Source organism: Pseudoalteromonas sp. G4, assembly GCF_028875915.1.
GTDB lineage: Bacteria > Pseudomonadota > Gammaproteobacteria > Enterobacterales > Alteromonadaceae > Pseudoalteromonas.
On sequence record NZ_JAPEHW010000008.1, the window covers coordinates 1 to 57,671 of the forward strand.

The 57,671-nt window shown below is 37.1% G+C and carries 45 protein-coding genes (1 of these 45 running past the window's edge); 15 read left to right on the top strand and 30 right to left on the bottom strand.

Annotated features, from left to right (window positions below):
* Positions 1-214: 214 nt before the first annotated feature.
* The 15 genes from ON073_RS04895 to ON073_RS04965 all read right to left on the bottom strand — a co-directional run bounded on the left by ON073_RS04895 (position 215) and on the right by ON073_RS04965 (position 22,457).
* Positions 215-403, bottom strand: coding sequence for a hypothetical protein (locus ON073_RS04895; RefSeq protein WP_274760742.1), 189 nt, complete (start codon positions 401-403; stop codon positions 215-217).
* A gap of 108 nt (positions 404-511) precedes the next feature.
* Entirely contained in the window at positions 512-2,530 is a 2,019-nt protein-coding gene (locus ON073_RS04900; protein WP_274760743.1) for an EH signature domain-containing protein, read from the bottom strand.
* Positions 2,520-3,179, bottom strand: coding sequence for an OmpA family protein (locus ON073_RS04905; RefSeq protein WP_274760744.1), 660 nt, complete (start codon positions 3,177-3,179; stop codon positions 2,520-2,522). The genes ON073_RS04900 and ON073_RS04905 overlap by 11 nt, the downstream gene beginning before the upstream one ends.
* The gene (locus ON073_RS04910) at positions 3,166-5,217 is read right to left on the bottom strand and encodes a hypothetical protein (protein ID WP_274760745.1); all 2,052 of its coding nucleotides are present in this window, start codon (positions 5,215-5,217) and stop codon (positions 3,166-3,168) included. The genes ON073_RS04905 and ON073_RS04910 overlap by 14 nt, the downstream gene beginning before the upstream one ends.
* 3 nt (positions 5,218-5,220) lie before the next feature.
* On the bottom strand, positions 5,221-5,559 hold the full coding sequence (locus ON073_RS04915) for a hypothetical protein (RefSeq protein ID WP_274760746.1): 339 nt from the start codon (positions 5,557-5,559) through the stop codon (positions 5,221-5,223).
* 75 nt (positions 5,560-5,634) lie between these two features.
* Positions 5,635-11,910 carry a DEAD/DEAH box helicase gene (locus tag ON073_RS04920; protein WP_274760747.1) on the bottom strand — a complete coding sequence of 2,092 codons (6,276 nt, stop codon included), beginning with the start codon at positions 11,908-11,910 and terminating at the stop codon, positions 5,635-5,637.
* A gap of 6 nt (positions 11,911-11,916) precedes the next feature.
* Complete coding sequence (locus ON073_RS04925; protein ID WP_274760748.1) at positions 11,917-15,186, bottom strand: STY4851/ECs_5259 family protein; 3,270 nt, start codon at positions 15,184-15,186, stop codon at positions 11,917-11,919.
* Positions 15,187-15,555: 369 nt separating this feature from the next.
* Positions 15,556-17,592 carry a DUF262 domain-containing protein gene (locus tag ON073_RS04930; protein WP_274760749.1) on the bottom strand — a complete coding sequence of 679 codons (2,037 nt, stop codon included), beginning with the start codon at positions 17,590-17,592 and terminating at the stop codon, positions 15,556-15,558.
* Complete coding sequence (locus ON073_RS04935) at positions 17,585-18,454, bottom strand: DUF7834 domain-containing protein (protein WP_274760750.1); 870 nt, start codon at positions 18,452-18,454, stop codon at positions 17,585-17,587. The genes ON073_RS04930 and ON073_RS04935 overlap by 8 nt, the downstream gene beginning before the upstream one ends.
* Positions 18,455-18,499: 45 nt before the next feature.
* Complete coding sequence (locus tag ON073_RS04940) at positions 18,500-18,904, bottom strand: DUF262 domain-containing protein (protein WP_274760751.1); 405 nt, start codon at positions 18,902-18,904, stop codon at positions 18,500-18,502.
* The gene (locus tag ON073_RS04945) at positions 18,897-19,568 is read right to left on the bottom strand and encodes a hypothetical protein (protein WP_274760752.1); all 672 of its coding nucleotides are present in this window, start codon (positions 19,566-19,568) and stop codon (positions 18,897-18,899) included. The genes ON073_RS04940 and ON073_RS04945 overlap by 8 nt, the downstream gene beginning before the upstream one ends.
* Before the next feature lie 35 nt (positions 19,569-19,603).
* A complete protein-coding gene (locus ON073_RS04950; RefSeq protein ID WP_274760753.1) occupies positions 19,604-20,026 on the bottom strand; it encodes a hypothetical protein in 423 nt (140 codons plus the stop codon).
* Positions 20,023-20,814: a hypothetical protein gene (locus ON073_RS04955; RefSeq protein ID WP_274760754.1), complete on the bottom strand. Its 792-nt coding sequence runs from the start codon at positions 20,812-20,814 to the stop codon at positions 20,023-20,025. The genes ON073_RS04950 and ON073_RS04955 overlap by 4 nt, the downstream gene beginning before the upstream one ends.
* Positions 20,815-20,836: 22 nt before the next feature.
* Positions 20,837-21,547, bottom strand: coding sequence for a hypothetical protein (locus tag ON073_RS04960; protein ID WP_274760755.1), 711 nt, complete (start codon positions 21,545-21,547; stop codon positions 20,837-20,839).
* An 88-nt stretch (positions 21,548-21,635) separates the two neighbouring features.
* Entirely contained in the window at positions 21,636-22,457 is an 822-nt protein-coding gene (locus ON073_RS04965) for an ankyrin repeat domain-containing protein (protein WP_274760756.1), read from the bottom strand.
* Positions 22,458-22,777: 320 nt separating this feature from the next.
* Here ON073_RS04965 and ON073_RS04970 point away from each other — a divergent pair, with 320 nt between their 5' ends.
* The 3 genes from ON073_RS04970 to ON073_RS04980 are packed head-to-tail and all read left to right on the top strand — an operon-like array spanning position 22,778 to position 24,932.
* Positions 22,778-23,215, top strand: coding sequence for a tellurite resistance TerB family protein (locus tag ON073_RS04970; RefSeq protein WP_274760757.1), 438 nt, complete (start codon positions 22,778-22,780; stop codon positions 23,213-23,215).
* On the top strand, positions 23,215-24,558 hold the full coding sequence (locus ON073_RS04975) for a hypothetical protein (RefSeq protein WP_274760758.1): 1,344 nt from the start codon (positions 23,215-23,217) through the stop codon (positions 24,556-24,558). Before ON073_RS04970 ends, ON073_RS04975 begins: the two co-directional genes overlap by 1 nt.
* Positions 24,555-24,932, top strand: coding sequence for a hypothetical protein (locus tag ON073_RS04980; RefSeq protein ID WP_274760759.1), 378 nt, complete (start codon positions 24,555-24,557; stop codon positions 24,930-24,932). Before ON073_RS04975 ends, ON073_RS04980 begins: the two co-directional genes overlap by 4 nt.
* Positions 24,933-25,053: 121 nt before the next feature.
* Here ON073_RS04980 and ON073_RS04985 read toward each other — a convergent pair whose 3' ends face one another.
* From ON073_RS04985 to ON073_RS05015, 7 genes are all read right to left on the bottom strand, one after another.
* Positions 25,054-26,541, bottom strand: coding sequence for a restriction endonuclease subunit S (locus ON073_RS04985; RefSeq protein WP_274760760.1), 1,488 nt, complete (start codon positions 26,539-26,541; stop codon positions 25,054-25,056).
* Complete coding sequence (locus ON073_RS04990) at positions 26,538-28,187, bottom strand: N-6 DNA methylase (RefSeq protein ID WP_274760761.1); 1,650 nt, start codon at positions 28,185-28,187, stop codon at positions 26,538-26,540. The genes ON073_RS04985 and ON073_RS04990 overlap by 4 nt, the downstream gene beginning before the upstream one ends.
* 134 nt (positions 28,188-28,321) lie before the next feature.
* Positions 28,322-31,840, bottom strand: coding sequence for a type I restriction-modification system endonuclease (hsdR, locus tag ON073_RS04995; protein ID WP_274760762.1), 3,519 nt, complete (start codon positions 31,838-31,840; stop codon positions 28,322-28,324).
* Between the two features lie 79 nt (positions 31,841-31,919).
* Positions 31,920-33,065 carry a CRISPR-associated ring nuclease Csm6 gene (gene csm6 / locus ON073_RS05000; protein WP_274760763.1) on the bottom strand — a complete coding sequence of 382 codons (1,146 nt, stop codon included), beginning with the start codon at positions 33,063-33,065 and terminating at the stop codon, positions 31,920-31,922.
* A 124-nt stretch (positions 33,066-33,189) separates the two neighbouring features.
* Positions 33,190-34,779: a hypothetical protein gene (locus ON073_RS05005; RefSeq protein ID WP_274760764.1), complete on the bottom strand. Its 1,590-nt coding sequence runs from the start codon at positions 34,777-34,779 to the stop codon at positions 33,190-33,192.
* 99 nt (positions 34,780-34,878) lie between these two features.
* Positions 34,879-35,232, bottom strand: coding sequence for a hypothetical protein (locus ON073_RS05010; RefSeq protein ID WP_274760765.1), 354 nt, complete (start codon positions 35,230-35,232; stop codon positions 34,879-34,881).
* Positions 35,233-35,247: 15 nt separating this feature from the next.
* Entirely contained in the window at positions 35,248-36,396 is a 1,149-nt protein-coding gene (locus tag ON073_RS05015) for a WYL domain-containing protein (protein WP_274760766.1), read from the bottom strand.
* 78 nt (positions 36,397-36,474) lie between these two features.
* Here ON073_RS05015 and ON073_RS05020 point away from each other — a divergent pair, with 78 nt between their 5' ends.
* A complete protein-coding gene (locus ON073_RS05020; RefSeq protein WP_274760767.1) occupies positions 36,475-36,774 on the top strand; it encodes a hypothetical protein in 300 nt (99 codons plus the stop codon).
* A gap of 186 nt (positions 36,775-36,960) precedes the next feature.
* The gene (locus tag ON073_RS05025; protein WP_274760768.1) at positions 36,961-37,428 is read left to right on the top strand and encodes a hypothetical protein; all 468 of its coding nucleotides are present in this window, start codon (positions 36,961-36,963) and stop codon (positions 37,426-37,428) included.
* A 22-nt stretch (positions 37,429-37,450) separates the two neighbouring features.
* Here ON073_RS05025 and ON073_RS05030 read toward each other — a convergent pair whose 3' ends face one another.
* A complete protein-coding gene (locus ON073_RS05030; protein ID WP_274760769.1) occupies positions 37,451-37,786 on the bottom strand; it encodes a hypothetical protein in 336 nt (111 codons plus the stop codon).
* A gap of 111 nt (positions 37,787-37,897) precedes the next feature.
* Here ON073_RS05030 and ON073_RS05035 point away from each other — a divergent pair, with 111 nt between their 5' ends.
* From ON073_RS05035 to ON073_RS05060, 6 genes are all read left to right on the top strand, one after another.
* Complete coding sequence (locus tag ON073_RS05035; RefSeq protein WP_274760770.1) at positions 37,898-39,859, top strand: DUF2779 domain-containing protein; 1,962 nt, start codon at positions 37,898-37,900, stop codon at positions 39,857-39,859.
* Positions 39,860-39,921: 62 nt separating this feature from the next.
* On the top strand, positions 39,922-40,299 hold the full coding sequence (locus ON073_RS05040) for a nucleotide pyrophosphohydrolase (RefSeq protein ID WP_274760771.1): 378 nt from the start codon (positions 39,922-39,924) through the stop codon (positions 40,297-40,299).
* An 11-nt stretch (positions 40,300-40,310) separates the two neighbouring features.
* Positions 40,311-40,772, top strand: coding sequence for a GIY-YIG nuclease family protein (locus ON073_RS05045; protein ID WP_274760772.1), 462 nt, complete (start codon positions 40,311-40,313; stop codon positions 40,770-40,772).
* A 178-nt stretch (positions 40,773-40,950) separates the two neighbouring features.
* Positions 40,951-41,646, top strand: coding sequence for a hypothetical protein (locus ON073_RS05050; protein WP_274760773.1), 696 nt, complete (start codon positions 40,951-40,953; stop codon positions 41,644-41,646).
* Complete coding sequence (locus tag ON073_RS05055) at positions 41,643-42,554, top strand: hypothetical protein (RefSeq protein ID WP_274760774.1); 912 nt, start codon at positions 41,643-41,645, stop codon at positions 42,552-42,554. Before ON073_RS05050 ends, ON073_RS05055 begins: the two co-directional genes overlap by 4 nt.
* A complete protein-coding gene (locus ON073_RS05060) occupies positions 42,535-43,614 on the top strand; it encodes a hypothetical protein (RefSeq protein ID WP_274760775.1) in 1,080 nt (359 codons plus the stop codon). Before ON073_RS05055 ends, ON073_RS05060 begins: the two co-directional genes overlap by 20 nt.
* On the opposite strand, the gene ON073_RS05065 is transcribed toward ON073_RS05060, so the two are convergent.
* Positions 43,615-44,199 carry a hypothetical protein gene (locus tag ON073_RS05065; RefSeq protein ID WP_274760776.1) on the bottom strand — a complete coding sequence of 195 codons (585 nt, stop codon included), beginning with the start codon at positions 44,197-44,199 and terminating at the stop codon, positions 43,615-43,617.
* Positions 44,200-44,368: 169 nt separating this feature from the next.
* Between ON073_RS05065 and ON073_RS05070 the strand changes: the two genes are divergently transcribed.
* Positions 44,369-44,611, top strand: a complete 243-nt coding sequence (locus ON073_RS05070) for a hypothetical protein (RefSeq protein ID WP_274760777.1) — start codon at positions 44,369-44,371, stop codon at positions 44,609-44,611.
* Here the strand turns inward: ON073_RS05070 and ON073_RS05075 are convergent.
* Positions 44,608-45,009: a hypothetical protein gene (locus ON073_RS05075; RefSeq protein WP_274760778.1), complete on the bottom strand. Its 402-nt coding sequence runs from the start codon at positions 45,007-45,009 to the stop codon at positions 44,608-44,610. The two genes, ON073_RS05070 and ON073_RS05075, sit on opposite strands and share 4 nt — an antisense overlap.
* Positions 45,010-45,317: 308 nt before the next feature.
* On the opposite strand from ON073_RS05075, the gene ON073_RS05080 reads away from it, so the two are divergent.
* The gene (locus ON073_RS05080; protein ID WP_274760779.1) at positions 45,318-46,166 is read left to right on the top strand and encodes a glycosyltransferase family A protein; all 849 of its coding nucleotides are present in this window, start codon (positions 45,318-45,320) and stop codon (positions 46,164-46,166) included.
* Positions 46,126-49,146 carry a glycosyltransferase family 2 protein gene (locus tag ON073_RS05085; protein WP_274760780.1) on the top strand — a complete coding sequence of 1,007 codons (3,021 nt, stop codon included), beginning with the start codon at positions 46,126-46,128 and terminating at the stop codon, positions 49,144-49,146. Before ON073_RS05080 ends, ON073_RS05085 begins: the two co-directional genes overlap by 41 nt.
* Here ON073_RS05085 and ON073_RS05090 read toward each other — a convergent pair.
* The 5 genes from ON073_RS05090 to ON073_RS05110 form a co-directional block, all read right to left on the bottom strand.
* Complete coding sequence (locus ON073_RS05090) at positions 49,085-49,870, bottom strand: hypothetical protein (RefSeq protein WP_274760781.1); 786 nt, start codon at positions 49,868-49,870, stop codon at positions 49,085-49,087. The genes ON073_RS05085 and ON073_RS05090 overlap by 62 nt on opposite strands.
* A gap of 1 nt (position 49,871) precedes the next feature.
* On the bottom strand, positions 49,872-50,768 hold the full coding sequence (locus ON073_RS05095) for a radical SAM protein (protein WP_274760782.1): 897 nt from the start codon (positions 50,766-50,768) through the stop codon (positions 49,872-49,874).
* A 242-nt stretch (positions 50,769-51,010) separates the two neighbouring features.
* Entirely contained in the window at positions 51,011-51,316 is a 306-nt protein-coding gene (locus ON073_RS05100; RefSeq protein ID WP_274760783.1) for a hypothetical protein, read from the bottom strand.
* Positions 51,317-51,690: 374 nt separating this feature from the next.
* Entirely contained in the window at positions 51,691-55,053 is a 3,363-nt protein-coding gene (locus ON073_RS05105) for a response regulator (RefSeq protein ID WP_274760784.1), read from the bottom strand.
* Between the two features lie 9 nt (positions 55,054-55,062).
* Positions 55,063-56,274, bottom strand: coding sequence for an ABC transporter substrate-binding protein (locus ON073_RS05110; protein WP_274760785.1), 1,212 nt, complete (start codon positions 56,272-56,274; stop codon positions 55,063-55,065).
* A 210-nt stretch (positions 56,275-56,484) separates the two neighbouring features.
* Here ON073_RS05110 and ON073_RS05115 point away from each other — a divergent pair, with 210 nt between their 5' ends.
* Positions 56,485-57,671, top strand: partial view of a DEAD/DEAH box helicase gene (locus tag ON073_RS05115; RefSeq protein ID WP_274760786.1) — the 5' portion only. It continues 277 nt past the right edge of the window; 1,187 of the gene's 1,464 nt are visible here — the first part of the coding sequence; its start codon is at positions 56,485-56,487; its stop codon lies off the right edge, out of view.

Sequence of the window (57,671 nt, forward strand, 5' to 3'; positions counted from 1 at the left end):
GTGTCCTAATCATTGAACTCTGTCAATATCCATCGTTATTACAAACTCATTTTAGAGTTTACAAAAACAGGCCAAAAGCTACTTCAGCCTCCTTCTGAGTAAGTTTCGCTGTAGCTAGCGAGGTGACATTTTTTAAGGTTGATGAACGAGATTTGATATCTAAAATATCAATAATATTGGCTTATATGCTTATATAGTCTGGAGCGATGGTAACTTACTCATTCAATAAACGAATTAAACTACTAAATAAGCCACTTAGTTGTTTACGGTGTAACTCACCACCGCATTTAGGGCACTCATCCAAAAAGTAATCATTTGGCACAACATCACTTCTAGGGGCAATAATTTTATGCCAACGACACTGGTTACAACTTAATCTTACAGGGTTAGGTCTTACAGCCATTCTAGCTCCAATTAAAAAACGGTGAACGCCATTAAATTAACATTCACCGTTTAAATGATGGGGTTTGCAAGCTTGTGAACCCTGGGTAGAACCAAATTTACTATGAGGCTACAAATCTAAAAGGTTTTTGTCATAAGCTAAGTTTTTACTTTTTAAAGTCCTTAAAACTTTTGATTTCAACATATTTATCCTTGCAGATTCCTTCCTGCGAGATAGCTCATCATAAACTTTTTTAAGAGAAATACTGTCCTTTTCATTTTCGTAAAGATGTTCAAAGTCTATAATTGTCAATGAACTATATGGACGTGAATCAATTCCTTCGATATCCCGTTTTACTGCTCTACCTACTTTACCAAGTCCTTCATAAGGATCATTTTTTTTAGGTGAGACTAAAAAGTTTAAACCATACCTTTTCGCTAACTCTGCCGCAGGTTCGTAACCAAAAGAAGCTGATTCTTTAATCCAATCTTCCGCATTCTTTTTGCTTTCAATTGGAGCTTTAGGATTATTAATTATACTAACACCCAGTAGATACATTGCCTCAGGATTATTACTGTTAGCTGCTCTAGCTAAATACTTATCATAAATTGCGCGTTGTCCATCTAAAAGGGCATTTTTAGCTATTGCTAAGTCTCTATAGCTTTTCTTTAACTCAGGTGACAAGTCTTTATACTTAGAAGTTTTTTCTTCTTCAGCCCAAAACTTATCATTCCACCTTTCTAAATGAGCTACTCGTTCAGACAATTTTGAATCGTCGGGTTTTTTTAAGCCATTTACGTGACTATATTTACCAACCACTTTTGGTAAGCCATAAAAGTATTTCAACCCACTATTTGGCAATATATTCAGTTTAGTTCTTAACAACTTTTCTAGAGAGTACTGCCATAGGTATTCATGGTCGTGAACAAAACTGTAAGTCATATTCCTAATACTAGATAAACTTATATCTCTCGAGTTTAATAGTCGCTCTATATTTCTAGATGAGTATTCAAATATTCTCAGCTCGGCGGATGTTCCTCGAAGTACTTCTGCAAATAAGTACTCTCCAAGTTCAAAAATAACCACTTCTTCTGTGGCGAGCAGGTCATTGGCAATAATTACTTTATGTTCATCTATGTTAAGTTCTTCTTCTATCAGTTGGTATGATAATTTAGGCAATATAAGTAAAACTTGTTTGATACCTTTACTGTAGTTTTTCCAAAACTCAGATCGAGATTTAAGTTGAGTAGATTCTGTTTCATTAATATTCAAAGGGTTGTTAACTTGATTAGCTAACTCACTAAGCAACTTAGCTAACTGATCAAATATGTAAAAGTCATTAATATCATATTTATCTTTTAGTATGTTTCGCGATGAACTGCTTAATTTATGCCAAAGTGTTTTATCTTCATTTGGTAAGCAATTTTCTATTATCCAATTTTCAGTTCGACTCTTAAATGAAAATGATGAATTAATAAGATCTTCAGCAACTAAGAGTTGTTCTTTAATAGTTAAATCATCAATAACGGTTAACAACCAGAAGTCATCACTTTCAGATAATTCGAATGGCAAACTTTTGACCAAATTTTGTATGAGCTTAGTACGAGTAAAAACTGGTTTTGCGAATTTAAGCCTTCTAATGAAATCAAACGTACTAGCATTGTGCTCTCTTGCCAACTTATGACACCCGCAATAATTACCCTCTGATAAATTTATTAACCATGCAATTCTATTTTGGTGTTTATTTCTTAGATAAGGTTTTGCTTCATTTAAGGTCTCGAGAAGGAAACGAGGATAGTATTCTTGTTCTTTCTCTAAATATTGGCTTGCAAGGAAAAATGCGATATTCGCTACAGAATCAAATTTATCAACCGCTTGCCATACTTGAATTAAAATATCCTTACCATATTGTTCATCATCAACATCAACTTCACTTTTAAAAAATAAAAGCCACTCACTCAAAGTAATCACTTCAGCATGCCCATTCCTAATGTAAGTCATTATCTGAGAAAACGATATAGGTGGAAATTGAGGCACATTGCTTCGCGATTTACCAAAACTGCTGCCTCCAATATCATCAGCATTTATAAGGCTATTGTTTACAGGAGTTCTAGGTGGTTCAAAAACAATTCCACTTCTAGATTTCATTTAAACCTTCCTTTTTAAATGATCCAAGTAACTCTTGTCCTTTAAATTGAAAACGAAACATAACCTTCCGGTCTGATGCATTGTCAGACAGTTGATCGGCATCAAGCGAGCCTCGCCCAGCTAATAATACTTTTTTAAAAAAGTCATGTTTGTGCTCAAACTCCATTCCATGGATGAAATGAGATACACTGTTAGCCCTCTTTACACTCAACGCCATGTTATAACTAAAATCACCTTCTCTACTTGAATGCCCTTCAACTACAATCCTAGTAACTTCTTCGGCAATATCACTGTCTTGAAAAACAACACCACTATATATAGGTACAAATGTATTTAAAAACGCTTTACCTGATTGCTTTAAGTCGTGCTCACCTTTCTCGAATAAAACTGAATCAAGTATTGAAATATCCCCAGTAACTGGATCAGCCTCAACAGCAATATTAGCTTCGCTTAAAGCATGGTTTATACCTTGGATTATCATAATCCTCTTATTTTTGCTGGTTTCTTCTGACTGAGATATTTGTACAAGTGCACTTATTAATAATAAGGCAAAAATCATTAATAAAGCCGACATTAAATCGCCAATGGATAACCATGCGCCACTATCATCAACTTCTTCTGTTGTTATCGAGTTTTCATGAGTAAGCATTTTCAGCCTCTTGCTCATTAACTGACTTTTCAAATGCTTTAGCTTCTATTAGAAAATCTGCAGCCTGCGCCAGTCTGTTGTGAATTTTGCTCGCTGCTTCATCGAATCCTTTAAAATATAAATCAGAACTTTGATTTGCCGTTTCAAAGTACTTTTGCATTGCTTTAGGTAACCCTTCGGAGATCTCTTTAAAAACTGCACTTGCTTCTGCATATTCTTTTTTCAACTCTCCAACTTGGGTCCCTACATTTCTAGCAATATCCTCTAGCTTTGAAAAAGTACTAGTTTCAGTTAAGCCAATAGCCTCAACTAGCCTTTCAATAGTTGCTACACTTGCCTGTAAGTGCTCATACTGAGCAGTTAGCTCTTGAAGTAAGTTATGTCTAGTTTGATACTCTTGTTCAAAAACATTTTTAAAGCGATCAACAACTTCAACCAAGTTATTTCGCTGTTTACCTAAAGTGTCCTCTAATAAGTTATTTTGCTGATTGAAAAAATCAGTCAGATTGCTTTGATATTGTTCTCTAAATGCTTCTAACTCAGACTGAACTGTACGAGACATATTTAAAACCTTATTATCAATATCGCCTAAACCAATTCTTAACTGTTCTTGAGCACTTTCCATTAGTTGACTGGCCGCCTGCCCAGTTACACTTATCACTTTTGTTTGCTCTTCAAAAGACTCGCTGGTCATAGCTAGTAAGGCTTCCAAACGTTTCTCTATATCAGCAAATAGTTTAATTTCTTTTTCGGTTCTGGCTGTTAGAGATTTATCTAATTTAGTTCCCATCTCTTCAAAGGCAACAGCCGCTCTTTGAGTACTTTCGTCAAATGCTATTCTTTGCGAATCCATACCTTTTTCAGCCATTTCGAGAACACTACTCACTTTTATAGTAATATCCTCCATTGTACCTTTGGTATCCTCTTTAAATGTCGCCAAAATCTCATTTAATGATGAAGCAAAACTTTGCAACTTATCCATCGTTTGTTGATTGAAAGTATCAATAGTTGAAACTGTATTTGCTATTTCAGCTAACATTCTTTCTACATTTTGGTTTAATTGCTCATTAACAGTGTTACTCATATTCACCGCACTAGCAGTTTCTTTTAATTGCTCTGAAATTGGAGATATAAGCTTGCTCTCCATTTCTTCAATTAAAGATGAAACAATTTGCTTATGATTTATGGTATTTTCTTCTTTTACGTTTTTAAGCTCAGCACACAACTCTTTCATAACAGGAATGAATTCTGATTTTAATGAAGTAGAGACAGCATCCCCTACTTTTACAGATAGTTCATCACCATTAAATCCACCAATTTTTCCAGCTAACTTATCTAATTGAGCTCCCAAATTGGTTGTAAGATTTGCAATCACTTCAGTTAATTGGTCATCACTTTCAGTTTGTGTGTTATCTGCTATTTCTTTTAATAGTTCGAAAGGCGTTCGTTCAATACAATTAGTTTCAACCTTATCTATAAATCTATTCCGAGCTTTATTAGCTTTCGACATGCTCAATTTCAAAATAACGAGCATCACAGCAGAGCAAACCAAACCAACTAAAGAAGTCGCAAATGCTGTTTTCATACCTGTTAGTAATAAAGCTGCAGAGTGAAGTAAAGCAGTTGAATCATTCCCAACGTTCCCCATATCAAACTCAGCTAGTCCAAGTGTAATACCAAGAAACGTGCCTGCTACACCAATACTTGTTAACAAAGCCGGAACTGTTTTATTGTTTGATGAATAGACACTTCCAACTATCTTATTTAACGAATGTGGGATGATTAAATAGCCACCTTTGATATCAATACTATTTTTTGAATTCAAAATATTCGACCGAACCCATTTATTCTCAAGTAACTGTGAATTACTTTTGCCAGCTATCAACTGGTCTAATAGCTTTGCTCTTGTTGAAATAGAGGACCAGTAACTGTAACTCTGCTTTAACTCCCTTAATAAGACAATTACAAAGATTACAACGATTAAACTAACAACCGAGACAGTAAGCGAGTCTTGTAATAAAAGTTCTAATAAACTCATTACTTATAATTCCTTCACAATATATTTTTTTAATTCTTTTTCAGTGAACAGCACATTTGCTAACCTCACTGGTAAATGTTCAGCATCTGATTTGAGTCCTGATGCTATTTGTAGGGGCTTGCGTAACCGAACACTTAACAACCGTTCCTCATGTGAATCTGAATCACTAGCCTCTTTGAGAAAAACTTCAGCTGGAAAGCTACGAATTAAGTTGGCTTGCCAAGATGATTTCTGCTCTCGTAAAGACAGAGTTATTGGGTTTTGTGCGCCAAACTTTTCTCTAGCAAGTTTCCATGCGTGATTTATAGCTATTATTCTCTCAACTATTTCGTTTATTGCCATGTTCCATACCTAAGTAGAACTAATTGAAAACCAATATTAGTTTGAGGACCTTTTAAGGCCCTCAAAGACAACTATCTAATTCACGCTAACCGTAAACCAGGTTTCCCAATCCGCACTATTCTTTACATACGCACTTTTTTCTACTTCTAACAAATGCTTTAACTGATCTTCAGCTCTCAACATAAAATCCATTTTATGAAGCCCTTGCCCAACTCGTAAGTTCCAATAACCTACACCTTGGTCAAGCGTGATTGTGACATTCTCACCTGACTCAAATTCAAGTAATAACGTTCTTCGGTGAGGTACCTGGTATTTTTCTGTCAGTATCAGATTTGCAGAAGGAGAAACCTTAAATTGTAACCAAGCACTAAAAATAGCCTTATAATCTTCGTCATAGTCCCAATCATGTTGAATTGCATAAGCCTGACTATTACCTCTAGTCTTAAAGCAGGTTTTCACAGTAGTTGAGATATCTTTTCCATTAGTTAGTGACTTCAGTAACTCTGAAATCATCAACATACTGGATGGACTTTGTATATAACGATCGGTATAAGTTATACTTTTCAAGGTATTAGAGCGTATTAACTGCTCTAAATTTTTATTTGACTCAGTTAATTGCTTAAGGAAGTTTGACCCAAACTTATCTAGAGGAGCATTTAATTCATCTAGTATTTGAATTTCGACTGTGCCAGCATCGCTAACAGGCTCAAAAGTGAGTTGCGTCCCATTTAGCTCTCTAAATTCATTCGCTTCAACCGTAATTTGATCGCTTGTAAGCCAATCAATACCAGGTAAGGTCGCTTTAGGTGATGTGTTCGCTACAGAAATACACGTCTCTTGGTTTATTACTTGAAAAACAATGGGGTGCTGAAAATCAGCTGCATAGATTTCTGCCCCTATTTTTGCCAAGCTGGTTAGGTATGCTTCAATATCTTCATTAAACTGAACATCAGGAACGATAACTTGAACACTAATATTTTCAGCTAATAAACTATGGAAGACTGATTTAATGTGGCCCAGTGATGTGTCCCAATCGGATATATTTCTTGATAAAACAAATTTAACTGTTTTAGGCTGACTTCGTATTAGTTCATTTAGTTTTTCTTTGAGCGTATTTGCCACATATTTAACAGGCACTCCAATACCAAGCATCTGCTTGCATTCATCTGGTAACTGAATGTAACTTTTAATATTACTTTCGAGCCATTCAAGCGCTTGTGTGCGGTCCAATTTGTCTATGTCATGGCGAGAATCAGACTCTAGTAAGCATTTATTGCAGAAGCGATCACAGTGCTCACTACAATCTAATATATCTAGAAGGTTTATGAGAAGATTTTGAACATTATCTTTGGCTGATGTTGCAAAGCCTGCGCCACCACTTAACATATCGAATAACTGTATTGCTTGAGCTTGGACACTTTTTTCAATTAATGTCGCCCGATTGCCATAACCGACTTCATTAATAGATATGCCTAGTTCATTTACCAGTGCTTTTCTGAGTGCTACAGCAATTGTTGTAGCAATAGACACATCACTTAAATATTCATTGGTAATTGGGCTCCTTAAGATTAACTCAAACACATCGGTTGTCGTTTGGTATCCCAAGTGAATATTTTCTAATATTTTGCCATTGGCATTACATTCAGCCTTACCTTTTTCATCACGTTGAAACTTGTTGGGCATTGGCGGTCTATGTGGCTCATCCAAGGCAAGTGCTTTAGGTAATTCCGATAAAGGCGTCATAGACTCTGCTTTACCACAACTTAAACAAATGCCATAACCAGTTCCATGTAACCCTGAGCAATGGTGGAATACTTGGCCTGCGGTGTCACTTACCATAAACCCTATCTCAGGATTAGGTAATGCTCTGTGCTCTCCTTTCCCTATTACCCAAGGTTTCTCAACAGGTACATAATGGGTACTGGCTATATTATTTGTAGGTTCGTGATAAAAATCAACAACAAAGCCGCTAGGTTGGATTACTTTACGTTGGTTTTTTAAAGGTATTGGTGCTGCGCATTTGGCATTCGTACATACAATTTCACTTTGCTTACTTAACTCCCCCTCATATCCTGTTTGGCCACAACTACTGCAGCGCCATGCCACATCAAACTTTTGAGAGTCTTTACCACCATCCACATGAATATTTTGCCAATTTAGTGAAATACCTGCTGATCTATGTACTCGACCATCAAGCACTAATTCAGTACCAGGTGCAAATTCACGAATTGCAACAGCAAGATTACGGCTTGGCATGCCACGGCTCAACGAAACATTATCTTCACGCTCTTCTTTATTTTTAAAGCGTTCTTTATCTTCTTTCTGACGAATATAATCTGTCAAAGAGTTAACCGAAAGGTTTACAACATCTGTCGGGAAGCCGTAACCAGGTAGAAAGCCTCGTGTTGCTAAGTCTCGTAAAAGGTACTCTTTTATCAAACGGTTAATGTCATTTGATAGCTTATAACCATACGGACTCTCAAGCTCTGTCTGAGATAGCTCAGACTCAATATAGTGGTATTCACTTAACCAACGTTCAGCAAGATCTTTAATTTTTAATACAGTGTCATTACGCAACGTTTTTTCAGAACAATCGGCTAACACTGTACCTTTTACCAATAAGTTAATATCGTCTGACCATTCAGAACTTAATCCATTTACCCAGTCGATAAACTGCTCATAAATTGCTTTACTACCCTCATTTTTTAAATAAAACCACTTTAAGTTTAGAAAAAGCTTTTCTTTTGTTGTGGTGCCAATTTGCTCTCGTAAAAAAGAACCTAATAAAAATGAATTAACATGGCGTTGTACTATTTTTTTAGAACTAAAAGTAACTCTAGGAGCCGCTATTGGCGTGGTAAAAGGCCAGCTTGGTTCACTAAAGACAAATTGATCATGAGGGTTATTTTTACAAATTGTAAAACCAATTGCGCGTGATTCACTCGAACGACCCGCTCGACCCGCTCTCTGTAAATAATTCGCCGGATGTGGAGGCACATTATTCATTACAACAGCTGAAATGCCGCCTATATCGACACCCATCTCCATGGTCGTTGAGCAATTTAGAACATTTTTTTGGCCATTTTTAAAGCGCTCTTCGTAACGTTCTAAGTTATCAGAAGACTGTTGGGCAGAGTGCTCGGCTGTTGTATAGTAAAACCCACCTTCTACAGCACTATCGTTAATATCCGTCCATAGATTCTGCTCACGTAATAATTTAACCTTCTCGTCTTTTGCTACATTTTCACGAATTTCTTCAATGAATGTTGAATTGTCTGTGCTTGTATCAAATTCCCAAATTGATGGTAACTGGATTAATTTACAAAGGTAATTCTCTACATCTTTGTTCCAAGGCATATAAGGCGAAATGCCCGCAAAAATAGTATCAATTAACTTATTAGTAACAGGGCAAATATAGGCTTCGGTTAATAAGCTAAACTCAACTGTTTTTAAATTTAGTTGATATTGTTTTCCTGCATACTCGGTAAGCGTTTTGCTTTTAACTAAATCATTCCACGCGGCTTTTAGCCAAGTATTGAGCCTATCTTCTTCATCGTTTCCGATATCCTTAAACCCTGCGGCTTGTGCCAATAGATTAATTATTCGTTGTTGACGCTTTTTACCTGTTTTAACCAAAGGCCAACGCTTTACCCTATTTTCATTCTCATCTTTAGAGTCTGGATTAATCAAAAACTTAGGATAAAAGTGCATTCCTACCCAGCGAGATATTTCTGCAGGAATTTCGACATAGGTATTTTCTCTCACAAAAAAGTCCATACAAACTTTTAAGTAGTCTTTCCAATCTTTAAGGGTAAAATTAAAGTCCTCCCAATACTCTGGGATCTCCCTGATAGATTCAATGCCAGGATAAACCAACTTAACCAAACCCTGTGTTTCGACACTATTTCTGTATTTCGGCCTGCGTGCTACTTCTCGAGTTAATATCATTTCAGACAGTTTAGTGGCATCGTTTTTCTGAAAAACCTCTGGAGAGAAGTAATGATTCTCATAGGTCATTGAAGTAGAGATGTTGGGTTCTCGCCTAAGCACATCAACTAATTCTCGCCATGAAAATGAAGTTGGCACAATAGCAGAAGTTTTACCCGCCTCTAAAAATGAAATATAAGTATCTAATGCTCCAGCGTCTTCCGGTTTGAGTTTTTTAAGTTGAGGTAACAATTGTTTGAGCATTTCTAGAGGCATGCTCTGAACTTCTTTCACCTTATCCAACACATCAGGTTCTATATCCAACTTTTCTTCAATGTGTTTTCTAAGTTCTCGAATTAAAGCACCCCTGAAATATGAACGTTCAGCTTCTTGTTGCATACTGACGGATATTTTCGCTGTGCCTTGTCGACTATCTGTAAACGTAATTAACCTACGCCCCCGAGCTGGTAATTCATTAGGACCTAGTTGTTTAGCATCACTCTCTTTATCAGGCTCAAAGTCAGGACAGTACTCCAAAATCGTTGGGACGGCATTAGTTGTATAAAAAGGGGCGCCAAGCATTGCACGCCTAAACGCTTTTCCGAGCTTACTTTTTCCTGTGTAACCACAGCTTGAACACTCCTGCAAATCTTGAGCTCTTTGCACTAAAGCAATATCACCTTCATCAAAATCTAATTTCCCCTCTCGATTGACTTCAATTTTAGAATATCCATATTCTTCATTTTCATTTTGGCTAAACACAACTGCTTGAGACGTTTTATAGTCTAATTTTCTCTGAGAGGTTGTATAAACAGAACCGTTATCCTCTCTATCACCCTCAGATAGTGCAAACTCATCAATATTGCGATCTACCCATTGCTGAATATTTGACTGATTGTCATATACACCGAGCAAGTGAGGTTCGTTACATTCTTCACAGAATGACAATTCAAGAGCAGGCGCACCACATTCACAACGCATTCGATGCTGAGAGTACACATTGCCAAATGCCCAACCGTCTTTAAGTGTTGAGTTTTGTTTATGACTACAGTTTTTATCTATACAAGCCCATAAACCGTTTAAGGTTCTTTGAAAGTAATGTGCTCTCAGTTTTAAAAACGCTTCATCGTGACTACTTGGTTTTGTCGCTGTGCATAAATCAATCCACTGATAAAGCTCTTTTTCACTGAGATTAAAATGCGATAAATCTTTCTTAATTTCATTTATCGTTTTTGGTGGTGTATTTGGCTGTGTTAATAATTCACGTAATGAAATCGCAATTTCACTTGCTTCTAACGCTTGGTAACGAAGCATTGAAACACCGGGGTCTTGCTTTTCTTTTGTCTTCCCTGGCAATTGTCCCTTGGGCTCAATTGCAGCAATTTCCTCAAAGCTCAAAGTGTTAAAGGTTCTTTGTCTTAATGGCGGCACAATACGTTGCCCACCTATAACGGCTACTTGTTCTGTTGAGATATTTGCTAAATCAGCTAAGTATTTTTTTAGACTCTCTTCAGCTTCGGCTCCAGCAATAGTTGCAGATGTTGCTACAAAACGAATATCTTCTGGCTTTACCTCAAACGCCTGCATTACTCGTCTTAGTTGTAATGCTAGCTCTGCCGCTTGCGAACCTACATAGGTATGCGCTTCGTCAAGTATTATCCAGCGCAACTTTCCTTTTGACTTTTCTATAATTGGCGCATCGGTTTGCCTAACCAACATATACTCAAGCATAGTACCGTTAGTTACCAAAATTGGTGCTGGACTTTCTCTTAGCGCATCTCTACACATCACTTCTTGAGGCGTTTTCTTTTGAATTTGAAGTTCTTTGCTTTTCAAATACTCAGGTGTTTTACCATTAAATAAACAGAAACGAATATCCCCGTCGAAATGCTGTGTCCAAGCATTTAAACGTTCTCTCTGTGAGTTAATTAGTGCATTAAGAGGGTATAAAAATATCGCTCGAACGCCTTCGAGTCTTTGCTTAGATTCACTCAGCTCATTATGTAAGTCCTGTAAAACAGGTACCATAAAACACTCGGTTTTACCTGAACCTGTACCACTTGTAATAATGCGAGAATTAACTTCATCTTTTTTTAATAAATCTTTCCAAGCTTTATATTGGTGCGCAAATGGATGCCACGTTTTTTTAAATGCATACCGTTTATTTTTATCAGAATCCAAAGAATCTACGACTGCCTGAGACAATAACCCTTCCGATACCAGATCTTGCATCTGATAATCAGTATTTCTTTCCCAACTAAACATTTGTTCAAAAACAGGACCATTAATAAACTTCTCATCCGTTTCCATTTTTTGGTTTAGGTGATTTCTTAAACTAGGGTTATTAATTCCCAATACGCTAAGGGTCGCTTCTTTTGCTCGGTCATTTGCTCGTTTTTTTAGTGTTGAAAAGTATTTATTCAATTTAGTTTACTCCTGAATAAAAAAGCACAAAGCGCATTGGTAAATTGAGTCGAACCAGTTACGATCAAACTCCATTAACTGTCGTAAAAGGAAATAATTGACGGAATCAGTACTAAGCACTTCTTCCCATGATGTATCAGTTGCTGCAACCACTGCAGCTGCAATGGGGAAATATATAACAGCAGCCTGGAATTTATTTGGCACTTTAAACTGGACTAAATGTGGATAATTTTGATTAACCCATTTCTGTAAAGGTAATTGATATTGTTGAGGCCAGCGAATATCAACATCTGAGTTATCTCTTAGTAGCTCTTCGCGCCTAATATCAATCAAAACCGAATACATATTTTGGCTATTCCTTTTTAAAGAGAAAAACTCAGGTAAACCCAGGAAACTGCAAATAGAACTTGCTTTTTCGCTTATATATTTATTAACCAGTATTTGCGGTAGGCCTAACTCACCTAAGTAGTACTCATATTTATTTAAAGCACTCTTCCATTGGCCTATGGGTAATAATTCCCAAACAATATTAAACTCTGTTTGTATTGTCTGCATAACTTTTTCAGTGTTTAATTTAGTCACTAAAGGCAATAGTATTAAACACTTGGGGTGTTTAACTAGCGCTTTAAATGCTTCAAAAGTGAGCGCAGGTAGGTGGGCATATTTATCTAAAAGACAATCAAAATAACCCCACCCAGAATGCTCAAAGTCATTAGTCATTTGCTCTAACACTGCATCAAACGCTGATTTGTTATGTACTGGATGATAAAGCTCTGCAGCTTTACCTAATGACTTAATATGTACTGGTGCATCAATACTGTGTGACGAAGGAATAAAAATAGGCCTGAATTGATAAGTCGAGTTTTGTGAAGGGATCGCAAGATGAGGAGTTTTAACAACCAAAGGAAGTTCAAACTTACCTATGTGTACTTCTCCAGATGACCTCTGCGTTAGTGTTTCACAATTCTGTTCCGGATTAGCTAAGTTCAGAAGCTCAACTTTAAGCCCCGAGAAGTCGACTTGTTTATCTGCTTCAAAACTTAATAAGTTATCTTCTTTTGAACCATAAAGTGCATACCGCCCAATTGTATATTGTTTAGTTTGAACCCCATCACCACTAATAACCATTCGAACTACTGCATCTAATTCTGATGATTGTGCCGTTGCTAAAAGAGATTTTATTTTCTCACGTAAATCAAAAAGATTAACTTCTTCAACGAACTTATCTACCTTGTATTGAAAGAGATAAGAAGTATTGCCTGGTGCACTTGTTGGTGCTTTTAGCTCAATCTCAAACAATGAACTTGGTTTATTAGCCTCTTTAAATAAATTAATCCTTGCTCCAAGTAAATTATCGACAGAAAAAAGGTAAGGAAGCTCACGTCCCGAACCATCAAACAATAAAGCGCCTTTACTTGGAAAAGGTAGTTTTAGAGAAATAGGATCAGATAATAAATTGGCTTGAATCTGCATTTCAAAAGCTGGCGGTGGCGCTCCATTAGCTTCGAGTTCGATTCGTTTACCTCCATTTATCACAACGGCTTTATTTGCTATGTCTTTAGAGATTGAATATAAAAATGGCTTATCACTCTGAATAGTTAGACATCCTAAATTCGATTTATTGCCAGCATGTAAACCTAATTCGAAATCTTTTGGTAAAATCGCTAGCTTTCGACGATACAAAGTTTTTTGCCCGTCTTTTATTCTAAGTACTTGTCTACCAAAAAAATTACAGTTATTGCCCAATTGTGTTAAGTCGTTTTCACCGATTAAGATTTTAGTATGGGGGTAATCACATGCAATCTTTGGTACCCCTTTATAAACTGGGTAACCAGTAACTGTTTCAAATTCAAAAATCTCGCCAGAAATATGAACCGCTTCTTTATGAAAGCTATCGAGTTTTGTTGATAATCCATAATTATCTGTTTTTGAATCTGAAAAATAATTAACGCTTAACTCACCGCTAAAAGTTATTAGACGATAATTATCAAGGCTTAGGTCTTTAAAGATTTGAGCATTACAATCAAACACTTCCGCTGAACCTGCAACTATAGCAGTCAAGGAATCGGCTTTTTTACTATGACTGCCAACGCCAATTACAGTAAGCTTTTCCTTTTGATTAAGTAATAGTGGCATTTCATCACAAGGCAACCAAGATCCTGGGATTGCCTCACTTAATCGTATTCTACCAGCCTGCATTACAACTAATTTCAAAGGCGCTTCATAAACATCACGCGTAAACGTCACTTTAGTTTTTCGCATGTGCAGTATTGCTTGTTCATTAACTAGTTCAGCTCTAGCCATGCCTAAATCAGCAATCTGCTTATCACCCTCATATATCAAAACCTCTACAATTGGTGCTGTTAAGTCTTGCTTTTTAAGATCTACTGATAATTTATTGCTCACAGTAATTTCTGAATTAAATGCCAGGCTTTCAGACTCTTTAACCCATTGAGTCAAACTCAAACGCTCTCTTCTTAGCTTAGATACTTTACGTTGCTGTGTTGCAGAACTTAATAAAACAGATAAGAAGTCATCGCCCACTTTGGTATCCAAGGGGATAGGAAAGCTATTACGCCATTTAGGTAAAAGATTATCGAGATGTTTTGCAGGGTTGGACTGTTTATCCAACTCATAGGTATCAATTAATCCATACAGATTACTCACCATATCATGCAGAAGTGTAACGGTGCTTTGCGTTTGAAAGGCATCTGGCAACTTAGTGAGTTGTTGCTCTATAAATGGAAGAGGTGATTGACCAAACGATTTAGCTCTGTCAAATTCATTTAATAATCTTTTAAATAAACTTTGAAATCGTCCCCCTTCAGCTGCAAGTAGACCAAACGGTAAACCACCTTCCGCATAAACTGAACCTAAGAAATCACTTCTACAGACGCTGTGTTTATTTATAGGACGTTTCCAAAACGTTAAACCTTTTACTATCACCTTTGATCTTTGGTTAGCGTCAAGCTCATACCCTAGTTGCTCAAAAATGCCTGCCCAAGACCAGCCTGATTGATATTCTCTTCGATACCACTCTGCACCAAATAAACAAAAGCAAGCGCACCAATCTCGATCATTTAAGGTCAAGTTTGTAGGGACTCTAAATCTTAAAAGCTCCTTACTCCGCTTATACTCATCTTCAGTTGTATGATAGCTAAATAAAGGTAAACCCTTAGCTTCCAAATAATTACGCTTATTTAAAAATTCTCTAATGAAGATGCTACTACTTTCTAGTTTACTTTTGCTTGCAAAGGCTTCGTCTGAAACGGTCATTATTTTTCCTTTCTAGGCTGAGCAATCTTGTATCTATGCGCGCTATCGTGGTTATTTCGCCTTAATAAAAGCTGAATATAAGAAATAGCTGCACAGTATTTGCTACCGAACAAATATAATGATACTAGATTAAAGAGTTTTTGTTAGAAGGGAGGATTACAAGCTTGCAAAATATGTAGGAAAGTCCATCTAGTTTGCTGTCGAAAATCCCTTTCAACATAGTATCTATACTCTAAATTTTCATTAGTGTAACAAAGTATACAATTAATGCTAGGTACAAAATAAATAATTAAAGCAATAACTTAAAATTATAAATCATACATAAAAAGCTATCACACATTATTACGTGCACCTCCTTAATCATCATATTTATGATAAGTCAGGGGTCTGATCTAACAAGAAATTCAGAATGGTCTCAGCGTGTAATTGTATTCCACTTTCCCTATCATCAGCTTTGAGGTGAGAAGGGTTATACCAATCTTTATAACAAAACATTAAGCGTTGCTTTAAGCTCTCGGCTTTACTTTTATGCTTTGCAATCACGTTTTGCTTTTTCTCGTCAGGTGAAGCGTTACCTAAGCTTGAGTTTGTATTGCTACTAACCAAGCACAAATTAGCAAATGAGTTGTTAAGCGTATTGTCCATAGGCTCTATTTTTGATGTTTGCGGGTAATGGTGCTCTACTGAGCTTCTATTGGTGAACTTAAACTTACTTACAGCCTGTCTAAATAATTTTAGGTATTCTTTGTCTATATGCTCTTGCGCAGTATCACCTAACAAAGACCGTTGCCACTCATTATCTTCGTTAAACGTCACCTTTTGCCAAATCTTATAATCTAGGTAATTAAAAATATATGATTGAACATCAACACCACGGTTGATAGCTGCTTTTAATTTATCTCTATCCAACGTCTTGCTATTACTTGCCTCTTTAGTGATTTCGCATAAGTGCTCAAACGCGAGTTTTTCAATACGCTCTAGTAATTTGTAGCTGGTCACTTCTGTTTGCTCATTCAAATAAATCAAAACTGAAGAAAGCCATTTTTTATAATTATTCGCAGGGTAAGAAACATGAAACATTGTTTGCAACATGGTTAATTGCTCTCTTTCATTGTTACTACTTTTCGCGAACGTGCTAACTGGTTGTATCACAAAGTTACTATTTGATTTTTTACGCTCTAATTGCCTTATCCCCCATTCACCAGTTATGGTACTCAAGTCACGTTTAATTATGTAATTATCAAATAGCACTCGTACTTTAAGTAACTTACTTACAAACTCTTTCACATTATCTTGTGACACGGGGTTATCATCACAGCGCAATAAATACTTATCAAATTCAGTAATCAGTTTTTTGTCATCTAAAGAAACCGACTCACTGCAATGTATATTTAAAACGTGAAGCAAAAAATTTGGAAAATTGATTACTGAAACAAACCTATCATCAATATCACTCTCTGGTTCAGTTGCATCTTGAAACTCTGCGTTGTTAAACAATGAGATAAGAGAATGCGATTTTTCACGCTCTTCTAAGCTGGATGATTCGTTACGCTCAATGAACTGTTCGCTTTTTATACTTTCCATTGCTTGAGCTACACTTTCAAAAAGCTCGCTTCCTTTATTATTAACCAACAACAACTGCTTTAAATCATCACCAAAGATTAAATGCCTTATTGAATTCGGGAAGCGAAAAGGTGCGTAATGCCCCATATCAGAACAAGCATCCCAAATAATGGAAAACGCGATATGATCATTTTTGCTAAGCACATTCATTAGCCGAGCTTTAATAATTTCATGACTTTCTAGCTGCTCGCCACGATTATTCATGATCTCAAAGTAGTGGTTTAGGTCGGTTTTATTAGGTAAGCATGTGCGTACAATAATGACATGTTTAAGCAAGTAATCAGCAAACTCTTTTAAAGTTTGAAACTCATCTTTAAAAAGTTGCTTAATGTATGTATGAGCCACTTGAAAAGCATTTAGAATATTTGGCTCAAAAGTAGAAAACGCGTTTTCATCTTTTGCGCCATTTTCAAATAAATATTCTAAAGTTGATTTAGAATTCACTCTACATTCAAAGTTTAAATTAAGTGACGTTATATCTAACTCGACTTTAAGTGATTTTAGTGCCGCCAAAATAATACATAACGTTGTATGACGCTGCTGGCCATCCACTGTTTCAAAATGTACATAGCCCTCTCTATTCTCTCTAATGTCAACAACTAAAGAGCCAATGTAATAATTTTGAGTATTAGTTTCTTTAAACTTGTCAAATACATCTCTTATAAGTTGTTTTACTTGAGTTTCTTCCCACGCATAATTTCTTTGATAGCTTGGGATAACATAGCTAGTATCTTTACTAAATAATGCCTTAATAGATAAGCTTTCAACGTTTGTATTAGTCATTATTTAGCTCCTTGCCTAAATAGATTTTATGTAATTTGCTTAACCCTTTTGTTTTATTGGATTGAACAGCTTCTTCATCCTTTATTACAACGTAGCGCAGAACTTCTTTTGCAGTTACAGCACTTTCTATCAATCGAATCAAACTATTACTGGCCCTGGCGTAATTATCAACACTGGCAAATTGCACTCGAGCATTTTCCAATCTAAGTTTATATGCCCAAACAAAACATAAACGAGCGGCTAACTCAAAATTCTGATCACCAAATTTATCTTTGTATTGTAATAAGACTGCCAAAAAGAGATTTCTGGTATACATATCTCCCGAACGACCACTTCCTTTGTAATCAACAAGGTATTGCTTTACTTCTGGGTTATTAAGTAGAAGCCGTTTTTGCTCTATGTAATAACTGATATATTCAAAAAAGCGAGCGCCATTTAAAATCACCTGGTTTATTTGATGCGGGTAATTCAAAGATTGTTTATCAACTAACCGAGTTGGTGCTTGATTGTAATTATTAGTAAATACATGTGCACGCAAAGCTACTTGCATAAATACAGGAAGCTCATCGCTATTGATATCTAATCCTTTAAATACATCGATATCTTTATTGGTAAAGTAGCGCCCTTTTTTACCCTTATTCCATCGCCTTAAACGGTATAAATAATCAGAGAAAATACTTTTAAGTTCACCACCGGTTGATGCTTCACTTTCCCAATTTTCTATAACAAAGAGCTTTTCTTGTTCGTTATCATTTTTCATTTCACGTAGATGAAATGCTTTAAGTAAATCGTGGGGCTCAAGCGCCTTCCCTCTGGCATTTTGACTATCAAAAAACTGAAATGCTTCTCCTAAGTCTGACAACCTAATAACCACCACAGAGCAGCTTTTTAAAATGAAATCAAAAAGCTAGCAGAGTTCCTGTTCTTCAAAATATGAAATGTACTCTTTTATAAAAGCGCTATTATGCATTGCTTGTTGTTGTGATTCAGGGTGACTTAGCGTTAAAAGTTTCAAAAGCTCTGGCAGTTCTTTGTTTTTAATTTTGTCATTAATAGCTGCAAGTAAAAGGCAAAGCGTAATTGTACGTTGTTGACCATCAACTATCTCTAATGCTTTATCTTCAGCTTGATATAAAACAACAGTTCCAATTCTGTATTCATCACTACTAACTGCATTATTTTTTAAATCATCAATAAGTTGAATAATATGATTTTCACGCCAACGGTAGGGACGTTGATATTCAGGAATTACAAGTTTTTCATTAAACAGTTCTTCTATTGGTTGAACTTCTGGAATAATACATTCACTCATAAACAGTCCCTTTTAGGTTGTTTAGTAAAACTTCACATGCTTTATAGCGTTCAACTAGTGGTATTTCTTTATAAAAATCACTCGCTATGCCATCAGATAAAATGCGTTTTTTATGTCCGGTATTTGGATCATTGATGTATGTACTAATCCTTTTAAGTTTTTCGGGATTTTCATGCCAAGAGATATTGAAAGCACATAAGTTAGGAAAGAATGTCATGGTAGAGTAAGCTGGAATATTGGCATGTATCCACCAAGCTAATGACGCCCAGTCACCCGTTTTTTCGAAATAGTCTAAGTAAGATGGGATAACAATACAGGCTGTTGCGCCCATAAAACCATTTTCGTCGCGTTTGTCCCAAATATGACCCGCATAGTTTTTTTCATTGCTTGCGCAATTAGCGCCAAGCTCATTCCCCAGCTGATTTACTTCGCAGCTTCTGTATGCCGAGCGAATATGAATTCGCCCCCATGCTTTTTGAACAGGTTCAAGAACCTTTTCACATAAGTTTGAACCTGCTGAAATAGCTAATTCAATATCATCTGGAACGTTATTAATTCCATTAACAGCAGCCGTTTCTGAAAACAAGAAGTCGCGTAAAAAAAAGTTCTCTGATAAACGAATACGGGCTAATTTATCAAGTGTTGTTATTTTATTTTTTGACATGGCTTTTATTTTAAAATGGTTATTTAACTGCGAGGCTATTTACTTACTAAGAAAAACTCTTCGCCATCTGCTTCATCAATTGAACAACAAGTTGCGAGGAAACCATCATCAGTTACGAATGACCCAATAGAGTTAGAATCGTCAGTAAAACATTGTGGGAAATTCGATGACTGCTCTAAACTATACGCACGATATCCAAGTATCATTTGAAACTTAGTTCCGTTTTTTTCCGCATATGCTTTCAAGTCAGAAAAGCTATCAAAGACTTCATAACCTTCGGTGCAAAACGCTAAACAGTCGTATAAATCATCAACTCCCAATTCAACAAGTGTTGCTGATTCAAGAACATGAACAAACTGGTTAACTAATTTTTGATTGAAAAGAGTGCCAAAACGAGCTTCAACTGTGTCTTGAATTCGCATTTTTTCGGCATCTGTAAAAGGCTTATATTCCCTCATAAAGCCTCACTTTCATCCCTAAAACCAGCAACCTGTAACCACTCCCCTGGTTTCATTTGGCTAAACAACTGACCTTTACCCCAGCCGATACCTTTACCATTTTCGCCAAAGCAGCTAGTACACATAAATGCCCAAGCACTGTGGCCGATTAATGCACCATCAACAAGAAAGCGCTCGGTTTCTAAACTCTTTTGGCATAAATCACAACTTTCGGGTGGAGACTGTATAATATTTTTTTCATTTGTTGCTTTGAGCATATCAATTTGCAATCGCAAATATTCTTCCGTTTGTTCGTCACGAAGTGTTGGTTCTGTGTTTTCGCCAGTTAATTGGGCTTGAAACCAACTATTATCTTCTTCAGTTAAAATTGCTTTTCTGTTGCCGTAAGCATCTTCACAAACTAACGTTGGAATACACAATAATTCATGAGGAAACTCTTGTTTAATTTGCTTAGGCGCATTTGGATTACTGTAATCATCTAAACTAGGTAGACTTTTGTTTAGTTTGTGTAAAACACCTAAAAACAATCCCAAGTTTGGGTCTTGCATTGCGTCCAACCTAGCAGCCCTTTCGAATTGGCTACCATCAGCTTGTACAATACTGTAATGCTCTTCTAGCTCTTGTTGAGCAACGGTATAATGATCAAATTCAGCCAGTTGTTTTAACATTTTAAACTGCTGCTCTTTATTAACAGGCAAGCTATAAACCTTGCCAGCTACAGAGTAAATAGCACGATTAGTTAAATCGTAAAATGCCCACAAATTACAAACAAAATCACTATTTTTCATTATCAACGTCCTTATTTTTTCTTTACATGTAAGCTTCTGTTTCAGTAGCCTCAAATATCAATTCACTACATTCTTTTGCTCTATTGCCTCTGCCTTTTGGTTGTACTACTAATGACAAAGATTCATTGAGTGGCAAAGATTGATACTTTTTATCAACCCCAATAACGCTTTGTTTTGAGTAAGTTGAAAGTGCTTTAGCAAAACTAGCAGTTATTTCACCTCTGCTATCAAGTAAACTTCTGTCATTAGCTGTGTCATTAAGGAGTTGATTCAAGATCTTAATATCTAAGAGGGTACCCTCTAACCAGTTTACGCTACACTTATATGCAAACTTCCAAACAATAGAAGTTGACTCTGAATAAACCTCTAAATGACTCGTGCTATTACCCACCAAGCAAGCACCAAAAATAACACCAATAATATTCTTTTTTGTGGCGTGTTCATTAATTTCTTCTAGTGCCGTAGTTAGATGCATGCCTTCAAGGCTTCTATTATTGCCATGGCATGCTAGGTAGATATAAAACTCTTCATAATTTAAAGCCATTAGTTCATTTAATGCAGCTTTAAAACTTTTAGCTTCATAAAAGTGGCGATGGTATAAATCGAACTGGCTTTTTTCACCTTGCAGTTGCTGCAATCCCTGGAAAAAAGGTAATACACTCGCCCTGTTGTTGTGACTAATATATTCTCCCCAAGGGCGCTCTAATATAAGTACGGCAGTTTTGGTATTCATGAAATAAGTCCTTTTCTTTGAAATATGTACAGCTAAATCTAAACAAATTTTAAACTTCGTAGATTGAGCTTAATCATTTTTTTAGTGTTTAGTTTTTCAATTTGGTATGAAAATTTCCAGCTTTATCAAACTCATAATCAAAGTGTTTTTTAAACTCCATAATTGCGGCTTGCTTGAGCATTTCACTTTTTAAAAGAGCTATTACATCTTCGTTCGTCTTTTGTTTACTCATGTTATTGTTCTCTATTGCCCACCCTAAAGCCGTATTACCATTGCAATCTCTAGCAAAAAGATCGGCACCATAACTAATCAGCCTACTTATTAACTTTGTGCTTCCTCGCTTTGAGCCAAATACCCCAGCCCCCCTAGATGCAAACATAAGTGCTGTACAACCGTTGTTGTCTTGATATTGCACAGATCGCTTTAATAGATCCATCACTCTCATACTGGTATTGCTGGAGCGCATTTTCATCATTTCAATCAAGCTGGTACGACCAAATTTTTTGCTCTGATAACACACATCCAAACGCACTTCATTAATTAGAAATTTACACATTTCTAAATCGTTACTCATTACAGCAAGTGTTAAAAGTGTGAGGCCATTTTCATTCTCTAGCGAATTAAAATCACAATACTCTTTATCTGTAATTGATCTTACTTTAGCTATATCACCTTGCTTGACCGCTTGAAATAGCGTGTCAGGAAAACTATCACTTTTAAGCACCAGTTCCCCATTACAATGTGGGCAAGGCTCATCCATGCACTTGCGGCATGGTTCCACGATTTCGCCACATTGCGTACAACGTTTTACTCTTGGGAAATGCTCATCGAACTCAGAAAGTTCAATTACTGAAGCTCCTACACAGTTTGTATCACAAATACTACATTTTTGATTTTGCTGATAGCTCATAACTCATTTCCTTATTTTTAAAACCGCTTAAATATAGTGCATATTTCGAATATTTAGTTTTCACAAGCTTGTAATCTTCCTGCAATGCAAAAGAAAGCTATAAATTACGTTCTGCTTTTATTACATCATCATAAATAGTGTGACAAGTTTAAACGAAAAGTACATAAAAGGTTGTTCTAACTCAACCTAAACCATTAACAAAAAACCAATAATATTAATACTTTATTGCAAAAAGAAAAAACAAAGTGCATGCTAGTGATTGTTATAGGGATATCAACTTATACACTCCCTACCTGCAGAAGTTCAAAGAAGGACCTAATATGAAAGACTCAGAAATCTACTTTAATTTTATGCTGCACATGGCAGCTGCAGACGGTCAAATTGATGACGAAGAACTCACTTACCTAGATACCTGTATAGAGCGTTTAGGCGTATCAGATGACGTATACCAAAACCTCAAAGGCCAATTACTAAATTTAAAGAATAATGGTCACCTTAAACCATTAGACGACACACTAGCCATTTTAAGTTGTTCTAACAACCCAAGCTTAGCAATGACGATTTTTAGAGATGCCTATGCGCTTGCAAATATAGATGACGACTTAGACACAAAAGAACAAGCATTACTAGAAAAATTTGCATATAGCTTTGGCGCTACAGGTGAAAATTTTAAGCGCTTAATGTCATGGGCTAACCGCGCAATAAGCATAAAAGAAGAGGGAGAATATTTATTTGAACAATTGGCAGGTAAACAATAATGTCAATGTTAGACTCTCTACCCGTGATTGGTTCTCGTCGTAAAATAAAAGAAGCAGAAAGAATTGTTCGAAATGCTAATTGGGACTTCGAAGATGCTCAAGAAAAACTGAAACAAGCACAAGACACATCAAAAACAATTGTTTCAGAGCTCGCTGACCTAAAAATCACTTGCGCACAGCAAACCATTCCAAACGCTGCCGATGTGTTATCACGCTGTCAAAGAATAAACTTAAAAGAGACAAAAGCCTCACAAACCTTTAGTCAAAAATTCGATAAAGTAACTGTACCTCAAATCAACGAAGTAAAAACCACACTTAGCGAAGTGGTAAATACCGGTATTAAAGGTACTTCAGCCGGAGCTGCTCTTGCTCTTGGCTCAATGGGGTTAGTTTCAACATTTGGCGCTGCATCAACAGGCACTAGTATAGCTACCCTGTCAGGAATAGCTGCTAAAAATGCAACTATTGCTTGGTTTGGTGGGGGTGCGCTATCTGCAGGTGGCGCAGGAATGGCAGGTGGCATGATTGCACTGGGCGGCATTGCACTGGCGCCGCTTGCAGTACTTGGTGCTTTTAAATATTCTAAACATGCCGAAAAACAAATGTCCGAAGCAAAGGCGTATAGTAACAAAATAGAAACAGAAATCGAAAAAATTGATGCAATGATCAGCATTGCTGAATCACTAAATAGTCACGTAACACTATTTCACAACACTATTAGTAAAGTACAAAATTATGTTGAATCATTAACACACCAGTTGGCATGCGAACTTGATCAAGACCCCAGAAATAACAAGAAAATAATACTATTAAAGCAACAAGTTATTTTGTTTGTTAAAGCGTTAAAAAAACTAGTGAGTGTTTCATTATTTCAAGACGATAAACCATCAAATGAATCATTAAAAATGATCGAGCATATAAATAATGTAAGTGATGATAATGTTGGCAAGTTACTTAATCGTGTAAACAATAACGAAAATATAAAGCCCCTAAACAAATCAAAGTATCTGCAGGATATTCCCCCAGGAACAGATAGTCCAACATACTTTTGGTTACAAGACATCTATCCAGAAAGCCCATCAAATTCACCTAAAATCTGGCAAGGCTACCTAAAAGACTTCTTGCAAATGCTAGTTGGCACTTCTATTTTCGCGGCTATCACTTATTTTTTATCTGAGATAGGTTGGCTACCACTAGGATATATTACAGCTTGCCTGACCGCACTTAGGCCATTACTTTGGATCAAAAACCTATTTAAAAACAAAATTGTTAGCTTTTTAGTAGGCTTGGTTTCATTAGCAATAGTAATATTCTTTAGCTTAGCTTTTATAGGCTCACTATGAAAAATAAAATTAAACCCGCAAGCCCTGCACTCGTATTGGATGCTATCAGTGACATGATGGTAGCTGCAAAAGAATGTGCACAGTTCGAACAGGCTGAAATAACTAAGCGCACATATTCAAACAATCAAAAGGAAGTCGCAATTGAGGCTATCCGTGCCAAACGCGATGTTCTGCTTGCTGCACTTGAAATGGATCATCAACTCAATAAAGAAAAGATAGATAAAAGCTTTGACGTAATTAATAAAGCTATGGAAACAGGTGATTTAAAAATGTTGGAGCTTGGTTTAGGTAGTATGCTTAAAGTTGCCGAAACATCATCACTCGTTCAGCTGCAAAAACTGGTACAAGATGAGAGCAATATTATCGATATATAGTCTATTGAATTGAATATGTCTGAACTAATTCAATTAAACTAAACAAAACCGCCTTGCATTAAAAACCCAGCAATTATTGCTGGGTTTTTATTACTTAATACAAAAGCTCATTTAAACATGGTTATGCCGATGCTTTTTTTGCTGCGCGTTTTTTGGCTGTCTCGGCTTTTTTCGCCGCTTTGGCGAGGGCTTCGGCCTCTGCTTTTGCTTGGGCTATGCGTTCAAGCAGTTTGTCGGCAGGTTCGTCGCTATCATCTTGTGGTACTAACTCACCGCGAAACGCTTTTGCAAGAATACTTTGAGTCAGGCTATCTACTCGCGCGCGGGCTTTATTCACTTGCGCTTCAATAGTGTCGGCAAGGGCAAAGTATTCATCAACCAGGCGAACGATTTCGGTTTGCTCTTCAATGGGAGGAAGAGATAATGGAGATTCCTTTATCTTTTTTAATGTAAGTCTTTTTATCGCCGTACCACCCATTTTATCAAGCATGAGTTTTCTGCCTATTGGTGAGTTTAAATAATGCTGTAAATATTTTGGTAAAAGATAATTTGCAACCTTAATCACTCCAACACTAGACAAAAGAGATATTTGTTCATTTATATTATTTACACAAGCTAAACCAGTATTTGCTCCATCTTTAACATAAAGAACATCTCCATAGGCTACATCACATCGAGAAAAAATCTCGTCATGAGTATCTTTACTCACGTAAGTTATCTTACTTAAGTCTATATACCCCTCTCTGACATTTTTTGAAGTAACATACATATAATCTCCTTCAGCATGACTTTCTGGGGAATGGTGAGTGCCATCTGTTATTTTTAACGCACACAAATCTATAGAACACCAATTCCAAAATTTCGGTAGCTCTATACTAGGAAGCCCCTCAAGTAATTTAGCTTTTTGAAGTCTTCCAATTATTTGCTTTTTTCTCTGAGCAGTATTTAATTCTTCTAACTCATTGATACTTAAAAGTGACATTAAATTAAGTTTTCGCCATTCTTCGGTTAACTTACCGCTGACGGCGCTGGCGAGCACAGATTGGCGGAAGCGTTTGATGATGTTTGGGATGCTGTCTAAACGCCCTTTTATGGCGTCAACCTGCGCCAACACGTCGTCTAACTTTTCAACAATGCGTTTTTGTTCGTTTAATGGCGGTAAAGAAACTTGATAACTTTTTATAATTTGCTGGGAAATGTTTGGTTGAGCACCACCCTTGCCTTTTTTAATAAATCCATTTTTTTCGCTATTCAATAAATAGTAAAGAAACTCTGTCGTCGTGACATCACCAATTGGTTGTCCTACTGCGCATGCTTGATTGGTTGTCGCATCAAAATCTAATATTGATGTTTTACCAATAGTTGCACCATACATTGCTATCGCAACAGATCCTTTCTTAAATAATTTAGCACTCGAATTTGACACACCAAGCTCAGTAATAAATTCATTAGAACTTTTCAGGTATTTAGGCCCTAGATCGCCTGTTTTAACCCAAGGTATTTCTCCGCCATAATAACTCGGTTCACTTCTTTTCGGTGTGCCGCCTGCTCCCCAAATAGCTAACTCATCTAGTGGTGTAATAAACCAACCTTTTGGCAATTCATTCATGCTTCACCGCCCTGCTCTTCTGGTTCAACTAAACCAAATTCCGCTTCTAGCAGTTGCTTTTGTGCTTCGGCTTCATTATCTGCACCGAGGGCTTTCATTAACTGATAAATTTCGCCCATAGCAGTGGTCAGTTCTGCCATAGCCTCACCTGCCAGCACTTCCGGCTCTGGTAGGTTTTCAGCACTGGTGGCCTCTAAGTCTTTTAACCATGAAATATCTAAGCTATCGCCTTTTTGATCGCGGATATACTCGCGGGAGAATTTACGCCATCTTGCGCTCTCTAACTCTTTATTTTCTTTCTCGCTATGCGCTCTATCTTGCTCAGATTCCTTGCTTGATTCAGGGCTTTCCTCAGGATGAATGGCGCCTAAGGTGTCGTAAATGCCTTCAGTGCGCGGTGATAAACCGTTTTTGTCTTCGCCATAGGCAGCAACAAAGGTATCAAAGTGTTTTTCAGTGAGTGGACGGCGTTTACCAAAGGTATTCATATTGGTACGCATATCAAATACCCAAGTCTCTGTTGTGCAGGCGGTGTCTTGGTGGATATTATCTACGGCACCTTTTTGGAAAAACAGCACATTGGTTTTAACGCCTTGGGCGTAGAAAATACCTGTTGGCAGGCGCAATATAGTGTGTAAACGACACTTTTCCATTAAATCGCGGCGAATATCTGTGCCTTTACCACCTTCAAACAATACGTTATCCGGAATAACCACTGCAGCACGGCCACCTGGTTCAAGCGCCTCAACAATATGCTGCATAAAGCACAGCTGCTTGTTTGCAGTTGGATAAACAAAAGTACGGGTAATGTTGGTGCCTGATGCTGCACCAAATGGTGGGTTTGTTAAAACAACATCGGCTTTTGGCAAGTTTTCACCCGCTGCACCTAAGGTATTACCTAAGCGGATGGCCCCTTCGTTTTCATCACCTTCAATGTCGTGCAATAAGCAGTTCATCAGTGCTAAACGGCGAGTTTCGGGTACGAGTTCAAGGCCAACAAAGGCTTTTTGCATTTGAAACTCTTGATCTTCGTCGTTTAAGTCAAACAAGTTGTTGGTTTTGCTTTTTATGTATTTATCGGCTTCGATTAAAAAGCCTGCGGTGCCTGCCGCTGGATCTTGGATAATTTCACGGGCTTTTGGCTGCATTAACTTAACGATGGTGTTAATCAATGCCCTTGGCGTAAAGTATTGGCCTGCGCCCGATTTAGTTTCGTTCGCGTTTTTTTGCAATAAACCCTCGTACATATCGCCAAAGTCATCGCGAGTTTTACTGCTTGTGCCATCGCCTGAGTTATCTATCCACTGCAGTTTATCCATGCTATTGATCAGCTGATTTAACTGAGCAGGCTGAGTAATGCTGGTATTTACATTTTGGAAAATGGCGCGCACTATGGCGTGCTCATCTGCGCCTAGTTGTACTAATAAGTTACGGTAAAACTGATGCTGTTCTTGACCAAGTTTGTTTTTAAGGTCGTTCCAGCGAAAGCCCTCTGGTAGTAGGTCGTCTTCTTGGCCTGTTTCTTCACACATTTTTAAAAATAGTAGAGAGGCCAGCTCGTTTACATAGTTTTGGTACGACACACCACCATCACGCAGGTTATCGCACAGCTTCCAGAGTTTATTAACTAAATCAGTATTGTTCATAGGATCTCTTTATTGCTGCTTTTAGCTATTTTTAGCAACCAGCAGCATTTTTGTGTTAAGCACAGTAAGGCTGTGCTTAACTATAAAAATTAATGGGCTAAATTGTACGTGGTTTTTGCTTTTGATAAACCGCTTTAAGCAGGCTCATCCCACATATATTCGTAAAACTGTTGCAGTATGCTTGATAACTCATCTTCAAAGATGTTCTCAAGCTTGCGTTTTCCACCACTGCGGCGGTAATTACCTGTTTTAAACGTGGTGTCGTCCAGTACCACTTGTTGTTTAATGCTGGCAGCTAAACGCTCAAGCCAACTAAGTTGTGCTTCACTCCAGTTTTTACTGGCCTTTATTTTATCCAGTGCTTTATCGACTCGGGTTTCAAACGGCAGTAATGCATCGCCCATCGCAGCACGGCGAATATGGCCAATTAAGCGAGCGGCGATGTCTTCATTTTTAGTGGCTTGCCAGGCTTTACGTAGGGTTGATTCATCATAATTTTGCGCATCAAACCACTCTTGTAAGTCAAGTAGCGCTTTACGGGTGAGATCACGCGGGCGATTAATGATCACTTCAAGGGCTGTTTGTTGATTTACTGAACTATCAACCAACTTATCAAACGACTCAAGGAAGTCTTCAGGTTTTTCGTGATCGCCCCATACATGAGTGACTGAGACTACTTCGTCTGGAATATCAGTAAAAATAGGCATATCACGCAGTGCGTTGATATTAGTTTTTAGCTGCTCTATACGGCTTACAAAGTTAGGTAAGCTGTTAAGAATTTCAGCGCTTAGCCTTGGCCCTTTTTCTTTTAATGTTTTTGGCAAGCTTAAAAAGTCGCAGCCTGCTTTATCGGCTAGTATTTCGTCAAAACGTTTAATATGGCTGTCGATTTCTTTTGAGCGGTCGCGATTACACTGTGCATGGCTAGTAATACGTTGTAGCTTTGCCACTAATTGCTCGTGGCTGTGCTCTGCAAAGCTGCGGCCATCAGCTTCCTTGGTTTGGTAGGTTTCATCCGCTGTGATTTCGTTCACTAAAGTTTTAATATCTACCTGAGGGCGCACAACGACTGGGCGCATGGTATCGACACTTTGTAATGTGCTGTATAAGTTAACGGCATCAAATATCTTAAAGCTGGTTTTGCCCACTTCAGGGCAAAGGCGTGTTGCGCGGCCTTTCATTTGCTCATAAAGAATACGGCTGCGAACTTTACGCATAAAGACCAGGTTACAAATACTTGGAATATCGATACCCGTGGTGAGTAAGTCAACAGTTACCACTATGTTAGGTAAACGCTCTTTTTTGAAGCGGGTGATATGCGATTGTACTCTTTTACTGTCTTTGTCTGAATCACCGGTTATTTTAATAATGGCGTTGTGTTCAAGCTTAGGGTATTTAGTTTTAAATGCGGTGCGGAGCTCTTCTACAACAGTATCGGCATGTTCATTATTAACGCAAAATACTAAGGTTTTTTGCTTACTGGTTGGGTCGATATGATTGACCAACTCTTCGCACACAACCTTGTTAAAGTTTGTGGAAATTAAACCGCGGTTAAAGTCGGCAACCTCAAAGTTTTGCTCATCTTCTAACGTATCGTTTTGTAGCTCACCCTGTGGCGTTAGACGCATTACTTCAGTGCCTGCGCCCATTACAACGCCATCGCGCGCCTGTTTGGTTAAAATTTTAACCGGAGGCTCTTGGTCTACTAAGTGACCATCAATGACTGCTTTACGGTAGCTATAGCGATAAACAGGCTGCTTTTGTGTGCCACCAAAAATATCCACTGTATGTAGCGCTGGGGTTGCGGTTAGGGCAATTTTAACGGCGTCGAAATGGTCGATAATACGGCGGTAGGACGAAATAAAATCTTTTGCATCGCGGAACTTCTCTTCACCTTCGGTTTGTTCTTTATCGAGAATATAACCGCGGTGTGCTTCATCAACGATGATGCAATCGTAACGCCCTACTGGCATCACTTCGTCGCTTTGCAGGGTACGTTTTACTAATGACTGTACAGTTGCCACATGGATTTGAGTAGCATCATCTGGAAAACGTTCGGTTAAATCACTGACGTTATAGATGGATTTAAAAGTATCGCCCTTAATGGTGGTATCTTCAAACGAATCAAGCGCTTGTTCACCGAGAGACGTTCTATCTACTAAAAACAGTACGCGATTAAAACGCTTAGACTGAATTAAGCGGTACATTAAACCTATAGCAGTACGGGTTTTGCCAGTACCCGTAGCCATTGCCAGTAAAATGTCTTGTTCGCCACGGGTAACTGCTTGTTCTACAGCTTGAATGGCTTCTTTTTGATAATAACGCAGGCCTAAATCATCAGTGATTGGGTTTTGTTCAAACCAGTTGTTGTAAACTTGGTTGTCGGCTTCAAGTTTAGCGAGAAGCTCTTCAGGTCGATGCCACTCTGGCAACGCTTTGGGCATATTCGTATTATGACGAACATCACGATACCAAATACCACTTTTGGTTTTGGCTGCAGCGCGATATTCACGCCCATTCGCCGAGAAGCAGAATGGAATTTTATAGGGTGTGCTATTTTCATCCTGCCAGGTGGGTAAATACTGTGGCAAGGCTTCATTAACTTGGTCAGCATCTAAGTGTGAGAGTGTTTGACGCAGTAAGCCATGATCAAATGTTTTTGAATAGCGATACGCTTCATTCAATTTAGCACTTACATCGGTATTCGCTTTTTTAGCTTCAATCACACCAACTGGTCGAAGGCCAACAAATAATACGTAATCTGCGAAGCCTTGTTTACCTGTTTCGTCGATGCCTGTTGGCCATTCAGCAATTGCCATATTGCGGCCAACTTGTGGCCGCGTGCCTTTAGCATAATTAAGCTCTTGTGTATCTGTATCCCACCCCGCTTTACGCAGCTGAGTATCGATTAGATAGCGGGTCTCACTTTCAGATAAGTTTAAGCTGCGTTTGGCCGCTGATTTTCGAATTTCTTCGTGGTAGGCTTTACGCTCTTCTTTGGTTTTAGCTGCAAGCTCTTGTTCTTTTGCTTTTAATTCAGCCTCGAGCGCTTTGATTCGCGCCTCATTTTGTGCCTGTGTTTCTTCTTGCTTGGACTCTAGTACGGAAATATAGCCTTGTAGGCTTATTACTGTATTTTGCTGCTCTTTGAGCTCTTTATCTGTAGTGACTTTTTTGCTTGTTACTTCATCAAGCTTAGTTTTGAGCTCAATCACCTCGGCATCCATTACAGGCGCTAAGTCACCTTTTGGCAATACAAATGCAGGGGCTTTGTAATCAAGGTTTTGAGTTACTAATGAGTAGTACCACGCTGCTAGGCGATGGGCGAATCGCAGCGTCATTTCAGCATCTTCTAAGTCATTGTGATAGTCATGAACAGCTTTATTTCCAACTTTTCGAAGCACATGAAATACTTGAATGATATCGTCTTTTATTCCTGGTACACGGGCGAGTTCACGGATAATCTCTATTTGTGTTTCTTTTTGATCAAATTTGAGCGCGTGGGCTAATTTTTTTGCGATTGTTTCTGCAAAAATACGTAGCTTTGCCATGGTGGTGTTAGGATCGCTTGGGTAATTACGCTCTGCGGCCAGCGCTATTGTGTATAGTTGATTATCTATTTCTTTTAGAAATAAGAAGTTAGACTGTTTCATTCTGTATTCCTTTTCTAAGCACCTAGCTAATTTTAGGTGTTACTTACGCCTTTTTTATTTTTACAAGCTTGCGTGTTAATTACTCTATTTCATTTACTTTGATGCGGTTAGTAAATGCCGCGACGAAATAGTGAGTATTATTGTCTTGCTTAACTGAATCTATACTGATTTTTTCAGCTAGTTCCATTGTAAGTCGGTTACTTATTTTTTTGTTGATTTGACTGCGTGTTTGTTGCACAAAGTCACGTTCCATAGGTATTAAATTTTTATGCTCACCATCGCGGAACTCTTCAGGCTCTAGCCCATATTTGGTGTAAACACGAGAGTCACTACCATGTTGACTAAAGTGCGTTAAAAATGCGATTACATGCTCTGTTGTATCTTCAAAAGTGCGATCAATCACTAAGCCTTTCTCATCAGCTTTTGAGTGTTCAAGTATCCACAGGTAAAAAGCAAACTCTTTGGCAGAGAGTTTAATTTCAACCCCAGCAAATTTTAGTTCTCTGGCTTTTTTGTTGATAGTGAGCTCTAGCTCTTTGTTATGTGCTGAGTTTAGACTGGCAACGGTTTGGCTAAACGATGCATTTTCCATGGTATTAACCAAAGTTTGATCAATCGATTTACGCATTCGCACAAACGGGATTTCAGCCAAGGTTACAACGGCATTTTGACAATCAATCGAGCTATTGTTTTTGCCTTCAATAATGTGCTGATAAGGGGTTGGGTAATAAAAGTCTGAAACAAATTCAAACTCGTCATTTACAAACACATGGCTTAAGCTATCTTGCTCGCGGCCAAGCAGTGACATGGCATAACCCAAATAAAATGCCATGGTTTTACGACCGCCGGCAATGGATGCGTGAATGCTTAGGGTATTATCACTTGTAAGTTCAAACACTTTACGGGTGATAAAGTCAGCCATAAAGGTTTGCTCTTGCTCTGTTTTTGCATCAAGTATTGGGTTGCCTGTATCGTCTTCAATTAACCAAATATTGTTTTCGTTGAAGGTAATTTTAGGTAATTGGTAATCGTCAATTAGCTTTTGCCAGTAGCCTTGTGTAAATAAGCCATTTACCAACATATCTTTGGTATTTTGTGTAGTGATTACAAACACTTCTTCAGGCAGTTGTTTGCCTTGCTGATTTAACGCGAAGATGGTCTCGGTTAATACTTGCGGGCTTGCACCAGTTACGATGAGTAATATGTGTTTCGTTGTCTGACTCATGGGGCTTCCTTGTCATACTTTGAAACACATATTACCTGATAAAAATTATTGAATAAATAACACGTTATAACAAAAGAGCTTATGATTCATGTTGCTATAACTTTTTGGGTACAAAATAAGGTATTTATTTCTTTTTTGCTTTACGCGCTTTCTTTTTAGCTTGTTTTTGTTTTTTGCGATCTGGCTGTTTGAACTGGGTGCGTGTTGTGACATAGCTGTTGTCGCGCATAAGCTGTTTACCCTTTGGTAATGCCAAAAATTCTACTGCGTTTTGGCAGCCTTCACTTGCTGCTTCACGAATAAGTGTTTTTAAGGCATAGGGCGATTTTACTGTGCCGCGCGCTTGTAGCTCTTGCCAAATAAGCATGGCCAAATCAAACTTGTGCTGTGCTTTTTCAACGTTGCACTGCGTTTTTGCTACAACTTGGTTACCAATTTTAATAGCCAACTTACGCTGCGATTCGTGCATTCTTAACACTTCAAACAGCTCTTTATTAAAGTTGAACCAGCTAGGTAGTTGGCTGTAACTTTCAGCTAATGTAGCAAGCGCCTTTTCTTGCTCTGGTGTTTTGTTCCAATAACCAAAGTAATCACAATATGCTTGCAGGCAATCAATGCCTTTTGCACGCCTTGCTTTGGCTTCAATTAATGCGCTGCGTGCACGTTTTTGCGCCAGCTCATCTGCTTGATTTAAAAGCCACGCTTTAAGTTTTAAGCCCGCATCAACGGTAAACGAGTTTGGCTCTTTATGTGTGATGCCTTTTTCAAGCCAGTAGTTAAATTGCAGTGTATCTTTCGATTTGAAGCGATCTTGTAAGTCAGTTATGGCTTCAAAATGGCCAAGTTCGGCTGCTTTTTCTACATGTTGCCAAGCGCGGTTATTTTGCCCTTTTTTATTAATGTAAAGAGCGAATTCGTAATGGGCTTCGCCACTCTCACATTCTTTTATGGCCGCTTTATAACACGTTTCTGCGTTGTGGTGTTCGCATGGTTGCAGCCACTTTAGCTGATAAGCTTTGGCATAAAGTAATGCTGTGCCTTGTGCATTGCACAGTGCTGAACGTGATAACCAGTATTCTAAATCACGCTTAAGCGTTTTAACCTGGTTGCGTGTTAAATCTTCAACGAGCTCTTTACTTTTATAATGCTCTAACTGAGAAAGTGCTTGCTTTGCTAGTGCATAATTGGCTTCTTTATTGCCGTTAAGAGCAAGCTCTACGTTCTTAATCTCATCAATATGTGTGGGCGCTTGCCAACTGGTTTTTTCACCCTTTTCACCACAAATATTAAAAATAAGAAAACTTGCTAGCTCATACACCGCCTGCATGGTGTTATTTACTTGTTTTTGACTTGCTTGTGCACGGCCAAACCACTCGTTAGTTAATGAACAATATGCATGTACACCTAAATTCGCGTTAAGGCGAATTAGTTCAAGCTCATCAATAATGTATGGTGGTACATTGGTTACACTTTGTAATTGCTTAATTTTATTAGTAAGTTCAGTATTACAGTCCAATTTCACGCCAACTTTTTCGGCAAAGATATGGCACCACACTTCAGCAAACAAGCGTGCTTTTAATAACGCACAGCTGTGATCTTGTGAATAGAAACGATCCATATCCATCGCTAGGCGATAAAGCTCTGGATACCAGTGCTGTAAAAATGAAAAGTTGTCTGTAGTTGTGTGTTCAATAATAGGTTGTACGTTAGTCATAAAAAATCCTTAAATAATTTGGATTTTTAGACTAACGCAGATGGTTTTTAATAAGAGTTTTGCAAGCTTGCGAAGTTAGAGAGTCATTTTTATAGCTATTTATGAGAAGTCGTTAGTAACAAATATCCATTCAGGGTTCTTGCCTCGGCCTTCTTGACTTACTGTTCTAATTTCAAAATCGCCCGTTTTAATTAGATCTTCACGAACTGACGTTACTGCTTGCTTAATATCAGGATATTTAACAAAATTAGTTCGCAAAAAATAATCTAAACTAACCTCTAAGCCATTCTCTTTAAGTTCAGCTAATGTACAATTTCGGGCAGCAATAGCTACCCCCTTTTCATTTAGACTTAACAAATATCGTTTTAATGCATCACTCCAAAAACCATCATTGTGTTTACCTAAGTTATTTTCGCCTTGACTATAAGGTAGTTGAATATATGTATTTGCCATGAATTTTCCTTGGGTTTAATTTTTGCTTTTTGTCGCCATAATTTCCGGACTATTAGCGATAATTTCTAAGTGTGAATCTTTATTTTGATACATTTCTACCAGTTGCTTCGCCCTTCTTGCAAGTTCTTCTTTTAAAAAGGCAGGCTCCTCAACAACTATCGAGTCGCTAAACATGCCCAAAAAATTTGCAAAGAAAAATAGGTCTGCTCCCTCAAAATTAAAGTGTTTTGGAAATGTTATCTGTGATTCTAATACCCAGCAATTTTGATGCGATGTGGGCGAAAACCTAGTGCTATCGCCCAAGTGAATTGATTCGAAGTAATGCTTAACCCATGTATGACAAATTGCCTTAAAGTAATGCTTTTCTTGATAATCACCATCGTCAACACTTTGAAATGTTATCTTGGACTTTTTGATATTAGTCAAACGCCTTATTTCAAAGAATTTTAACGCACCAGCATTATGCTCATAAGCCAATACCGTTATTTGATTGTTCAGTAAAACAATGCGTTGTGGTGAAAGTAGTAATTTGCCGTCACCGTTATCAAACTTTGAGTGAATTGATGTATAGCTTGCTGTAAAACAGGACTCTTCAAACGTAAATGCAAAAATACTTTGCCACTTTTCTAACTCATTGGCTGTGAAACTTTCTTGATTTAACTTGCTAAAAGAATCATAGCCCATTGGGTTAAAATCTAATTTGTTTAGGTACTTGTTTGACTTAGTTTTGCTGATTACTTCATTCGCTTTTATAAAGTCTGTCGTAAGACTTTTATAGATATGTGGTGGAATTAATGTAGATAAATATTCTTCAATAAATTGAAAGGCAAAAGCTCTTGCTTCAGACATGCTAAATGCTTCAATAGCATCCGTTTTACTTTCAATTGATGACCAATAATATTGACGTGGCGACTTACCTTCACCTAAAACTTGTAAACCACTTTTATCATCCGACAAATAGCTCGTGATTATACGATAAATATCTTTTTTAAAAGCTTCTGAAGATTGCCGAGGACGTTGGTAATGGGATAAGTGCTCTTTAATTAATGTGCTTAGTTTAATTTTTTGATTTTTACCTACACCAATCGCATTTAGCAATGTGGCTGTTAAATCTGTTTTTTCTGATAAAACTCGACGTTTTTCACTTTTACTGATTTGTATCATCTAAGTATCAAGTAATGGGACTAATTAAGTCCTACTTTAAGTTTAATATGCTTCCTCGTCAATCATGGAGGTTTTATAATGTTATCAACCGAACTATATGAAATACTGTCGCTTTTCACTAATGATATGTGTTATGAAGATGCATCTATCGCAGTTGAAATCAGTGAACTTCTAACAAATATAAATAAACCCAATCCTCAACTAACCGAGAAACAGTGGTATGTACTTTCCCATTTGCTTGTTGCAGTAATTGAATTATTACAAAAAAGCAGTCTATTAACTGAAAACTCTGAACAACTGACATTCATAGAAAATACTTTGCTTGATGCTCAGAGGTTATCTCAGTTAATTGCTCTCAATACTTCACCTGATCATTAAAGAGCTGTTTTAAATTATAAGTGGCGACAGATTAGGCTTTAAAAGGGTTAGCATCAATTCAAACTTTCATAGTCAGCTTTAATTAATGACCAAATCAGACAATTCACTAAATTAAATACAAAAAGTAAGACTTAGAACGTCCTAGGAAAATTTATATTTTCACTTTCAATTAAATAGGAGTTGATAATGAGTTACTTACCCAAAACACAATTACCAAACATTGAAGATTTAAATAAACCTCGCCCAAATTTAGAGGATCTACTTGCATCAAGGCCAGAGCAGTATCGTGTGCGAAAAGATTACTGGTTTGATGCCTTGATGTGCGTTTTATTTACTTACGCAACTATACTCGTCGGTGTAATGTATTTTAACAAGGTATTGAACTTAGAACTTTTTGTTCTAACAATTCTCATTTCCTACCCATCATTGTATTTATTCTTCTTTCTTAGAACAGAGCGAAGAGATTACGAATTAAAAGTGAAATGGGTCACCATCATGTACATGCCTGATAAAATGAAAAAAGAATATTTAATGATGTTAAGAGCGCGCAAAGAAGGTATTTTCAGTGGCGTTTTTCGCATCGTAATTTGCATAATCGCATCACCTATTGTCATCATTGTATTTAATAAATTACTTTCAAATAATAAACATTAAAGGAGCTACTGCTCCTTTACATCTACAGTTTCAAAATTATTGTATTTTGCTTTAAGCACTGCATTTCGAATCGATACAATAAATAATTATATGCCTGACAAGGGCTACCAAAAGCTTCTAATGTTAACTTTTCATCTGTTTTAGTATTTTCAATTAAAGCTGATATCGAAAACTGTTGAAAATAGTTAAATGCTAACTCTGTATTTCCACCTGTTTCAAAGCTGATAATTTGCATCCTTAAATTACCATTTTGACTATACAAAACGCCCGTCAATGCCAAAATTGCTAATGGGCTTCCATTCATTTCACTTGGCACTCCTATTAAGAATGCCTCTTCCAAAAGTTGTTCTTTTATCAATAGCATGGCAAATTAACCTCACAGTAAATAGGATTATTTTACAGCCTTTTAGGACAAATAACGTCCACTTTAAAGCTATCATAATAACTTATCACTCTTGGAGGCTATAAAATGAACAGATACCTGACAAAATCACGATTCAAATTAGCAACAGAATGCCCCACAAAGCTTTTTTATACAGGAAAAATTCAATATCCTGATACTAAGCTTGATGATGCGTTTTTAACGGCTTTAGCTGATGGCGGTTTCCAGGTAGGTGAACTTGCTAAACAGTATTTCCCTCAAGGCCACGAAATAACAACGCTTGATTATGAAGAAGCAATTTCACAAACCAATAAGTTATTAAACCAAGAAGAAGTAGTGATATTCGAACCTGCAATTCGCTTTGGAAACCTATTTATTCGCGTAGATATATTAGTTAAAAATGGTAACTTTTTGGAGCTAATTGAGGTTAAAGCTAAATCTTACTCAAAGCATGAAGACAAAAACTTCTTAAATAAGTCAGGTAAGCTTGAATCAAGCTGGAAACCCTATATTTTCGATGTTGCATTTCAAAAGCATGTTCTACAAAGCGCATTTCCAGATGCACAGATTTCAAGTTATCTAATGCTTGTTGATAAAGATTCACAATGTGCAACTTCTGGGCTAAATCAAAAGTTCAAACTGATAAAAAATGAAAACAATAGACGGGAAGTTGTGACGGACGAACTTTCAGAGAGAGATTTAAAAGCCAAAATCCTAAAACAGGTGAATGTAGACCACGCTGTTAATCTTGCATACGAAAATGAACTAAAAACGGGTTATCCAGCTAACAGTTTTAAAGAAAACATCATCGAATTTGCCAATTACTACCAACAGGACGAAAAAATAGCACCTGTTATTGGCGCTAAATGTAAAAAGTGTGAATTTAAAACCAACAATGAAAACGAAAGCCAAAAATCTGGGTTTAAAGAATGCTGGAAACAACAATTAAACTGGCAAGAAAAAGATTTTTCAGACCCAACAGTACTCGATATAGCCAATTTTAAGAGTGCCGACAAATGCATTCAAAATGGCAAAATTAAATTAAAAGATATAGAGAAGGAAGATATCAACTATAAAGAGTCAGGTGAGTCTGCTCTCAGTCAAAAAGAAAGGCAATGGCTTCAAATAGAGAAAGTACAAAATCAAGACCAAAATATTTTTTTTGATAGTGATGGTCTGAAAAAGGAAATGGAAAAGTGGACATACCCACTGCATTTTATTGATTTTGAAACAAGTGCTGTTGCCATACCATTTTACCAAGGGATGCATCCTTATGAGGGAATTGCATTTCAGTTTTCACATCACATTTTGCATGAAAACGGAAAAGTTGAGCATGCCGGTCAATTTTTATGTACCGAGCAAGGTGAATTTCCAAACTTTAACTTCGTGAGAGAGTTAAAGGCACAATTGGAACAAGATAATGGCACTATTTTTCGCTATTCCAATCATGAAAACACCTATTTAAACATGGTTCTTCAACAACTTAAATGTTCAAATGAAACAGATAGCGCCGAGCTATGTGAGTTTATTAAATCAATCACTAAATCAACAGCTAAAAGCAATGAACATTGGATTGGAAAGCGTTGTATGGTAGACCAATTAGAGTTAGTTAAAAAATACCACTATGATCCCGTTACAAATGGTTCAAACTCTTTAAAGGCTGTTTTACCTGCAATTTTAAACAGCTCCAATTATTTAAAAGAAAAATATAGTAAACCTATTTATGGTACAGAAGAGATCCATAGCCATAATTTTGTCAAAAAAACTTGGATTCAATTTGATGATGCTGGCAAGGTTAATGACCCTTACAAAACACTTCCAAAGCTATTCGATGACATCACAGATCACGATGTTGAGCTGCTATCAGAAACAGATGAATTAAATAATGGCGGATTAGCACTTACCGCTTATGCCAAAATGCAATTTACTGAAATGTCTGATTATGAACGAAACCAATTGCAAAAAGCTCTGCTGATGTATTGTGAATTAGATACGTTTGCAATGGTAATGCTTCAAGAAGCATGGCAAGTTATGTTGAAGCAAAAGTAGGACATTAAGCGTCCTTTCCAAATATATTATTAGCCCAACTAAAACTCGTAGAGACTCTAAAAATGGAACAAATAGTTACACATAAAAAACTTGGATTAACTAACTTGCAAACACAAGTTGACGAATGGATTAAAAATGTTGGGGTAAGGTACTTTGACGAAATGACAAATCTTGCCAATTTAATGGAAGAAGTTGGTGAAGTAGCCCGCTTAATGTCTCGTACCCATGGAGAGCAAAGTTTTAAGAAGGGCAAAGAACCAAGTGATATAAAAGCTGAAATCGCCGATGAACTTTCAGATGTACTATTTATTGTGACTTGTTTGGCAAATCAAATGGAAATTGATTTAGAGTTTGCTATGAACAAAAACCTCGATAAAAAAACAGGTCGAGATAAAGAAAGACATATTAATAATCACAAGCTAACCAACGAATCAAATTAGTGAGGTGCCAAATGAAATACATCGATAATCTTATCAAGGATTGTGAAGAAGCTAAATTAGCAAAGCCTATTCAAGAATTTAATATAGAACATGTAGAAGAGTTGCCACTATTACCTAAAATTAAACAAGCAATCTATGTGATAAAAGAGATCGATGGTGATCCGAACTCCACATTTGAACAGTTTCGTGATTTCAAAGTACAAAAATCACGAAAATGCGCAAAGTTAAATAAGCCAAACTCTGTATTATATGTTGGTTCATCAACTACAAGTTTAGTAAGTAGATTAAAACAGCATTTTGGATATGGGAATAAAGCTACTTACTCTCTTCACTTATCACATTGGTTTAAAGGCAAGGTGAAAGTGTCTATCTACCAATATGACTTACCAGCCAGAGTATTACAAATTGTCGAAGACAACTTGTCTGATGAACTAAAACCTGCATTCGGCAAACTTGGTGGTAATAATAAATAATTCAAAGGATGATAAAGTGGAAGATTCTATCTATTGGCAATATCGGGTAGTTCTTCCACTGCAAATCAAAATTAATGAACTATTCTTTATTCTAGTGTTTTATTATATAAGTCAAAATGTTAAAACTATAATCTAATAAATGCTGTTTTCGTACTACAATTTTCAAAAGGGAGTTTGAGTGAAGCTATACGCGTTAATACTAGGCTTATTCATTTTTAATCAACCTCTTTTAGCGAACAATGAATTAAAAATTCGCCTTGCAAAAGACACCTTCTATGAAGAATTCAACGCTGATGTGCCAGTTAGTGGAAGAGTGATTACTGGCGTATTAGCACAGTCAAATAAAGACTTAACTCAATTAAATATCATGTTGCCATCTGTAGAGTCTGATTCGATCTGCTTAAAAGCACAATCCATTGATGGCACTTACTATTCATCAAACGAATACAAGCTTCTCACTAAAAACATCGAAGGCCCTGTTTATCCAGACTATCCAACCAAATATAAAGACCAATTATCAAAGCTTGACCGAAACAATCTTGCACTCCTAGCATTTCCTGGTGATTGTTCAAACAATAAACCTGACACCATATTCTTGAGTGCTGTTGGCGAAGTCAGCAAAGCTCAAACCATCAGTATTTTAGTTAACTCTGGTAGAAGCAATGTTTTTATCAATCTAAAAAACAATTTGGCAAAGCATAAAACTCAAAAGTGTCAGCGCATTGAGCAAGGTAAAAGAACCGCATACGACACCATATGTAATTTAAATTTAGATTCATTATCTGTAGGCAAGAATAGTATCGCGATTTTACGGAGAAAGTCAGGTAGATCACTTCCTTCTGTAAAGCTAAATTTGATGTATAGAGATGTATGAATAAGTTAAGTTCTCAATTTAAATTTGTTGCCATATTAAGCGCTATAAAGTCAGGAAGCGTTAAGTTTGGCAGCCTTATTTTTATTTTATTTTTAGCTGTTGCTGTGGTTATTACACTGTTTGTGGAACGAGAAAACGTGTATACCATTACAGGCCAAACAGAAACACTGTCAGTTACTTTAACAAATACTCCATTAAACCAGTGGGATCTCAGTTTAGCCACCCTATTAGATGATATTTCTGCCAGTAACGAGAAGTTAGAGCCTTTACCTGGCAGCACATACTTCTCACCATCAAACAATACAACAGCTTCAATTCAAGTAACTCCTGAAGGCAAGTATCTAATAATACTGAACAATAGTGGCTCAGTAGGCCAACTCGAGACCTCAAAAAATACCATTAACTTACCGGACTACGTTGAAATTGTGCTGCCCACTAAAAATACAAAAGTAATTCCTTTTGAAGGTACGATTAGAATAGGTGAAGACGTAGGTAATGGTGTTGATACAATTTTATTAGGCGGCAATGTTAAAATTGTTGAAAAACAATTATTCAGGAATAATCGATACGTTGCTGGAGAATATGAGTTTGATACTGGTGATAGACTTGAGCTATATGAAGATAAAGCTCATACCACTCTATCTAAAGTTAAAGGTTTTATACAGATAGGTTATAGCAAAAACATTAGTTTTACAGTTCATGGTGAAGGTAAGTCACTCAATGTAAGTCGATTAGGTACTGAAGGCTACCAAATTAAACCTTCTTTTTGGTCGCGAATCACAAAAGACCCTGTTATAGCAGCACTATCTACCTTGTTTGCAACACTTTTTTTACTTATGGAATTTGTAGATTTATTCTATAAACACCTAACAAAACACCGAAATACAGATGAAAAAAACAATAAATAATTTCCTCAGCCTTTGCCTTGTTTCAACTACATTTTTATCTAATGCGTCGACATTAACGCAAGTACACGTAGATGCTGGTGAAATTGGTCAAGGCTTTTTAGTAAGTCGTTTAAATAACTGTTATTTAATCACACCAAAACATGTATTAGGTGAAGATTTTTTTGCAACAATATTAACAGGTACATCGAAGCGCTCACTCGGGGAGGCAGAAAAAGTACAAACCTTTGGTTATGATTTATCTATCTCATTAGTTTCTGGTGCAGCTGCAACTGAATGTAATACAGACATCAATAGTTTTAAACCAATTAATAATGTCTTGAAAAATACAACAAACGTTAGTATTTCAACAATTAATTCAGATGGTTCAAAGTCATTCATCCCTGCTTCATTAATAGATTTAGACTTAATTAATTTTAAAGTAAAGAGCAATGCAGGTGAGCCTCTTTACAAAGGTTTGAGTGGCAGTACTATTTTTTCGCAAGGTACTCCCATTGGTATACTTCAATCTGTAGACAGTCAAAGTGGTGAAGGTAAAGCACTTCGAATGGACAGAGCAATTGAAACAATAAACCCATTTTTCACAAGCTCATCATTTTCAGGCCTCTCCTCGCAAGAGAAAGGTAAAATAGATAAAGTAAACAACCTAAATAAAATTGAGTATAAGATTACCGAGTGGTCACACTCTGCAATTGGCTCTGACTTTAGAATTAATCATATAAATGACAATAACCTCTCAAGTCAATGGGTGGTTAATCCAAATAACAATGCAATTGAGCTAACGTTAGACTTTAATGGTGAACTTAAAGTGATAAATTCAGTTTCGTTTAACGGCAATATCACAGACAAATCAAGTATGCCAAAAAATATTCAAATACTGTCTACCCGCCGTGCTTCAGGTAAGCGTGGCTGGGCTAGTATATTCTCTGGCACATGGATAAATAATGATGAGCAATTTGAGGCGAAGTTATCCCCAGTCAAAGCAAAACGAATTAAAATCATTTTTGCCTCTAACTGGGGAAATAAAGAACGTTTAACGTTAAGTGAAATTTCTGTATTTTAGTTAAATTATATTGGCTTTTGCGGGAAACAAGTGACCATCACATGTAATAGTACCCGCTAATTCAGACTCTTCATTTAAAACAAGAGTACCACCACAGTAACTTGTAGCAAATGTCAATGATAAACCCGATAAGTTGCCTGCTTTTTTATAACCTGGGTTGCGCGTGCTTGCCGTTGTAAATTTTCCATTTTTTTCATCATAGTCTTTAAATTGCAATGAGAGTATTCCACCATAATATGCAAAAGTTTTTTGAATCTTTTCAGATGCATTTTCAGGTAGGGTTAGTGTTAACGCTAATAGATCCGTTTCATTAAGCTTGTTTCTCAGAGTCACAGCACGAAAAGTGTCATCTGCACTATTAAAACCTGTTGTATAGGCTAGCTCGCGCATTGCTGTATCATTTGATTTCAACATTACATCCAATGCAGCCAAACGTACATTTTGGTCTGGGTCATTTAGCAGCGTTTTAACTTCAGAAATTGCACCTGCGCGTTTTTTGATCTGTTCAACCAAAGATTCAGCCATTACATTCCCAGAGAAAGCGATTGCTATAGACGCTATTACTGCCAGTTTTTTTATTTTCATGAAAATCCCTTTTGAGATATTTATTATTAAAAAAGTAACGTTTCTAATTAAACGATAAACGAAATTTATTACAAATCAATAGCTTCATTGAAATTGTTGTGTGTTACTTAATAAATTATGCTAAATATGAGAGGCTTTATTTGATTAGTTATTATAAATTGATAAACCTTTGACTTACTTTTTAAACTTAACTGAATTTTTTATCTTTAAAATGGTTACAAGCAAAATAAACATTCAAACACACTTCTGCGGTATCGAACTATCGCCGCCATCAAAAGAAGAAAGAGAAGAGCTTGAACAACGCGTAACAAATGCCAGAAAAGAAAGAAAAGCCGAATATGATGGCAACTGTATCCCAAACTCTGTTTTTATTTTAAGAAAAAAAGCGAGCCATTTGGCTCGCTCTAGTTAAGTATTTTCAATTTGTTCACACCAAACTTGAATTGCTACTTCAAAATAATCTTTAGGTGGCAACATGAAAATGCTTTTAAATTCATCCGAAAATAACTCACAGAATTCAGCAATTTCTTCAATATAAGTTAATAGCAATAACAACATGTCAGTGCCTTCAAGATAACGTTCTTCAAAATGAAGATCGGTCTCATCAAATATAGCTTTTGAAATCGATATACCAAGTACCTTGCCCACCTCATCTCGGTGTAAATAGATATATCGAGTAAACCCCAGTTCTATTTCACCATCTGTGTCATTAACAACGTCTGCCAATAGTAATATTGTACTTTTGTCATGTGATGCCCACTTTGATTTAGAAATACGCTTATATTTACGGATATATTGATTTTGGCTCATTTGAAAGTTCCTACTTTTATGTCTTTTAAATTAAGTAGGAACACGTTGGGGGAGTTATTAAGTTAGTCGTAAAAATCTAACTAATAATCTTGCTATACTTGACCTGTTTAATCTCAAGTTGTTAATATCAAATCAAAAACTATACATAAACCTTTTAAAACAGAAGGTTAATGAGATTGGAATCTATTATTCTTAATCTGATTAAGCTCCAACAATAAGCGAAAATAATAAATTCTGCTTGAGCAATTACTAGAGCTGCGGATCGACATTGATTCAGGAAATTTTAGTGAGACAAAATGACATCCTGTATGGAAGAAAATAAACCATTAGCGGTGTTAATCGCCACAAGCCCAAGATTCAATTGCTTAATAGAAACATCTCTTCCTTCTATTGTTGCACAAACAAAAAAACCAGATGTCGTTGTAATAGTCAGTGATAAAAAGCCACTTTCAAAATCCGAAACGATTCGATTAAGAGATACTTTAGGAAAAATACAGCTTGTAGTTTTAGAAAATAAATATCTCAAAGGGGCCGCAGGTAGTTGGAATACAGGCATCGATTATCTAACAATTAATTTCCCCAAAAGCTTTGTAGCTATAATAGATGATGATGACTTTTGGGATACCCACCATTTAACTAAGTGTATTGCAAATAGTAGCAATGCAGAAGTCGTTATATCTGGAATAAATATTGTAGAGAGTCATAAGGTTATAGCTACTAATATACCTTCAACGCTAAATTGCGATGATTTTTTAATTGGAAATCCTGGGTGGCAAGGTTCAAATACATTTATTAGTTTAGAATTACTTAACCATGCAGGTAAATTTACAAACGGACTCATAAGCTGTAACGATCGTGATTTAGCAATACGCGTGCTCGATCTTTCTCCCTCTATCGCATTTACTCACCAAGCAACTGTATATTGGACAATTAACAACCGAGATGACGCTTTATCAGCAAAGCGCTCTCCTCAAAAATTATCTGGAGTATGTGATTTTTACATAAAATACAATAATCGTATGAGTCATAGGCAAAAGGATATGTTTTTCAATCGCATCGAGCATTTATTTGAATGGAAACGTGATGAGATTCAAGCTGAAATAGGGAATAAATTAATTGAACACAGATCAAAACCTCAAAAACACCTTAACAACTAGGAATATAAAAACAATAAAATTATGTTCAGCGCCTTACGACACTGCACCTGTATTAGTGGCAATTAATCACCGAAATCAGTCACAGAATTTAGTTCAAGCACTAACAAGTATAGAAGAACAAAGTTTATTCCATGAAAAAAGAGTCCAAGTTGTTATCCTTGATGACCACTCAAATGAGGAAAATATCAAGCGTTTAGTCAAGATTGCTGACAAATCATATATTACATTAATAAGAGCTAATTGTGGGAGCGCCTCACAAGCTCGTAATACAATTTTAGATTGGGCCGATACTCAAAATTTTGTCCAATGGATTGCAAGACTCGACGCGGATGATCAGCTTGCAATGTTTTCAAGTTTACAAGAAGTAATCAATATAGGAGAGCAACAAGGAAAGAGTATTGTTTTAGCTGGCAATCAACTGAGTAGAAAAGGCAGAATAGACCCAAATATCAACTATCCACTACAAAACTGGATAAACGAACCAGCAACATTAGTAGAATTTATTGACCGATTTTGTCACGGTCAAGAGAAACACGAATTACCGTCATGTAATCTAATCCTAGCTAACAAAATCGGCGTCCGTTATCCAAATATAAAAAGTGCAGAGGACCATTGGTTAGTAGCAATGTTATTGCTTCTTAGGCCTAACGAAGTCGCATTAGCCGAAAACTCTCTCTATTGCACATACAATATCAATGGTAATACAACACAAGAAAATAAAACCAATAACAGCTGGGTTGAAACACGCCATAAGCTTGCTTATGTTGTAAAAAAACTATTCGCATTACGAACACAGGGGTTAACCCTTCTTGGCTTTGGAATGGAAGGAGTGGTTTATGAATTTAATAACAAAGCTATCAAAGAGTTTCACCCTTGGGGAATAAAATCTGAAGACGTTATTCGCCTTCAGACACTCACGCAAAACTTTTCATTACCTATAGTACAAGGGGATTTTATACAGGAAAATGAATTATGGCTGTTTAAGTCTCAAATAATAAAATATATCCCTGTATCTAATTCAATTCCATATCAAAAAATAGTTAAGTTCCTTAGAGCTTGTTACTTGGGGGGTATCGCACCAACCAATATCAAACGAGACAATCTAATGTATCACCCTAATGGTGATTTGCACTATGTAGACATTGGAAAAGACTTGAAGCCGTTAAATGCATCTTACTTTATAGATCTATCCGCACGCCTCTATGCGATTGGTGTATTAGAATACAGTGACTTCGAACTAGCAAGACGCAAATCTATTCTCCCACAAGAAAAGACATTAGAGGGTTTAGACGGGTTTAAAAAATTTTATGCAACATTAATTACACAATTACACCAAACTAATACTGAACTAGAGCGAGTAAAACCAACAATAACTCAACACAAGAATACTACGCTATTAATTAAAGCATGCGCACAAGATGCTAATGGGTTTTATGAACAAATATGCCATATAGTCACGCAATTAGAGTTTCCTAGAAGGTTTGCAAAGAAGCTATTGCTCATAGACCTATTTGAGGGTCCTTTTTTAAGGCAATACGACGAACCAAATTTAGACTCACTTTTAGAGCAAGCATTAAAACTTGTACAAGATGGAGTCATTAACAACTTTGTATCGGCACCTAATTCTACAGAAAGCATTAAAAACACCTACAAAACTTGGTTTAACAACACAAAAATAATAGACACGCATACAAGTAAAAATGCACCACTATATAATCAAATCTGGGCGTTTGACCAAATAGAAACAAGATATGTACTGCAGTGCGATTGTGACGTATTGATCGGGAGAAAAAACTGGCACCATGACTTTGTGGCCGACATGCTTGCAGAATTACAAAAGCCAGACGTGCAAAGTGTTGGATTCAACATACCTAAATATTCATCAAAATTCTTACCTTATTTTGGTGAGCCAGGGCAATTCGCTCCAGAAGTACGATTTGGCATGATTGATTTAGTAAAATTTAAGCAAGCTTTACCAATTGTTAATCCAGTGAGCAATGGTAATTTTCAATTAACCTGGCACAGAGCTATGCAGCGACATGAAAAAAACAGTGGTGAACTTCGCTCAGTAAGAGGCGGTAACCCAAGTACTTTTTATGTGCACCCATGTAATATAGATAAGGAGCGATTACAATCGGGAGTTATTCGCGATTTAATTGCTCAGGGTAAAGTTCCTGCGGAACAACAAGAGTCTTTCGACTTGGTAGGTGATGCTAAATGGAATTATGAGTATCGTAATGAAGAAATTATTTTCTTACTAAAAGGAAGAAATACTTCTTACCAGAAGCTTATGCGTTGTGTGAATTCATTAAATTCTCAAGAGGACCAAAAATTTGGTGTAATAATTATTGATGACGGAAGCAGTATTACCCACTCCTGGGCATATCCAAAACTATTTCAATCGTTAAAAAATAAAACGACGATGATTCGGCATATAGAGCATAAAGGTCGAATGCCAAATTTTATTCAAGCAATATACGAAGTCTGCGTTGCTCCCAGTTCAATGATCGTAGTGCTTGACCAAGATGACTTTTTAATGTCAAGGAAAGTAGTCTGTACGCTCAAGCAAGCTTTGAAGAAAGGACATGATGTAGTACAAATGCCAATGTTCAGACCAAATAAACCTCTAAAACAGTATCAACCGGATTATCGGCAAAGTCGAAATAAATATGGTGCTAATGTATGGGCACACTTGCGGGCATTTACAAAAGCATGCTTCATGAAAATCCCCAATTCCCAATTTAAAAAAGCAGATGGTCAATGGTTTGATTGTGTGACCGATTTTGCGACTATGCTGCCATTGTGCGAAGTTGCAGCTAGCCCTATTTATATTGATATTGGTTATGCCTATTGGCATGAGCGCGAAGATTATCCCACTGAATACAAACAATATCAGAAAAGTCTTTTAGCCGACCTACTCAGCAGAAAAGCGCTCTCTTCGCATAACAATATGCCTGAGCTTGAGCCAATAAAGTCCTGATCTGGTCTATTTTAATCGAGTATTCACTATCGTATAGCCACCAGTTTTTGGTAAGCCGACTGGATCGAGAAAGCATGAAAACGTTGTCACATGCGATTATGTCAGCAATGTTGGCATGCTTTATTGACTCAATCCATATTTCTAAAGGAAGTTTGCAAAGCCAATTTATGCAATCTCGCGCCTGTGTTTTTTTAAGGCTAGACAACTCTATAAGTTCGCGTAAGCAATTTCTTTTGTATTTAACAGGTAAAACAGGATCTCTATGTAATACCAATTCTAATTGTGGCCAGTCAAGTTCGTTCAATAGCTTAAAAGCGTACCGACGTTCTGCTAGCCAATTATGATAACTCGCGGCCAATGGCATGTTGTTCTCTAAATCCACAGGGCGTGCTAGCGATGGTAATAAGTCCATCCGCTGGACAGCTATTTTTTTTTGAAGCTTCACCCCTGTAGTGAGAACCACAAGACCCAAAGAAGGCCAACAGCCGATCTCATCTTGCAAAAAATTTGCAGTATCAATGAAATGTGGCAGGAGCTGTTCACTATATTGATCGCCCTGGACACCAATTCTTTTGGACTGCCCTCTTTCTTTGTAATTATGGACAACCATATTAAAGGGACGACGTAATAATTGGTTAAAGCCAATTGTATAGCTCGCTTGTAGCAAATCAGAACTTAATATTGGCCCATTGCCAACAACAGACCAGTCAATTGAATTAGGCATGTTATGTGTCTTTTTGTTCTTGGTGTTTTCTAGTTCGCCACGCTTTATAAATCGCGAGCCAAGAACGAGAAGTTTTTTGTTCCAAAAGAGCAGGTCTGAGCTTTTCAGGGACGTAGTGACCATCTTTAAATCGGCCGCAAAGTTGGCAGTTGCGAGCTAATAAATCACGCATCTCGTCGAAATCATGGGGTAAATGGTCACGCCCGCAGCCACCTTCCGTTACACGATCAATACCTCCAGCCACCGCACAGGGAAAATAACCTAAAGGTGTGAGACCAATACCACAGCTATGCATGATGTCACAGCCATGACGAAAGTCGCTAAATTTATGAAGGTAATCGTCTTTCGGTGCTAGATTGAAAGGGCCAAACATAGGTTGTGTGTTACCGGCTTTTTCTGAGTTTTCTAATTCAATACCATCGGGTATTTGTGCGAGCGCTCGCTTGACTTTAGGGCCAAACCCATTGCTAACAACCTCAATGACATCTGCATAACCTTGTTCTTTGAGCTTCAAAAGTACTTGTATAATGTCTAGGAACTCAGGATGCAATGTAGGCTCCCCTCCTAAAATACGAATTCGCCTCCAATGTCTTTTCCCATCAATGGTTTCTGTTACAAATTTTCGAATATCAGCTAATGAAATATGTGAAGCTTCAGGGGCTTGTGCCGAAGAACGATTACAATTATTGCACCTTAAATTGCATAAATAGGTAATATCAATTTCAATGAGATCCTTCGAGGGTTTATACTGAAAACCTAGAAATGAAGTCCAAATCGATTGCACTCTAAACCAGCGATAAAAAGCTTTAATCTTGAAATACAAACTTACAAAGGTGATGAATCGCTTAGGGTAGTCTTTAGGATAGTAAAACCCTCCTTGTTTTTGTTTTCCTAACATAAAAATCCTCTAACTATACAATAGGTTAATATACTAACATATATGACAATACAGCTTTTAAGGAAAGAAGATGGATTATCTTCTCAACTAAAGTTTAAAAGTTTAACTTATTAAAGAACTATTCAATTCTTACTCTGAAAATCTTAAAGAGATTATTTCGGCCCTACAAGTGGATAGTCAAATAGTATGGGCTTTTTAAGTTGATAACATTTCCCAACATAAAAAAGCCCATTCAAAGGTAGTTAGTCGTAAAAATCTAAAATGAGCTGGTCATCAAAATAATCATTTTCACGGTCTACAACTAAATTTGGCGTAGTTCTTAGCTCATCAAAAATTGTCAGATAACTTATAAACAAGCGTTTACACAACTCATATTCAAAATCATCATGTTGGCTGTAATGTGGATCTAGAGTTCGCTTCCAAATGTCCTCATACGTAAGTTCACTGACCCCTGCGTTTAATTCACAAAGTGCATTCTCTGCAAGGTAAATTGCTGAGCCTAAATCATCATTTGCTTTTAATAAATCAACGGTCGAAATTCGTTTCATATTCTTTATTCCTTTTTTTATTAGTTCAAATCTAACTAGGAACAGACCATGAAAATTATTGTTGAAGATCTAAGGAGTCTAGTTTTACTGAGCAAGTATGAGCGAGTGGGGAGTACATATTTTTCTGTGGGGAATTGTAGGAGAATTATGGGGAATATATTTCAATGATATAAACCATTGATTATATTAAATAAAAAACCTCTCGATTTCCAAGGGTATTCTACCCATGCATACGACGAGTACTTTATATTCTTTACTTTCCTTGCTCATATATTACTGCCTCAATTACCTGCAAATCAAAAACTCAGCTTTACCTAGATTGTTCTATTTTACAATATCTTAAAAAATATTAGTTCAAGAGCCAAGTTTTGAGCCTATTCAGGTGCTTGTGATTGATGAGGTAACCAAGTTAATAATTTATTGAGTAAATTGGTTTCAACAATGGGCTTTGAGATGTAGTCATCCATGCCAGCAGCTAAACACTTTTCTTTATCACCCACCATGGCATTTGCAGTCATGGCGATTATAGGAATTTTTTGATAAAAGCTGCCAGCTTCGCCCCTTCGAATTGCATTTGTTGCATCGTAACCATCCATTTCTGGCATCTGGCAATCCATTAATACAAGGGTAAATGGTTTTTCATTATTACAAGCTGATAGGGTAGAAATGGCATCTTGTCCATTTTCAGCAATAGTTATATCCATCAGTCCAAGCTTATTTAGTGTGCTCTGTGCTACAATTTGGTTTACCTGATTATCCTCGGCTAATAATATACGAATTTGGCTATCCCAATCGATTAGCTCATCACTGTGCTTAGTTTGTAGTGCTTGAATGTAATGCCGTGTTACAAGTGGATTTGCTTGTTTAAATGCAGCGCCGCCCTCTTCAACAATTGCTAACGCATCTAATAAATCTGATGTGGTAGCAGGCTTCGGAAAATATCCAGAGAAGCCTAAATTAGCAAAGAAGTTTGCATCCCCTTGATGGTTCATTGATGTCATCATGATAAGCTTGGTCGCATGAAGATTTACATGCTGCTTAATCATTTGACCAAGTTGCGCCCCATCTACATCAGGCATTTGCATATCTAAAAAGGCAATATCAAAGCATTTTTGATGTGCATCGTAATACTCTTCGCACACTTCAATTGCTTGCTCAGCTGACATTGCCTCTATAACGGTGGCTCCCCAAAATTCTAGCTGCCCACGCAATACATCTAAATTAGTTTTGTTGTCATCGACAATCAAAATCGTTAATTTTGAAATATCAACGGTTGGAATATCGGCCTGTAACGAGTCGCTTTTGCCTAATAGTATTGAAAACTTAAAGCAGCAGCCCTTGCCAAACTCGCTTTGTATTTTGCCTAATAGTATTGAAAACTTAAAGCAGCAGCCCTTGCCAAACTCGCTTTGTACACTAATATCACCATCCATTAATGTGCATAGTTTTTTAACGATTGCTAGTCCAAGCCCGGTACCGCCGTATTTTCGTGTTGTTGACGCATCAACTTGGGAAAATGACTTGAACAGTTTTTCTTGTTGCTGTGCAGAAATACCAATTCCCGTATCGGAGATCTCACATTGCAATTGCAAAAACGCATCATCATATTCTGTCAGGCTCGCTTTAATAACGACTTCACCATGGGCAGTAAATTTAATCGCGTTACCAACCAAGTTATGTAAAATTTGCCGTAGACGATTTGGATCGCCTTTCACTGCTTTGGTATGTACATTGGTAATATCAAGCACTAGCTCTAGCTTCTTCTGATGTGCTTGAATTGCTGCTGCCTCAGCAAACTCACCAAGCATAGCGCGCAAATCAAACTCAAGGCTTTCAAGTTCGAGTTTTCCTGCATCTATTTTTGAAAAATCTAAAATATCATTTAATAGATTAAGTAATGCATTTGCACTACTAATCGCCACATTTGTACGGTGAAGTTGCTCTTTTGAAAGATCGCTATTTTGTAATAAATTAAGCATGCCCAACACACCATTCATTGGGGTGCGAATTTCATGGCTCATCGATGCTAAAAATTCACTTTTCGCTTTATTTGCATGTTCGGCTTGCAGTTTTGCTTGTTCGAGTGCTTTGTTTGTTTCAATTCTTTCTGTCACATCTTGTTGAATACCCACAAATGCAACAAGCTCTTTGTTGTCATCTAACACTGGTGATATTTGTAAGCTATTCCAAAATTGTTTGCCGTCTTTACGGTAATTAACTAACTCAACACGCAGTTTTGATTTTTCGTTTAGTGCAGTGCGAATTTTCCCTACTGCCTTTTGTGAGGTTTTATCGCCCTGTAAAAAGCGACAATTTGTCCCTATTACCTCTTGCCCGTAGCCAGTAATTTTTGTAAAGCCACTATTTAAAAATATCAGTGGCATATCGGGTGCTTTTGCATCAGAAATTGTGATACCTAAATTGCACGCTTCAATGGCTTGAGCAAGTAAATCGTTTCTTTCTTTAGCTGCTTTTAATGCATCTTGGTCACGCTTTTGAATGGTAATGTCTGTTAATGATCCCGCCATACGTGTCGGATTACCTTTTGCATCCCTAAGCGCTGTACCTTTGGCACGATAAAAACGATAGCTACCGTCTTTATTTTGCAAACGGTACTCTATATCGTACGGAGTATTATGTTGTAAATGTTGTTTAATACACTCATCCACGCGCACTTTATCATCAGGGTGGAGTGCATTCTCAAAACTGGTTAATGTGCTTGGAAAAGCCTTTTCATCATCCCCCTCATAGCCTATCAACTCTCTAAAACGAGGCGAATAAAATACGCTGTCTTTTGTTAAATCCCAATCCCAAAGCCCGTCATTACTGCCCTTAACGGCAACTTTAAAACGCTCTTCACTTTGTTTTATGGCGCGTTCTGATTGCGCTAAGCGCCGATAGGGATCTAACAGTAATTTGTGACCAATCAGATACAACACAATCCATGCAATAACCAAACTAGCAACAATAGCAGATGCTATTTTGCCAATAACATTCATGACTTTTTGTTCAACTAGTTGACTATTAAATTTATAATCTAGAGTTAACCCTGAATCCCCTAGCATGTAAGAGGAAACTGATTGATATTCTAGCGAATTGTCTATTGTTGAAAACTCAAGCCAGTCTCCTGTAAGTGTAACTGCATAGGTATCGCTATTTATTACATCTTTTAACAACAGATTTAAACTCGGTTTAAAACTAACAACGAGTGCCCCCTCACTCATTTCATTGTATTTTATTGGCACACCAAGTAAAAAATTTGCTACTCCTTGTTGTTCAATTAAAGAAACTGCATGCCTATTTTCATCTAGCAAAAGTTTTTCAAGCCACACACTATCAAGTTCAAATGGAATCTGATTTGTATTGCTATAAACCAGCTCATTAGCAATATTTATCATCCAAATTGGTTCTTTATTTCCTACTATTTGATAAGTATCTAAATAATCTGATAGTGAAGCGGTTGATATATCTGAACCCATAACACCGTTTATAAGCATTGGTTGCTTTGCTAGGTCATGAAGTAGCTGTAATCGTGTTTCTAAAAATTGCTGAACATAACGCGCACTTAATTGCGCTTCTGTTTGCGCCGTTTTGCTGTGGTATTGACGCATATTGTTATCAGTTGTGTAACCAACCAATACAGCACTTACTACTACAGATAAAAGCAAACTCAATAATACAAAAAGCAAAAAAGCATGATTAACGGATAGCTGTGCTTTGCGCGTATCTTTACTCATTACACTCTCTTAATTTTCAAACACATTTATACCGCCATCAGGCATGTATTTAGCCATGCATAAGTCTTCTAAACCAAGCGCTTCATGAGCATCTGGAGAGTCGCTCGACCAAACAGTAAATGGCTGTTTATAGGTTTTTATCAGCCCATTTACTGGCTGTTGTAAGTTTTCGAGTTGTTGATGTAATAAAGCTCGCGTGGTTTTTATATCATGATTCAGAGGTATTTTAGCTAACGCATTGAAAAATACATTCGCCAAGTCATACGCATGAATAAACCCTGCTGGGGCTGGTAATGTTGCTGCATCTTTAAACTGCTCTGGAAAGAGTATTTTTGCATTTTTAACCGCTTGCTTGGCAAGTTCTGACTGTGCATCACGAAGTGAAAAACAGCTTTGAATAAAGCTTAAATCTACGTCTTTTAGCAAATACTGTTTAACATTATTGAAAAATTCACCTCCTGTAATGCCCCAATGGCTAATAATTGGTATACGGATGCTTGAAGGCAGACTCGCCATTGCTTCAACAAATTGTTTACCTTCTACTGCGTTACCCACAAACAGCAAGCAATCAGCTTTGCCTGAGGCAATATCTCGCAGCATAATTTTTGCCTTGTTTAACTTTGTATTCCAACTAAACCAAGTTACATTGGGTTCACCTTGTTGTGCGAGGGCTTTACTCATCGTTGCGAAATTAGACTTACCCCAAGGCGTTTGTTCCAATAACATATGTGGCCGTTGGCAATTAAGCTGTTGTTTTGCGTAGCTAACGATTCTGTAACCTGCTTTAGTATCATCTACCGATAAGCGAAATACCCAATTATCCGGCTCAGCATGTCGAGTAATAGGCCCACCAGCAGCCCACGGGACTAATAATAAAATTTCGTTTTGACTGATAAATTTTTTGTATTTGATATAGGGAGGAGAATGCAAACCACCAAGCACAAATAAAGCATTTGGATCTGCTAAAAACTGCTTCATATGTCGCAAACTGCGATTGCTGTTGCCGCGGTGATCTTTCTCAATAAAATTAAACTCGATATTTTCGAAGTTAACTTGTTGTTGAGAAAGCGCCGTCATAAAGCCCATTTTCATTGCATTTGCCGACTGCCCATGCGTTGAATAATCAGAATCGTGATAAATATTGAAAACGCGTTTTTCAGCAACTACTTGTAATGACGTTAACAACAAAGCTAATAAGGTAAATCGGCATATCAACTGCATTTTTAAAGTCTTTTTGGTATCTCGTTACATAAACAATAGTCAATAAAAGCTAATTTAGTGAAATTGATAACCGCATCATTTTATTAATTATTATTACATTACATTTCAAAACGGCTACTTTGACTATTTGCTTTGCTGAACATCAGTTAAATTGCGTTAATCGTTTATATACTGTACCCTGCTCGGCCGCCGTCACAAGAGTTACTAAAAATGCATTTCTCAGACTTAAATCTTTGCCCTGAAATCAATCAAGCAATAAAAGAGCAAGGTTATGAAAGCCCTACCCCAATTCAAGAAAAATCAATCCCTGCAATTTTAACAGGTCGCGATGTAATGGCTGCGGCGCAAACAGGCACAGGCAAAACCGCTGGTTTTACACTGCCAATGCTAGAAATGCTGAGTAAAGGGCCAAAAGTTCGTAGTAACCAAGTGCGAGCACTGGTTCTTACGCCAACACGTGAACTTGCAGCACAAGTTTGGCAAAGTGTTGCAACCTACTCAAAGCATTTATCGCTTTCATGTCAGGTCGTGTATGGCGGGGTCAAAATCAACCCTCAAATGTTAAAGCTCCGCAAAGGCTGCGACATTTTAGTTGCCACGCCAGGCCGCTTACTTGATCTTTACCAGCAAAATGCTGTGAAGTTTGATCAGCTTGAACTTTTTGTACTCGACGAAGCTGACCGCATGCTCGATATGGGCTTTATTCACGACATTAAACGTGTGATTAAAGCACTGCCTGAAAAACGTCAAAATTTACTGTTTTCAGCAACCTTTTCTGATGATATCCGTGCGCTTGCAAAAGGCCTAATTAACGACCCGATTGAAATTTCGGTTGCCCCAGCAAACACCACTGCAAAAACAGTAACCCAATGGGCGTATCCGGTTGATAAAAGTAAGCGTACTAGCCTGCTTAAACACTTAATTAAAAACAATAACTGGCGCCAAGTATTGGTATTTACCCGCACCAAACACGGTGCCAACCGTTTAGTACGCGACCTTGAAAAAGCAAAAATTAATGCCGCAGCAATTCATGGTAATAAAAGCCAAAGTGCACGTATGAATGCCCTTAACGGGTTTAAATTAGGTGATGTAAATGTACTGGTTGCAACAGACATTGTAGCGCGTGGCCTTGATATTCAAGAGCTACCATACGTAGTTAACTTTGACCTGCCAAATGTGTATGAAGATTACGTTCACCGCATTGGCCGTACTGGCCGTGCAGGTGCTTCAGGCGAAGCAATTTCATTTGTAACCCAAGACGTAGCTGCAGACTTATTTGGTATTGAACGACTTATCCAAGAAGTTATTCCGCGTAAAATTGAAGCTGGATTTGAACCACAAAACCCTGTACCAGAATCAAAATTAGATACGCGTCCAATTAAAGCTAAAAAGCCGAA

Bases quoted from the DNA above. Each gene is read 5' to 3' on its own strand.
- ON073_RS04895 (WP_274760742.1), bottom strand. From the start codon at position 403: ATGGCTGTAAGACCTAACCCTGTAAGATTAAGTTGTAACCAGTGTCGT.
- ON073_RS04900 (WP_274760743.1), bottom strand. From the start codon at position 2,530: ATGAAATCTAGAAGTGGAATTGTTTTTGAACCACCTAGAACTCCTGTA.
- ON073_RS04905 (WP_274760744.1), bottom strand. From the start codon at position 3,179: ATGCTTACTCATGAAAACTCGATAACAACAGAAGAAGTTGATGATAGT.
- ON073_RS04910 (WP_274760745.1), bottom strand. From the start codon at position 5,217: ATGAGTTTATTAGAACTTTTATTACAAGACTCGCTTACTGTCTCGGTT.
- ON073_RS04915 (WP_274760746.1), bottom strand. From the start codon at position 5,559: ATGGCAATAAACGAAATAGTTGAGAGAATAATAGCTATAAATCACGCA.
- ON073_RS04925 (WP_274760748.1), bottom strand. From the start codon at position 15,186: ATGACCGTTTCAGACGAAGCCTTTGCAAGCAAAAGTAAACTAGAAAGT.
- ON073_RS04930 (WP_274760749.1), bottom strand. From the start codon at position 17,592: ATGACTAATACAAACGTTGAAAGCTTATCTATTAAGGCATTATTTAGT.
- ON073_RS04940 (WP_274760751.1), bottom strand. From the start codon at position 18,904: ATGAGTGAATGTATTATTCCAGAAGTTCAACCAATAGAAGAACTGTTT.
- ON073_RS04945 (WP_274760752.1), bottom strand. From the start codon at position 19,568: ATGTCAAAAAATAAAATAACAACACTTGATAAATTAGCCCGTATTCGT.
- ON073_RS04950 (WP_274760753.1), bottom strand. From the start codon at position 20,026: ATGAGGGAATATAAGCCTTTTACAGATGCCGAAAAAATGCGAATTCAA.
- ON073_RS04955 (WP_274760754.1), bottom strand. From the start codon at position 20,814: ATGAAAAATAGTGATTTTGTTTGTAATTTGTGGGCATTTTACGATTTA.
- ON073_RS04960 (WP_274760755.1), bottom strand. From the start codon at position 21,547: ATGAATACCAAAACTGCCGTACTTATATTAGAGCGCCCTTGGGGAGAA.
- ON073_RS04965 (WP_274760756.1), bottom strand. From the start codon at position 22,457: ATGAGCTATCAGCAAAATCAAAAATGTAGTATTTGTGATACAAACTGT.
- ON073_RS04970 (WP_274760757.1), top strand. From the start codon at position 22,778: ATGAAAGACTCAGAAATCTACTTTAATTTTATGCTGCACATGGCAGCT.
- ON073_RS04975 (WP_274760758.1), top strand. From the start codon at position 23,215: ATGTCAATGTTAGACTCTCTACCCGTGATTGGTTCTCGTCGTAAAATA.
- ON073_RS04980 (WP_274760759.1), top strand. From the start codon at position 24,555: ATGAAAAATAAAATTAAACCCGCAAGCCCTGCACTCGTATTGGATGCT.
- ON073_RS04985 (WP_274760760.1), bottom strand. From the start codon at position 26,541: ATGAATGAATTGCCAAAAGGTTGGTTTATTACACCACTAGATGAGTTA.
- ON073_RS04990 (WP_274760761.1), bottom strand. From the start codon at position 28,187: ATGAACAATACTGATTTAGTTAATAAACTCTGGAAGCTGTGCGATAAC.
- hsdR (WP_274760762.1), bottom strand. From the start codon at position 31,840: ATGAAACAGTCTAACTTCTTATTTCTAAAAGAAATAGATAATCAACTA.
- csm6 (WP_274760763.1), bottom strand. From the start codon at position 33,065: ATGAGTCAGACAACGAAACACATATTACTCATCGTAACTGGTGCAAGC.
- ON073_RS05005 (WP_274760764.1), bottom strand. From the start codon at position 34,779: ATGACTAACGTACAACCTATTATTGAACACACAACTACAGACAACTTT.
- ON073_RS05010 (WP_274760765.1), bottom strand. From the start codon at position 35,232: ATGGCAAATACATATATTCAACTACCTTATAGTCAAGGCGAAAATAAC.
- ON073_RS05015 (WP_274760766.1), bottom strand. From the start codon at position 36,396: ATGATACAAATCAGTAAAAGTGAAAAACGTCGAGTTTTATCAGAAAAA.
- ON073_RS05020 (WP_274760767.1), top strand. From the start codon at position 36,475: ATGTTATCAACCGAACTATATGAAATACTGTCGCTTTTCACTAATGAT.
- ON073_RS05025 (WP_274760768.1), top strand. From the start codon at position 36,961: ATGAGTTACTTACCCAAAACACAATTACCAAACATTGAAGATTTAAAT.
- ON073_RS05035 (WP_274760770.1), top strand. From the start codon at position 37,898: ATGAACAGATACCTGACAAAATCACGATTCAAATTAGCAACAGAATGC.
- ON073_RS05040 (WP_274760771.1), top strand. From the start codon at position 39,922: ATGGAACAAATAGTTACACATAAAAAACTTGGATTAACTAACTTGCAA.
- ON073_RS05045 (WP_274760772.1), top strand. From the start codon at position 40,311: ATGAAATACATCGATAATCTTATCAAGGATTGTGAAGAAGCTAAATTA.
- ON073_RS05055 (WP_274760774.1), top strand. From the start codon at position 41,643: ATGAATAAGTTAAGTTCTCAATTTAAATTTGTTGCCATATTAAGCGCT.
- ON073_RS05060 (WP_274760775.1), top strand. From the start codon at position 42,535: ATGAAAAAAACAATAAATAATTTCCTCAGCCTTTGCCTTGTTTCAACT.
- ON073_RS05065 (WP_274760776.1), bottom strand. From the start codon at position 44,199: ATGAAAATAAAAAAACTGGCAGTAATAGCGTCTATAGCAATCGCTTTC.
- ON073_RS05075 (WP_274760778.1), bottom strand. From the start codon at position 45,009: ATGAGCCAAAATCAATATATCCGTAAATATAAGCGTATTTCTAAATCA.
- ON073_RS05080 (WP_274760779.1), top strand. From the start codon at position 45,318: ATGGAAGAAAATAAACCATTAGCGGTGTTAATCGCCACAAGCCCAAGA.
- ON073_RS05090 (WP_274760781.1), bottom strand. From the start codon at position 49,870: ATGCCTAATTCAATTGACTGGTCTGTTGTTGGCAATGGGCCAATATTA.
- ON073_RS05095 (WP_274760782.1), bottom strand. From the start codon at position 50,768: ATGTTAGGAAAACAAAAACAAGGAGGGTTTTACTATCCTAAAGACTAC.
- ON073_RS05100 (WP_274760783.1), bottom strand. From the start codon at position 51,316: ATGAAACGAATTTCGACCGTTGATTTATTAAAAGCAAATGATGATTTA.
- ON073_RS05105 (WP_274760784.1), bottom strand. From the start codon at position 55,053: ATGAGTAAAGATACGCGCAAAGCACAGCTATCCGTTAATCATGCTTTT.
- ON073_RS05110 (WP_274760785.1), bottom strand. From the start codon at position 56,274: ATGCAGTTGATATGCCGATTTACCTTATTAGCTTTGTTGTTAACGTCA.